The sequence below is a fragment of the Streptomyces sp. NPDC059037 genome (genome assembly GCF_042740015.1).
Classification (GTDB): Bacteria; Actinomycetota; Actinomycetes; order Streptomycetales; family Streptomycetaceae; genus Streptomyces.
This window is the reverse complement of sequence record NZ_JBHYIG010000028.1, coordinates 1-50,799: the sequence shown is the minus strand read 5'-3', so window position 1 is coordinate 50,799 and position 50,799 is coordinate 1. Positions and strand designations below refer to the sequence as shown.

The 50,799-nt window shown below is 70.5% G+C and carries 45 protein-coding genes and 2 pseudogenes; 16 read left to right on the top strand and 31 right to left on the bottom strand.

Annotated elements, in window-relative coordinates:
* From ACFWY6_RS09120 to ACFWY6_RS09070, 11 genes and pseudogenes are all read right to left on the bottom strand, one after another.
* Positions 1-281 (bottom strand): annotated as a pseudogene (locus ACFWY6_RS09120) (hypothetical protein); the annotation flags it as partial.
* Between the two features lie 9 nt (positions 282-290).
* Positions 291-1,646, bottom strand: coding sequence for a type VII secretion integral membrane protein EccD (eccD, locus tag ACFWY6_RS09115; RefSeq protein WP_384687565.1), 1,356 nt, complete (start codon positions 1,644-1,646; stop codon positions 291-293).
* A 40-nt stretch (positions 1,647-1,686) separates the two neighbouring features.
* Positions 1,687-1,989, bottom strand: a complete 303-nt coding sequence (locus ACFWY6_RS09110) for a hypothetical protein (RefSeq protein WP_384687564.1) — start codon at positions 1,987-1,989, stop codon at positions 1,687-1,689.
* Between the two features lie 112 nt (positions 1,990-2,101).
* Positions 2,102-2,962 carry an immunity 49 family protein gene (locus ACFWY6_RS09105; RefSeq protein ID WP_384687563.1) on the bottom strand — a complete coding sequence of 287 codons (861 nt, stop codon included), beginning with the start codon at positions 2,960-2,962 and terminating at the stop codon, positions 2,102-2,104.
* The gene (locus tag ACFWY6_RS09100; protein WP_384687562.1) at positions 2,959-5,391 is read right to left on the bottom strand and encodes a hypothetical protein; all 2,433 of its coding nucleotides are present in this window, start codon (positions 5,389-5,391) and stop codon (positions 2,959-2,961) included. Before ACFWY6_RS09100 ends, ACFWY6_RS09105 begins: the two co-directional genes overlap by 4 nt.
* Entirely contained in the window at positions 5,388-5,789 is a 402-nt protein-coding gene (locus ACFWY6_RS09095) for a DUF6507 family protein (protein WP_384687561.1), read from the bottom strand. Before ACFWY6_RS09095 ends, ACFWY6_RS09100 begins: the two co-directional genes overlap by 4 nt.
* A 54-nt stretch (positions 5,790-5,843) precedes the next feature.
* A complete protein-coding gene (locus tag ACFWY6_RS09090) occupies positions 5,844-6,155 on the bottom strand; it encodes a pore-forming ESAT-6 family protein (RefSeq protein WP_190084597.1) in 312 nt (103 codons plus the stop codon).
* A 53-nt stretch (positions 6,156-6,208) separates the two neighbouring features.
* A complete protein-coding gene (locus ACFWY6_RS09085; RefSeq protein WP_135335256.1) occupies positions 6,209-6,538 on the bottom strand; it encodes a hypothetical protein in 330 nt (109 codons plus the stop codon).
* Between the two features lie 480 nt (positions 6,539-7,018).
* Positions 7,019-7,393, bottom strand: a complete 375-nt coding sequence (locus tag ACFWY6_RS09080; protein WP_384687569.1) for a phosphotransferase family protein — start codon at positions 7,391-7,393, stop codon at positions 7,019-7,021.
* Positions 7,393-7,926, bottom strand: coding sequence for a hypothetical protein (locus ACFWY6_RS09075; RefSeq protein ID WP_384687560.1), 534 nt, complete (start codon positions 7,924-7,926; stop codon positions 7,393-7,395). The genes ACFWY6_RS09080 and ACFWY6_RS09075 overlap by 1 nt, the downstream gene beginning before the upstream one ends.
* Complete coding sequence (locus ACFWY6_RS09070) at positions 7,923-8,213, bottom strand: hypothetical protein (RefSeq protein WP_384687559.1); 291 nt, start codon at positions 8,211-8,213, stop codon at positions 7,923-7,925. The genes ACFWY6_RS09075 and ACFWY6_RS09070 overlap by 4 nt, the downstream gene beginning before the upstream one ends.
* Positions 8,214-8,595: 382 nt before the next feature.
* On the opposite strand from ACFWY6_RS09070, the gene ACFWY6_RS09065 reads away from it, so the two are divergent.
* A complete protein-coding gene (locus ACFWY6_RS09065; RefSeq protein WP_384687558.1) occupies positions 8,596-8,778 on the top strand; it encodes a hypothetical protein in 183 nt (60 codons plus the stop codon).
* Between the two features lie 936 nt (positions 8,779-9,714).
* Here ACFWY6_RS09065 and ACFWY6_RS09060 read toward each other — a convergent pair.
* Together ACFWY6_RS09060 and ACFWY6_RS09055 are read right to left on the bottom strand one after the other, a co-directional pair.
* The gene (locus tag ACFWY6_RS09060; RefSeq protein ID WP_384687557.1) at positions 9,715-10,398 is read right to left on the bottom strand and encodes a response regulator; all 684 of its coding nucleotides are present in this window, start codon (positions 10,396-10,398) and stop codon (positions 9,715-9,717) included.
* Entirely contained in the window at positions 10,395-11,585 is a 1,191-nt protein-coding gene (locus tag ACFWY6_RS09055) for a sensor histidine kinase (RefSeq protein ID WP_384687556.1), read from the bottom strand. The genes ACFWY6_RS09060 and ACFWY6_RS09055 overlap by 4 nt, the downstream gene beginning before the upstream one ends.
* Before the next feature lie 295 nt (positions 11,586-11,880).
* Between ACFWY6_RS09055 and ACFWY6_RS09050 the strand changes: the two genes are divergently transcribed.
* Complete coding sequence (locus tag ACFWY6_RS09050; RefSeq protein WP_384687555.1) at positions 11,881-14,097, top strand: multicopper oxidase family protein; 2,217 nt, start codon at positions 11,881-11,883, stop codon at positions 14,095-14,097.
* A gap of 61 nt (positions 14,098-14,158) precedes the next feature.
* Here ACFWY6_RS09050 and ACFWY6_RS09045 read toward each other — a convergent pair whose 3' ends face one another.
* From ACFWY6_RS09045 to ACFWY6_RS09020, 6 genes are all read right to left on the bottom strand, one after another.
* Positions 14,159-14,788: an ATP/GTP-binding protein gene (locus ACFWY6_RS09045; protein ID WP_384687554.1), complete on the bottom strand. Its 630-nt coding sequence runs from the start codon at positions 14,786-14,788 to the stop codon at positions 14,159-14,161.
* Positions 14,769-15,218: a DUF742 domain-containing protein gene (locus tag ACFWY6_RS09040; RefSeq protein ID WP_384687553.1), complete on the bottom strand. Its 450-nt coding sequence runs from the start codon at positions 15,216-15,218 to the stop codon at positions 14,769-14,771. The genes ACFWY6_RS09045 and ACFWY6_RS09040 overlap by 20 nt, the downstream gene beginning before the upstream one ends.
* Positions 15,215-15,676 carry a roadblock/LC7 domain-containing protein gene (locus ACFWY6_RS09035; RefSeq protein WP_360764462.1) on the bottom strand — a complete coding sequence of 154 codons (462 nt, stop codon included), beginning with the start codon at positions 15,674-15,676 and terminating at the stop codon, positions 15,215-15,217. Before ACFWY6_RS09035 ends, ACFWY6_RS09040 begins: the two co-directional genes overlap by 4 nt.
* Positions 15,676-17,997, bottom strand: a complete 2,322-nt coding sequence (locus tag ACFWY6_RS09030) for a nitrate- and nitrite sensing domain-containing protein (RefSeq protein WP_384687552.1) — start codon at positions 17,995-17,997, stop codon at positions 15,676-15,678. The genes ACFWY6_RS09035 and ACFWY6_RS09030 overlap by 1 nt, the downstream gene beginning before the upstream one ends.
* Before the next feature lie 108 nt (positions 17,998-18,105).
* Positions 18,106-18,888, bottom strand: a complete 783-nt coding sequence (locus tag ACFWY6_RS09025; protein ID WP_384687551.1) for an MHYT domain-containing protein — start codon at positions 18,886-18,888, stop codon at positions 18,106-18,108.
* 233 nt (positions 18,889-19,121) lie between these two features.
* Positions 19,122-20,120: a LysR family transcriptional regulator gene (locus tag ACFWY6_RS09020; protein ID WP_384687550.1), complete on the bottom strand. Its 999-nt coding sequence runs from the start codon at positions 20,118-20,120 to the stop codon at positions 19,122-19,124.
* A 73-nt stretch (positions 20,121-20,193) separates the two neighbouring features.
* Between ACFWY6_RS09020 and ACFWY6_RS09015 the strand changes: the two genes are divergently transcribed.
* Positions 20,194-21,714 carry an aminotransferase class I/II-fold pyridoxal phosphate-dependent enzyme gene (locus tag ACFWY6_RS09015; RefSeq protein WP_384687549.1) on the top strand — a complete coding sequence of 507 codons (1,521 nt, stop codon included), beginning with the start codon at positions 20,194-20,196 and terminating at the stop codon, positions 21,712-21,714.
* Here the strand turns inward: ACFWY6_RS09015 and ACFWY6_RS09010 are convergent.
* The 5 genes from ACFWY6_RS09010 to ACFWY6_RS08990 all read right to left on the bottom strand — a co-directional run bounded on the left by ACFWY6_RS09010 (position 21,639) and on the right by ACFWY6_RS08990 (position 28,261).
* Positions 21,639-23,324 carry a cytochrome bc complex cytochrome b subunit gene (locus tag ACFWY6_RS09010; protein WP_384687548.1) on the bottom strand — a complete coding sequence of 562 codons (1,686 nt, stop codon included), beginning with the start codon at positions 23,322-23,324 and terminating at the stop codon, positions 21,639-21,641. The genes ACFWY6_RS09015 and ACFWY6_RS09010 overlap by 76 nt on opposite strands.
* A 224-nt stretch (positions 23,325-23,548) precedes the next feature.
* The gene (locus tag ACFWY6_RS09005; protein ID WP_384687547.1) at positions 23,549-23,752 is read right to left on the bottom strand and encodes a hypothetical protein; all 204 of its coding nucleotides are present in this window, start codon (positions 23,750-23,752) and stop codon (positions 23,549-23,551) included.
* A 111-nt stretch (positions 23,753-23,863) separates the two neighbouring features.
* Positions 23,864-25,987, bottom strand: a complete 2,124-nt coding sequence (locus ACFWY6_RS09000; RefSeq protein WP_384687546.1) for a P-loop NTPase fold protein — start codon at positions 25,985-25,987, stop codon at positions 23,864-23,866.
* Positions 25,988-26,077: 90 nt separating this feature from the next.
* Positions 26,078-26,644 carry a dihydrofolate reductase family protein gene (locus tag ACFWY6_RS08995; RefSeq protein ID WP_384687545.1) on the bottom strand — a complete coding sequence of 189 codons (567 nt, stop codon included), beginning with the start codon at positions 26,642-26,644 and terminating at the stop codon, positions 26,078-26,080.
* 102 nt (positions 26,645-26,746) lie between these two features.
* Positions 26,747-28,261, bottom strand: a complete 1,515-nt coding sequence (locus ACFWY6_RS08990; RefSeq protein ID WP_384687568.1) for an NCS1 family nucleobase:cation symporter-1 — start codon at positions 28,259-28,261, stop codon at positions 26,747-26,749.
* Positions 28,262-28,516: 255 nt separating this feature from the next.
* Between ACFWY6_RS08990 and ACFWY6_RS08985 the strand changes: the two genes are divergently transcribed.
* Positions 28,517-29,095 carry a hypothetical protein gene (locus tag ACFWY6_RS08985; RefSeq protein ID WP_384687544.1) on the top strand — a complete coding sequence of 193 codons (579 nt, stop codon included), beginning with the start codon at positions 28,517-28,519 and terminating at the stop codon, positions 29,093-29,095.
* A gap of 12 nt (positions 29,096-29,107) precedes the next feature.
* Here ACFWY6_RS08985 and ACFWY6_RS08980 read toward each other — a convergent pair whose 3' ends face one another.
* Both ACFWY6_RS08980 and ACFWY6_RS08975 read right to left on the bottom strand, forming a co-directional pair.
* Entirely contained in the window at positions 29,108-30,025 is a 918-nt protein-coding gene (locus ACFWY6_RS08980) for a class I SAM-dependent methyltransferase (RefSeq protein ID WP_384687543.1), read from the bottom strand.
* Positions 30,022-31,065, bottom strand: a complete 1,044-nt coding sequence (locus ACFWY6_RS08975) for a carboxymuconolactone decarboxylase family protein (protein WP_384687542.1) — start codon at positions 31,063-31,065, stop codon at positions 30,022-30,024. The genes ACFWY6_RS08980 and ACFWY6_RS08975 overlap by 4 nt, the downstream gene beginning before the upstream one ends.
* 245 nt (positions 31,066-31,310) lie before the next feature.
* On the opposite strand from ACFWY6_RS08975, the pseudogene ACFWY6_RS08970 reads away from it, so the two are divergent.
* From ACFWY6_RS08970 to ACFWY6_RS08950, 5 genes and pseudogenes are all read left to right on the top strand, one after another.
* Positions 31,311-32,414, top strand: a pseudogene (locus tag ACFWY6_RS08970) (sensor histidine kinase); the annotation flags it as partial.
* A 650-nt stretch (positions 32,415-33,064) separates the two neighbouring features.
* Positions 33,065-33,733, top strand: a complete 669-nt coding sequence (locus ACFWY6_RS08965; protein ID WP_360764440.1) for a response regulator transcription factor — start codon at positions 33,065-33,067, stop codon at positions 33,731-33,733.
* A 15-nt stretch (positions 33,734-33,748) separates the two neighbouring features.
* Positions 33,749-34,468: a DUF4232 domain-containing protein gene (locus ACFWY6_RS08960; protein ID WP_384687541.1), complete on the top strand. Its 720-nt coding sequence runs from the start codon at positions 33,749-33,751 to the stop codon at positions 34,466-34,468.
* 137 nt (positions 34,469-34,605) lie between these two features.
* Positions 34,606-36,063: a basic amino acid/polyamine antiporter gene (locus ACFWY6_RS08955; protein WP_384687540.1), complete on the top strand. Its 1,458-nt coding sequence runs from the start codon at positions 34,606-34,608 to the stop codon at positions 36,061-36,063.
* Positions 36,064-36,164: 101 nt separating this feature from the next.
* A complete protein-coding gene (locus tag ACFWY6_RS08950; protein ID WP_384687539.1) occupies positions 36,165-37,427 on the top strand; it encodes an arginine deiminase in 1,263 nt (420 codons plus the stop codon).
* Between the two features lie 13 nt (positions 37,428-37,440).
* On the opposite strand, the gene ACFWY6_RS08945 is transcribed toward ACFWY6_RS08950, so the two are convergent.
* Together ACFWY6_RS08945 and ACFWY6_RS08940 are read right to left on the bottom strand one after the other, a co-directional pair.
* A complete protein-coding gene (locus ACFWY6_RS08945; RefSeq protein ID WP_384687538.1) occupies positions 37,441-38,085 on the bottom strand; it encodes a hypothetical protein in 645 nt (214 codons plus the stop codon).
* Between the two features lie 93 nt (positions 38,086-38,178).
* Positions 38,179-39,273 carry a chemotaxis protein gene (locus ACFWY6_RS08940; RefSeq protein ID WP_384687537.1) on the bottom strand — a complete coding sequence of 365 codons (1,095 nt, stop codon included), beginning with the start codon at positions 39,271-39,273 and terminating at the stop codon, positions 38,179-38,181.
* Positions 39,274-39,494: 221 nt separating this feature from the next.
* Between ACFWY6_RS08940 and ACFWY6_RS08935 the strand changes: the two genes are divergently transcribed.
* Both ACFWY6_RS08935 and ACFWY6_RS08930 read left to right on the top strand, forming a co-directional pair.
* Entirely contained in the window at positions 39,495-41,660 is a 2,166-nt protein-coding gene (locus ACFWY6_RS08935) for a hypothetical protein (RefSeq protein WP_384687536.1), read from the top strand.
* A 126-nt stretch (positions 41,661-41,786) separates the two neighbouring features.
* On the top strand, positions 41,787-42,608 hold the full coding sequence (locus tag ACFWY6_RS08930; protein ID WP_384687535.1) for an inositol monophosphatase family protein: 822 nt from the start codon (positions 41,787-41,789) through the stop codon (positions 42,606-42,608).
* Here the strand turns inward: ACFWY6_RS08930 and ACFWY6_RS08925 are convergent.
* Positions 42,544-43,167 (bottom strand): hypothetical protein, encoded by a 624-nt coding sequence (locus ACFWY6_RS08925; protein WP_384687534.1) that lies wholly within the window; start codon positions 43,165-43,167, stop codon positions 42,544-42,546. The two genes, ACFWY6_RS08930 and ACFWY6_RS08925, sit on opposite strands and share 65 nt — an antisense overlap.
* Positions 43,168-43,265: 98 nt before the next feature.
* On the opposite strand from ACFWY6_RS08925, the gene ACFWY6_RS08920 reads away from it, so the two are divergent.
* From ACFWY6_RS08920 to ACFWY6_RS08905, 4 genes are all read left to right on the top strand, one after another.
* Positions 43,266-44,675 carry a phytoene desaturase family protein gene (locus ACFWY6_RS08920; protein ID WP_384687567.1) on the top strand — a complete coding sequence of 470 codons (1,410 nt, stop codon included), beginning with the start codon at positions 43,266-43,268 and terminating at the stop codon, positions 44,673-44,675.
* On the top strand, positions 44,672-45,193 hold the full coding sequence (locus ACFWY6_RS08915; RefSeq protein ID WP_384687533.1) for an O-acetyl-ADP-ribose deacetylase: 522 nt from the start codon (positions 44,672-44,674) through the stop codon (positions 45,191-45,193). The genes ACFWY6_RS08920 and ACFWY6_RS08915 overlap by 4 nt, the downstream gene beginning before the upstream one ends.
* A 252-nt stretch (positions 45,194-45,445) precedes the next feature.
* Positions 45,446-46,921: an AlkA N-terminal domain-containing protein gene (locus ACFWY6_RS08910; protein ID WP_384687566.1), complete on the top strand. Its 1,476-nt coding sequence runs from the start codon at positions 45,446-45,448 to the stop codon at positions 46,919-46,921.
* A gap of 41 nt (positions 46,922-46,962) precedes the next feature.
* Complete coding sequence (locus ACFWY6_RS08905; RefSeq protein WP_384687532.1) at positions 46,963-47,463, top strand: methylated-DNA--[protein]-cysteine S-methyltransferase; 501 nt, start codon at positions 46,963-46,965, stop codon at positions 47,461-47,463.
* 9 nt (positions 47,464-47,472) lie between these two features.
* Here the strand turns inward: ACFWY6_RS08905 and ACFWY6_RS08900 are convergent, their stop codons facing one another.
* Positions 47,473-47,964 carry an NUDIX domain-containing protein gene (locus tag ACFWY6_RS08900; RefSeq protein WP_384687531.1) on the bottom strand — a complete coding sequence of 164 codons (492 nt, stop codon included), beginning with the start codon at positions 47,962-47,964 and terminating at the stop codon, positions 47,473-47,475.
* A gap of 40 nt (positions 47,965-48,004) precedes the next feature.
* A complete protein-coding gene (locus ACFWY6_RS08895; RefSeq protein ID WP_384687530.1) occupies positions 48,005-49,075 on the bottom strand; it encodes an ADP-ribosylglycohydrolase family protein in 1,071 nt (356 codons plus the stop codon).
* Between the two features lie 401 nt (positions 49,076-49,476).
* On the opposite strand from ACFWY6_RS08895, the gene ACFWY6_RS08890 reads away from it, so the two are divergent.
* A complete protein-coding gene (locus tag ACFWY6_RS08890; protein WP_384687529.1) occupies positions 49,477-50,655 on the top strand; it encodes a glycerate kinase in 1,179 nt (392 codons plus the stop codon).
* The last annotated feature ends 144 nt before the right edge of the window (positions 50,656-50,799 follow it).

Sequence of the window (50,799 nt, the reverse complement as noted above, 5' to 3'; positions counted from 1 at the left end):
CCGGTGCGCCGGACCGCGGTGTCGCCGTGCTGGGGGATGCCCAGGGCCCGGGCCAGGCGGGGGTCGATGGTGGGCACGGACTCGGGGGTGGGCATGGGGATACGAGGGTCGCGGTGGACGCCGCGTACGGTCGGAGCCGTCGGCTGAGGGGCAGGCCGTGAGTCCGCGGGGACTTCACTCTCCGCGTTGCGGAGCACGGCGGTCGGCTCGACCGCCGGGCCGGTGGTGCCCGCGCCCAGATCCTTCAGCACGTTCCGCTGCCAGTCGTCCTCTTGAGCCATGCCGACCCCCTACGCGAAGGTGTCGAGCAGTCGCCCGTACACACCGAACACCCCGATGACGAGCGGCAGCAGCGCGATCACGCCGACCGACTCCAGTACGTCACCGAAGCGACGAAGCCGCACCCGCACATGCTCGGCGGGCTGCACCGCAAGGACCGCGAGCGGAGCTATGGCGAGCCCGGCGAGCAGGGCCAGCGGTCCAACGCCCGCCGACCGTTCGAGCCAGACGCCGACCAACGCGACGACGACGACAGCGGCGGCGGCGAACAAGGCAACGACCTCCGCGACCAGCGGGTAGGCCCGAGCCCGCAGTGCGAGCACGACTGCGGTGACCACGGCAAGCAGCACGGTCCACACCGTCGGCTCCCGCAGCACCAACATCCCGGCACCGGCCGCCGAGACGGCAAGGACCACCGTGGCGATCGCGAGCCCCCGATGGGTGGCGGCCAACGCGGCACCCACGCGATACCTGCTCACCGACGCCCCGCCCGAACGCCGGTCATCAAGCCCCGACAACCCAGACGCCATCAGGGCGAGACGGGGCAGCACCCCGAGCACGACCACGGACACGAGGACGAGCAGGGACCCCATCCGAGCCTGCTCGGTCACGGTGCCGGCCCCGTCCTGCAGGGCGACGGACGCTTCCCACAGCACCAGACAGCCGAGGACGGCGGCGGCTCCGATCAACCCGCCCCGCCCCAAGGGGGAGAACCACCCCAGGAAGAGGAGCACCAGCGTCGCGGCAAGGGCCACGCCTGCGACTCGCACGGCGCCGGACCAGCCATGGGCGTCGGTCAACGTCCAGGCGCCGAGCGCTCCTATGGCCCCAGCGGTGACGATGAGCGTGGCGGAGAGCCCCTGCCGCTTCATGCGCCCGAGTACGACCCCGGCGACGCAGGCAACAACGGCAACACCCACCAAGGCATTGCCCACATCCCCCAATACGAACTCACCACGCGCCAACACCCCGGCGACAAGAGCCCAGAGAACGGTGGCAAGCCCGGCAACCACCCGCCGGGCCGCGGACCCCCACCTCCAGGCCCTGACATCCAAGTCATCGGCGGCCTCATCGGTGACGTCGTGCACGACGGGCGCGGAGGGCGCGTCCTCGGCCCGCACGAGCCGCAGCACGGCGCCGTCCGGTATCCCGGCGGACTCCAGCGTGCTGTCATGCGCGAGGGCGGAACCGTCCACGGTGACCAGATGCCGCAGCATGGGCCGACCGGCGGCTTGATCGTCGAGGAGCCGCAACACTTCCGGAATCAGCAGCCCGACAGGCTCCTGAGCGGGGAGCACAAGATCCACCCGCCGCCGATCCCCGACCAAGGTGACCCGGCTCAAGGCCGTACGACTCGTACCGCTCATGCGGCTCAACGGCCCCGCAGATATCACGCGTTCGAACCTATCATCGAGAGGAAGGCGTTACGGAGGGCGAAGGGGACGGCGAAGAAGCCGGGGCGGACGGCGATGTGGAAGGCACGGAGGAGCTGTAGGGGCTCTTCCCGATCAGCCGATGCGAAATGAACGACCACCCCACACACCCGGCACACAACACCGCCGCGATCACCACCCCGGCGAACACCTTCCCCAACCGCTCATCAACGGTCCGCCGCTGCCGCTGGGCCCCGAACAGCAGGGCATCCCGAAGCCGTCGGCGTCGTACCGACACCGACTCCAGCAGTTGGCTGTCGTAGTCCTGGGCCGCCATATCGTGGCCCTACGCAACGGGGTGCACGTTGGCGACAGGGAGTGGGGTGCCACGAGGCACCCAGGGGTAACTCATCGGAATCCTATGCGGGTTGATGGGCCACGGGACCTACTCACGTTGGGAACTCACCGATCCAGCCGCGCTCGATGAGATGCTTGGGCAGGTACTCCGACTCGACTTCGATGGGGAGATCGGCGTCGTATGCGAGGCACGTGATGGCGAGGGGGCCGAGCGCTACCAGGCCGGTGCTGCTGCCGCGGCGTTCCTCGTCCTCGGTCCAGTATGACTTGTGCCAGTTCAGAGCGTCGGCCAGGGCCTCGTTGAATTTCTCGGCATCCTGGGTGACGTAGTGAGCAAACAAGTTGATGGGCGGATACTCGATCTTTAGAACCAGATCCTTCTCCGCCACCCGCAAGGCAGCGGGGTCGGTTCCCCGCATGGCGGCGACAAGGAGGTCGCCCAACTCCCCACCTTCACGCCACCACTTCTGCAGAGTTTCCACCCATGGGTAGACGTAATCGTCATAGGCGGCCCCGGACGTACCAAGCAGGGAGATTGGCACGTTGGCCAGTTGTGTCAATCGGCCACGTTCCCGGCAAACGATCGCCAGCCAGAAGGCAGTCAGCCAGTTTCCGGCATCGGCGTATGGCTGCGGGCCAGCCGCAGGGAGATCTTGGACCTGGTCGGCGATACGGCATTCAACTGAGCCCGCCGTGGTGGTGGCTGAAGCGAACAGTGCAGATCCCAGCTGCATTGCCGTTACCCACGCCTCCCACGTCGGCAACAGCGCTGCACGCGCGTCGTGCCCACAGTGCGTGTGTGCCGCGAGTACTGATGTGCCGAATGCCAGGTTAATATTCTCGGGATGCTGCTCCAGGGAGTCAATTCGACGTCGGACGCTCTTGTCGAGTAGTCGCGCGCGATCCTCTGCGGCAGAGGTGGGGAATTCATGGCGTGGCACGATGATTGTCATGGCTTAGGCTTTCGGCTGATGTCGAAGTACCTCATCACGTACCCATTGTACTTATCACCAGCCGACTGGGCTTTGACCTCCACGTAGTCGAGCCTTCCCTCGTCGAGTGCACGGCTGAGCTCGTCAGCAAGCTCGATCTCGCCGCGATCCTCCATCTTGAGTAGGATCGCGTCGAAGTATTCGCGAGTGCCCTGTGAGTAGTAACGGCTGCCGATCCTCTTCCTGTTGAGTTCTGTGCCGACATCGGCCTTAGCCTCGACGACGACGATTCTGCCGTCCTTGGTGCGCCAGATCTGGTCGAATCGGTGCTGCCCACGCGCTCCGTCGTCCAGTCGCTTCTCAACTTGGAAATGGTCGGGTATGGCATGGAACTCTGCTGCGTATTCACCTAGGTTCTCGCCGCTGATTCCCATGTGAGTGTGCGTGGACTTGTATTCATATATTGCCTCAGTTTTGGCAAGCTCGTTTTCGAGTGAGTTGTCCTGCTCGTAGCGAGCCGACGTCTCACGCTTAAATCTCTCCGCGGCCTGATCGTAGTCGATCGAATACCTTCGCTGGCTGGCCATTTCGTGCATTTCCGGACGGTGATCTGGATGTAGTGTGGAGACATGCCCGACTTCCTTCCCTGGGAGGTAATCGGGCTTGACCGTCGGGGTGGCAGCCGTCCATGGCCTCGCCGGATCGCCGGTTGGGAGCAAATGGGACTGAAGTAGATCTCCGTGTTCATCCCGGAGTTCGATCGACCTTCGGCGACCACTAGAGTAATAGTGGTCCTTGCGCCATTGTGGATCAGTATTTGCCTTCTCTACCTGCCGCCGCAGAATCGCGTCCTTCTCGGCCTCGGACAGGCGGTCGGCGGCCCCGCCGCGGCCTCCGCTGTTGGCGCCGTGACCGCCCCCGCCCCTGCCGGAATGGTCACCACCGGAAGGCCTGATGGGCCCTACCTCGGATGCCGTTGGCCCCGATGCGTGAGCTCCAGCAGGTCCCGTGGGGTGGTTGGCGCCTTCAGCGCCGTGCCTGCCACCGCCACCCCCGGGAGGCGGGCCATGGCTGGCCTGTGGCGGCAGGTTCTCGCCCGCATGAGCACTGGCTTCCGGCGCCCGTGCGCCCGCGCCGACGAGCTGATGCTCGCGTGGTGCCTCGACGGAGGGGGTGCGTTCGTCGGCAGAGAGTTCGACCCGGGGCGGGGTGGTGTCGGGGACGCCGTTCTTGAGGATGACGAGCTCGCCGCTTCTGACATGGAGTTCGGAGCCTGGGGCGAACCTCCATACGGTGCTGGTGGATCCGGCGTCTGGGACGTTGTTGAATCCGGCGCGGGCGCGGGCGGTGACGTCTGCGATCTTGGGTATGGCTCGGGTGGTGGCGCCGACGGTCTTGGCGGTCGCGCTGATGGGGTCGATGGCCTCGCCGACCTTGGCCAGGGCGCCGGCGGTTTTGGCGACGGCGCCGCCCTTGGCCATCTTCGAGACGGCGGCCAGCGGTCCCGAGGCGAGGGTCAGGCCGTTGAAGAAGACGGTGCCGGTGGCCTTGCCCGGGCGGTCTGCCCAGTCGTCCCAGCCGACCAGGGACTTGGCGAAGGTCTTGGCATACGGGCGGCCCTCGGCGGCCTGTTCCTTCCAGGGCGAGTCTTGCTTGTTGAGCGGGTCGAAGAGGTAGGACTCCAGGCCGAGGACCGACATGCCAAGCCCCTTGCGGGCCGCGTCGCCGTCCTCCCCGGGGCTGACGAGGTCCACGAGCCCGGTGACGGTGCCGACGATGTTGTCCTTGACGCTGACGCCGGCGTCCTCCACATGGTGGGTGATGTCGAATTTGTCGTAGGTGAGGGCCTCTGGGGTGCCCCAGGGCAGCTTGTCGGCGTGCTTGAGCGCTTCAGCGGTATAGCCGTAGACCCGCGCACCGAGGGGGACCAAGGTGCCCTCGTAGCCCTGCGGGACGTACTGGGGGCCGCCTACCAGAGCGGTGATCTTGTTGTTGGCGGCGGTCTCGGCGGCGGTGAAGTCCGCCTGGGCCTGGCCGATCTCGTCCCACAGGGCGTCGTGCTGGTCGATCTTGTCCTGGTCCTGGGTCCACTCGTCGTCGATCTCGCCGCCGTCGGTCTTCAGACCCGCCACGAAGGTAGCCACCCGGGTCCGCAGACGGTCCAGGCGGGCGATGATGGGCCTGACCGCACCGACGTAGTCATCCAGCGCCCCGGCGACCGTCTCGACCTTCGATGCAAACAGGTCCGCCCGATCACGCACCGGCGCGGTGGAAGCGAACAGCTCCTCCGCCTCGGGCGCCCGATAGAAGGCCCCGAGCCCCTGGAATTTGCTGTGCGCCACACTGCCCGCCTGGCGCAGGGCGCCTGCATGGGTCCGCAGCCCGGAGGCGTGCTGCTCCACCTGTTCCAGATCACCCGTGAAGTGGGGGACGTCCTTCGCAGTGATCACAGCGAGCCCCGGGTGAGGGGTATCGGCCGCTCTAGGACCGGGTCGACGACACTGGCCGCGGAGCGCTGCACCTCGGCCGCGATCTCGAGGTCGCCCGCCTCGTAGGCCGCGGTGGCCAGCATCGCGCCGGTGACCGACTGCCCGGCCCGGGCGCCGATGAACTGCACTTCCTCGGCGGTGCCTTCGGCGAAATCGACGAGCGCCGCGGCGACCAGACCCGTGACCGGACTCTGGCCCCCGCCGTCGGCGTCGCCCGATACCAGGGCACCGGACCACTTCGCGGCGCCCCCCAGGTCCTCGCCGTACCCGCCCACGTGCCGATCCAGTGCGCCCAGTACGTCGTTCACCCGCGACAGGACGTCATTCACCCCGCCCGGCTCAATATCCCATTTCGGCATGCCAACCCCCTGCTTTCGCCCCGTGCCCCCGGATGCCCATCTGCTGCAGGCCTGTCAGCCGATGTTGTCGACCGCCGCCCGCGCTCGCGCGAGCGTCGACTGGGCGGTGCCGTCGTTCTGCTCCAGCGTGGTGCGCACGAGGCGGATGATTTCGCGGACCTCGTTGGCCGCTTTGTTCCAGCGGACTTCCTTGCCGTGGTAGTCGTCTGACACGCCGTCGGCCTGGTAGTCGGCCATCGCGGCCTTCACGGCGCGGTCGCGGTCGCCGAGCACCCGCTCCAGCTGGCCGATGATGATCTGCAGGCCGCCCTGCACATCGGCCGAGGCGCCGGTGTCGTAGGAGCGGCGATCCTGGGTTCCAGCCATGGCGAAGTTCCCCCTGCGTACGAAAAGTTGGCTAGGTGAGTGGTGCGGTCGGCTCAGCCGGAGAAGCGGGCGCCGTCGAAGTTCGCCGCGCCCATGTTCTGGTGGGCGTTGTCCGACTGCTCCTGGTCACCGGAGCCGAACGCGGTGTCCATGCCCGCCTGGCCGCCCAGGATCGAGGACAGTGCCCCGTTCAGGTCCGAAGTGATCTCGTCCGCGCGCAGCTTGAACGAGTCGAAGGTCGCCTTGCCCGCCCCGTTGAACTTGCCCTCCAGCGGCTCGGCCGCCTGCACAAGGAGGCTGATCAGCGTCCCGAGATCGTCGCTGGACCCCACGGTGTTCTTTCCCAGTACCGCGAGAGTCGTGTCTCCCATGTCGAACTTCATGACCCCACCCCGAATTGTGTTGTACGCGGCGGCAGTTCCTCATCACGGAAACCACATGCGTCACTCGCGCCACGTAGCGTATCGAACATCCTCTCCCATGAAGAGTTGCAGACGCAACGCGGTTGAGGGTCAGGTGGCGTGATCTGTGCCATGGCGGGTGGCCTTGGGGGAGGAGGCGCGCTGCCACGAGGCCGGGTGCCCGCCGGCTGCTGGAGCGCGCTGTGAAGGGGGGGCAACACTCCTGTGGCGTTGCGGTCGCCGGGTGCTGCCGTACGGTGCGGAGCAAGGGCGGTGCTGTCGTCAGGAGCTGCGTAACCCGTTGGCCGTGGCCGAATCTGCGTATCGTGCGGAAGCCCAGTGCCGACGCAGTGCGAGCTGATCAAGCAGCGCGGCACCGGGGTGGAGGTCTACGTCTGGCACGGTCGAGGGCGCCGTCGCAGGCTGGGCGTACGTCCGACAGCCTTGATGGCAGCACGGCGCTCAATGGGAGCCCCAGCTGGCCGTCGTATCTCCCATCCGCAAAGTGCCCAGCCGATAGCCGATAGCCGATAGCCGAGTTGAGCCGATGCTTTCGCATCCCCCGATCGGCCCGGCGAACGAAGGACCCAAGCCAAGGGTGTGCAGGTCCCGGATCGCGACGAGCGTGGCTATGCCCTGCCACTGGCGGAGGTCGTGGCCGTACGCCGCTGAGAACGCCCGGAGTTGAGCGGTGGTGCGCCCGAAGCGCACCCCCTGGACGGTGTTCGCAAGGTCGAGCTCTCGCGGCCCGTAGGCCGCCTCGTCCCAGTCGCCGAGCCGCACCAGCGAGTCCTTCTCGTCCCACAGCGTGTTGCCGGGGTAGGCGTCCCCATGGATCAGTGCCGTGGCCCAGCGGGAAGTCCAGTTCGGCGTACGTCGCCAGCAGCGTCTCGGCGCGGCCGAGCAGCCAGGCCCGGTCGTCCGGGGAGAGCGATGTGCTGGCGTGGACCGTGGTCCGCAGGGAGGACAGCGGCTCGTACATCGGCAGTGCGCAGGGCGGTGGCGGCAGGGCGTGGGCTCGGCGGGGGGATTCCCGCCAGGTGTTCGGGGTGGGGCGTCGGGGCGTCGTCCGGCTGGGGGTAGTGGTGCCAGAAGCTGACCGTGTAGGCGTGCACGGTGACGGGCTGCGGGACGTCGAGGGGCTGTGTGACCGGGATGTCGTGGTCGTCCAGCCAGCGGGTCAGAGTCACGGCTCGGGTTATGTGTTCGTGCTGGTCGGCGCGGCTGACTCGCACGATCGCCTTGGCGGCGGGGAGGGCGTAGACGGAGGTGGCGTGGGCCCGTACGGGGGTAAGGCCTCGGGTGGGCAGGTTCAGCGTGGCGCAGGCCTGCCGGGCGGCATCTTCGGGGGCGAGAGATGTCGTGGTCATCGCCCCGACGGTAGCGCGGTTTCTCCGTCGATGACTTGGTAGCCGCGGATCAGGTCGGCGAGTTCGCCTGCTGCTCGGCTGTGCTTCAGCTCGGGGCGGCGTACGAGGGCGCCGAGTCGCTCCATCCCGTTGCCGAGTTGGCGAATGCGCATCTCGGGCGGCAAGTTCAGGACGTGGTCCAGTGCGGCCACGGCCTCGTCCAGGTCGCCTTGGTGGATGCCGATCGTGAACAGGTCCAGCTGGGCCAGGGCTTCGTCGCCGTACGAACGCTCCTCCTGCGGTCCCATGCGGTAGGCCTCTATGGCTGCCGCGGCGTGGTGCTGGGCCTGCTCGTGCTGTCCGAGCAGCCGTGTACGTGCCGCCGAGGTAGTCGTCTTGCTTGGCTCGCGAAAAGGTCAGGAGGCCGCCGAACTGTCCGAGGTCGTCGTCGCGCGGCGGCTCGTCCATGGCGCGCCGCATGCGGTCGAGGGCGGTTCGCGTTCGTGGTCGCCGAGGCGTCCCCACGGCACCGCATGAACACGCGTCCGCGTGGGCGCCTCAGGCGTGCGGCAGTGTCCCGCGCCCGGTCGTGTGCTGGATGACCACGCGGAGAACGGATCACGGTGAGCGCCTGAATCCGCGCAGCACATGGCTGAGCTGGGGCCACCGGGGGTGACCAGGCTGGGCCGGATGGCTCGTGGGCGGGTGCGGCGGCTCGACGGCGGGACGTGGCTGGACTTGGGACGTCCGGGCCTGGGGCGACGGTCCGGCGAGGGAGGCACTGCGGGCGGCTTCGGCACGCACCAAGGCGCACACGACCGCGAAGGGATCTGCGGGCATGACTGGCTGCTCCTGCGGGAGAAGGAAGACTGACGCGGGGCGACCCCGGGCGTCTGCCGGGGACGCGGGAGCGGTCAGCAGCGCAGGACGCGGCTGGAATCCGTCGCAGAATCGGGTGCGGGGGTCATGGCAGCCCGACGGATGAGCTGGGCGGACGAAGCCGTGCAGTGCCAGGCACCGACATGGACGGAGCTGGGAGCTTGGGGTGCCACCGAGGGGTGTCGCATCTTGCTCGAACAGCCTGATCCGGCACGCCAGGCATGGGCACCGTCGTGCTGGACGGATTCGTGTCGGTGCGACTCGACGCTGCCCCACGCGACGCCCAGCAGACTGTCGGGAGCGGCGACTGATACTGGCATCGCCGGGCTGGCCGCGGAGGTCGCGTTCCCATGGAGGAGTGTGGCAAGGGCGATGAGCAAGATGACGCCCGCAGTTCGCGACAGGCGGCACAGGAGTGCGCCGTACTGGGGCATCAGGCGCACCTCCCGTTGTCGATCTCTGCGATGCAGCCAACAGCAACGAGCGGCGACACGCCCCTGGGGTTCCGTCAGAAGAGCGCCGATTTCACCCGTATGGCGAATCGGCGAACACGCGACCAGCAAGGCTCGTGTGCGTGGAGGGATCCGCGGGGAGGCTGAGCGTGCTTGCTTCCCGCCGGGGCCCTGGCCAGGAATGAGCCAGGTGGCGCCGACTGGGCGGGCCGGGCCCCGTCGGTCAGAAGTTCTTGACCAGCCAGGTCGCCACCCACAGGGTCATGGCCAGTGTCGCGAGGGCGCCGATCGCGAACGCGATACGGAGATAGTTCCTGCGGTTCATGTCCCACCTCGGAGGGATGCGTCCGCTCTGTACTCCAGATGTACCCCCTCCGGCAGGCGGCGCTTGCCCCGACCAGCGGGTGTAACTGAGGTGCCCCCCCCGGCGGCTGTTGGAATTGTTTGACGAGCTGTCGATGGATGGCCGGAGAAGTCCCTAGTCCACGAGCCCCGCATGGTGCGCCAGGATCGCCGCCTGGACGCGGTTGGTGAGGGAGAGCTTCGACAGGATCCGGCTGATGTGGGTCTTCGCGGTGGCCTCGCTCACGTGCAGGGCCGCGGCGATGCCGGTGTTGGAGAGGCCGCCGCTCAGGGCGATCAGGACCTCGCGCTCCTTCTCCGTCAGGGCCTCCAGGCGGCTGCGGGCCTCGGAGCGGCGGCGCTGCCGCTCGGCGGAGGGGCCGTCGTCGTCCTCCGTGAAGCGGCGGATGAGGCGGCGGGTCACCTTCGGGGAGAGCATCGCGTCGCCGCGGGCCGCGCTGCGCACCGCAGCGATCATGTCGTCCGCGGTGGCGTCCTTCAGCAGGAAACCGACTGCCCCGTGACGTAGCGCTGTCTGGACGTATTCGTCCAGGTCGAAGGTGGTCAGTACGACGACGTGCGGCGGGCGGGGCGAGCGGGTGAGGCGCTCTGTGGCGGTCAGGCCGTCGGAGCGGGGCATCCGGATGTCCATCAGGACGACGTCCGGCTCCAGGGCGGCGGCCATCGACACCGCCGTGTTGCCGTCCGATGCCTCGCCCACCACTTCAATGTCGGGGGCGGAGGCCAAGATGGTGCTGAGCATGGAGCGCACCATCCATTCGTCGTCCACGATCAGGACCCGGATCGTCGTCTCGCTCATCGCGTGGCTTCCCTGTGGGCGGGCTGCTTCTGGGGTACGTCGTCCAGCGGGATCTCGGCGGCGATCTCGAAGCCGCCGTCCGGGGTCGGACCTGCGGTGAGTTCGCCGCCGACGAGCCGTATCCGTTCGGCGATGCCGAGCAGGCCGTGGCCGCCGCTGGGCAGGCCGGAGGGGTTGCCGCCGATACCGTGCTGGTTGATCACCGTGAGGTGCAGCAGCCGGCGGGTGCAGTGGACCCGGACGTGGGTTTCGGCGTCGGCGGCGTGCTTGTGGACGTTGGTCAGGGCCTCCTGCACCACCCGGTAGACGGCGTGCTCGATCAGGGCCGGCAGCTCGGGTGGGCGGTCGGTGCCGTGCTCTCCGGTCAGTTCGAGGGTGGCCGGCGTCCCCAGGCTGCGGGAGTCGGCGATCAGGGTCTCCAGTTCGGCCAGGCCGGGTTGCGGGGCGAGCGGGGCCTCGGGTCGGGTGTGCAGGACCTCCACCAGCGAGCGGAGCTCGGTCAGTGCCTCGCGGCCGATGGCGCCGATCTGCTTGGCCATGTCGACGGCGGACGCGCCCTTGGTCGCCTCAAGGGCGGTCGCGTGCAGCACCATCAGGGATACGCGGTGGGTGACGACGTCGTGCATGTCCCGGGCGATCTGGGCGCGTTCGTCGCTGCGGGCCTGCAACACCCGCTGCTGCTGCTCGCGCTCGGCCCGCTCGGCGCGCTCGCGCAGCTCGGCCATGAGGCGGCGGCGGGCGCCCATGTACAGGCCGAGCAGGGCCGGGAAGACGCAGATGCCCACGCTCATGATTGCCGCGTCAAAGCCGCCGCCCCGCCATATCGGCAGGGCGACCACCGTGACGGAGACCGTGGAGGCGACGGCGACCCGGCGCCAGGAGGCGGCGCGGTCGGCCAGGGCGTACTGCGCGAACACCACGGTGATCCAGGCCGACAGCAGCACATAGGCACCCAGCGCGGCCGGCAGAAGCAGCTCGGGACGGCGCTGACGGAACCATGACGCGAGGCCGACGACCAGCCCGACCGGGATCGCCACGAAGAGCGGCGGGTGCGCGGCAAGGTAGTCGAACCTCGCGGGCATCCCGTCGATGGTGGCCGTGGCCGCGGCGAGGGCCAGCGCCACGAGGGCACCCTCCACCGGCCGCAGGCGTACCCGGTGAGCCGTGAGGCGACTGTCCCAAGTCATGGCTGCACGCTAGCCGCGGTGCGGGAGGGCACGCGTCGATCGAAAGTTGTACGCAGCATCGCCCGGGCCGCGACTTTCCGCCGAGGAAGAGAGCGAGGATCGGCGGATGCCCGGCCGGTGCGGTGATCGCCACGCTGACGGCATGCCTGAGATCACCGAATCCACCACAGCAGGGCGCCGCCGCCTCCGGGTCCTCGGCGACCAGATCACCCGCGGCCTCCGCCGGCCACGCAGACGCCCACCGCAGCCGCCGTCGACCGCGGCCCGACGGTCGCAGGGCCGGGGGTGATGGCCAATGTACGTCGCCGCAGCCGGACTTGAGCTCGCACTGGGCATCGTCCTGCTCCCCGCCTGGCTGATCGCCGCCGTCACGACGGGCCTGCAGCCAGGCCGCCGCACCGTCGGCCGCATGCGGCGGATGTCCCGTATCGCGCTGGTGCTGGTGGCCGTCGCCCTGCTGCTCACCGCGGCCAGGCTCGTCACGTACGGGCTGCTTGCCCTCCATGGGTGGGCGTTCGTGGGCGACCGGCGGCTGTTCACCACCTTCGTCATGCTGCTCCCGGCCGTGATCGCCACCGCCGTTTGGACGGTGCCGTGGCTGGCATCCGCCGCCGGGGATGGGGTCTCCCCTGCTCGAGCGAAGCCGAGAGCTTGGAGTGGGGTCTCCCCTGCTCGAGCGAAGCCGAGAGCTTGGAGTGGGGTCTCCCCTGCTCGAGCGAAGCCGAGAGCTTGGGGAAGGCTGCCCGACCCGGATGCGCCGGTGCCGCTGGATGAGCAGTCGCGCGCCCGGTCCCCGCGCCATGTCGTGCCGCCCAGGCTCGCGGCCTTCGGCGGCTTCGCCTGCTCCGCGCAGATCTTCCTGCCACCGGACCGGTCGTTCTGGATCAGTCTCATCGCCTACGGGTTGATCACCGCCGCGGTCGCCGGGCTGCTGGTCTGGCGTGCCAACGCGCGGCTGCAACGCCTCTTCACGGGCCGTGAGATCCCCCGGCGACGGGCGCTGGCAATCCGGCTGGGTACGGCCGTGGTGGTGCTCGGCACCGTGGTGGGGCTGGTCGATTACGGGATCGCCGACAGCCGGCTCCCGCACACCTTCTCGATGATGAAGGGCAGCGCCGACTGGGGCGGCGGTGTCGCCGGGCAGCACCACGGCACGGCCGGCGGCCACCACATGGCCCCGGGCACCAGCGGAGCGGACGAGGTGTCCGTCGATGACCTGCGCGGTCCCAGAAGTGGTGTGCCCGACCGGCGCTTCTCCCTCACCGCGCAGGCCAAGAAGGTAGAGCTGGCCTCCGGCAGGACGGTCGACGCCTGGACGTACAACGGCCAGGTCCCCGGCCCTCAACTGCGGGTCACCGAGGGCGATCTGGTCGAGATCAAGCTGCGGAACGAGCTGCCCGGCAAGACCCCTGTCACCATCCACTGGCACGGCGTCGACGTCCCCAACGGCGAGGACGGCGTGGCCGGCGCCACCCAGGACGCGGTGTTGCCCGGCAAGTCCTTCACCTACCGCTTCCGCGTGGAGGAGTCCGGCACCCGCTGGTACCACTCCCACCAGGCCGCCTCCGAGCAGGTCGAACGCGGCCTCTTCGGCGCCCTGGTCATCGAGCCGAAGGAGCAGACCCGGCCGGTGGACAAGGACGTCAGCGTCCTCGCCCACGACTGGCAGACCGACAAGGGTGTGGTGTCCGCGATCGGCGCCTCCGACGAGCTGGAGCGGCGCCGCGCCGAGCCGGGCGAGAAGATACGGTTACGGCTCGCCAACACCAGCGGTGCCACTCGCGAGTTCGCCCTTGACGGCGTCCCGTACAAGGTCACTGCCCTGGACGGCACGGATGTGCACAAGCCGACCGCGCTCAAGGGCAAGAAGCTGGTGCTGGGCGGCGGCAACCGGATGGACATCGAATTCACCATGCCCGGCGGGCCGGTGCGGGTGACCGACGGCAGCGCGCCGGACGCGGGCATCGTGTACTCGCCGAGCGGCAAGGGGGAATTGAAGGCGGACCTGAGCGGCCCCGCATTCGACCCGTACAGCTACGGCAGCCCGAAGAAGACGGAACTTGGCCCGGACAGCGACTTCGACCGCGACTACAAGCTCGTCTTCGACGAGTGGCTGGGCTTCTACGACGGCAGCTTCGGGCTGAAGCAGACCATCAACGGCCGTGTCTTCCCGGACACCCCGATGCTGATGATCAAGGAAGGTGACCTGGCCCGCGCCACCTTCACCAACCGCGGGAACGAGGACCATCCGATGCATCTGCACGGCCACCACATGCTGGTGCTGAGCAAGAACGGCAAGCGGGCCTCCGGCAGCCCGATGTGGCAGGACACCGTGCTCGTCCGGCCCGGCGAGGAGGTCCAGGTCGCCTTCAAGGCCGACAACCCCGGCATCTGGATGGACCACTGCCACAACTTCTGGCACAGCAAGCTCGGCATGGTCATGCACCTCGCGTACGACAACGTCACCACGCCGTACGAGATCGGCGGCCCCGTCGGCAACAAGCCCGAGTAAGGAGCCCTGATGCGCCGGAAACAAGCCGTGGCCGCCGTACCGACCATGTCACTGAGCTCTCTCAGAGTGGCCACTGTTTGGGTGACGGCACCGAGGCGTCCCGGGATGTCTGCTCGGCGTGGTGCAGGACGTGTTCCACCAGGGTGATCAGTACGTCCTTTCCCGATGCCCGGTCTCGTACGTCGCACAGGCTGACCGGCACGTCGGGCGGCAGGTCGAGGGCGCGGCGCACGGACTCGGGGGTGTGGGTGCGGACGCCGTCGAAGCAGTTCACGGCGATCGTGAAGGGGATGCCGCGGCTCTCGAAGTAGTCGACCGCCGCGAAGCAGTCCGCGAGGCGGCGGGTGTCGGCCAGGACCACCGCGCCCAGGGCGCCGGTGGCCAACTCGTCCCAGACGAACCAGAAGCGGTCCTGGCCGGGTGTGCCGAAGAGGTAGAGGACGAGGTCGTCGGCCAGGGTGATGCGGCCGAAGTCCATGGCGACGGTCGTGGTTGTTTTGGTCTCCACCCCCTGAAGGTCGTCGACTGGGCGGGAAGCCTCGGTGAGTTGTTCTTCCGTGCGCAGCGGCCGGATTTCGCTGACCGAGGCGACCAGGGTGGTCTTGCCCACGCCGAAACCGCCGGCGACGAGCAGTTTCAGGGCGGTGAAGTCGGCGGCGGGTGGGGCTTGTTCAGAGTGCGCGGAGGCCATTGATCACTTCTCGCAGGAGAGGGATGTCGGGGCGTGCGGTGTGTGCGGGGGCGGCGGGCGGGGTGATGCCGATCAGGCCGTGGGTCGTCAGGTCGCCGAGCAGGACGCGTACGACACCGAGCGGGAGGCCCATGTCCGAGGCCAGGTCCGCGACGGGCCGCGGGCCGCTGCCGCACAGGGTCAGCAGATCGCGCTGTTCGGGTGGCAGCGCCGTGCCGGCGGTGGCTCCGGTGGCTCGGACGACGGCCATCAGGTCGATGCGCTCGGCGCCGTTGTCCGTGTGGGCGCGGCCGGCGGTCATGGCGTAGAGGCGGACGAGAGGGCCTGCCGCCTCGTCGTAGCGGTCCGTCCAGGCGTCGGTGGTCCGGTCGGGGTGCGGTCCGGGCCTGTTCGGGTGCGGGCCGTGCCGGTTCGGGGGCGGGGTCGTCATGGGGCGTCGTCGCCGTCCGTCCTCGTGGGGACGTCCAGGTGTTCGCGTACGCGCTCGACGAGGACCGCCATCTCGTACGCCACCAGGCCGATGTCGGCATGTCCGTCCGTGAACACGGCGAGGCACGAGCCGTCGCCCGCGGCCACCACGAAGAGAAAGCCGCCCTCCAGCTCGACCATCGTCTGGACGACGCCGCCCGCGTCGAAGTGCCGGCCCGTGCCCTTGGCGAGGGAGTGGAAGCCGGCGGCGATCGCGGCGAAGCGCTCGGACTCGTCGCGGCCAAGACCCGTGGAGGCCCCGACGCAGAGGCCGTCGCCGGAGAGCATCACCGCGTACCGGACTTCGGGGACTCGTGTCACCAGGTCGTCGAGGAGCCAGTCGATGCCCGCCCCCGGTCCCTCGGGGGAGTGGTCGTCCCTGCCGCCGCCCAGGCTGGTGACGTTGTAGGTCGGGGTCATCAAAGACCTCCTTCAGTGGTGGTGTCCGGTTGTTCCCGCTGGGCCCGGCGGCGGCCGGAGCTGAGGGAGGCCATGGTGGCTCGGGCCGCCTCGGGCGAGCGCCGGGTCGGGCGGGGTGCCTGCGGCTCCGGCTCGCCCTTGCGCAGCTCGGGGGCGAGGTTCGCCTGACGCACTCGGCGCGGGAGCCCGTCTTCGGTGGCGGGTTCCTCGGACTCGTCGGTGGCTGTGTCCGTGCGTTGGCGGGGGGACGGGGCCGGGGCATCCAACACGGGCGGAGGCGGTTCCGGCAGATCCGGGCCTGGCATATCCGGCTCCGGCGGAACGGGCTCCGGCGGAACAGGCTCCGGCATAACAGGCGTCGGCAGATCCGGCTCCGGAAGCGGACGCAGGCCCGGCTGCGGGGCCTCGAGGATGTGCCGCGGGATGACGATCAGCGCCGTCACCCCGCCGTAGACCGAGCGGCGCAACGTCACTTCGAGGTGCCGGCGCTGCGCGAGGCGGTTGACCACGAACAGGCCGAGCCTGCGGGAGTCGAGGAGGTCGACGTCCGTCGCGCGGATCCGCTCGTTGGCCGCGGCCAGCGCGTCGTCCCCCATGCCGAGACCCCGGTCCTCGATCTCCAGGACGGCACCGGCACCGACCTCTTCTCCGCGGACCACCACGGGGGTGTGCGGAGGCGAGAACTGGGCGGCGTTGTCGGTGAGTTCGGCGACGAGGTGCACCAGGTCGGCGACCGCGCTGCCGTCGAGCCGCAGATCGGGGATGCCCTCCAGGCGTACGCGCTTGATGTCCGCGGCCTCCGCGATGCCGGCCCGGACGGTGTCGATCAGCGGCACGGGGTTGCGCCAGGCGCGGCCCGGCGCGGAGCCGGACAGGATCAGCAGCGATTCCGCGTGCCGGCGCATGCGGGTCGTCAAGTGGTCGAGCCGGAAGAGGTCTTCCAGCTCCGTGGGGTCGTCCGTGCGGCGCTCCATCGTGTCCAGAAGCGCCAACTGGCGGTGCAGCAGGGCCTGACTGCGGCGGGCGAGGCTGACGTACACGCCGGAGACACCGGTGAGGACGGCGGCCCGGCCCGCGACGGCACGCAGGGCGGCCCGTTGGACGGTGGTGAGCGCGGCTCCGACCTGCCCGACCTCGTCCCGGATCTGGGTGCGGGCGAGCGGCGCCTCCTGGTCGAGGTCGATGTCCTCGCCGTTGTGGATGCGGCGCATCGCGGCGGGCAGCCGGGTGGCGGCGAGGTCGAGCGCGGTGTTGCGCAGCCTGGTGAGGTCGGTGACGAGGCCGCGTCCGATCCGTACGGAGAGCAGCAGGGACACCGCGACGCCGACCAGGCCGAGAATCACCGCGAGGCCCGAACTGCCCAGTGTGGAAAGGGAGTAGGGCTCGGCTGTCGTGCCCGCCGCCGTCGCCCGGCGTTCGGCGTCGGCGAGGCCCGAGAGGGTCGCCGTCGCACCCGCTCGCCACTGCTCGGCCGGCACGGCGCTCACGGCACGGGACGCACCGGCGTTCAGCACGGCGTCCTGCGCTTCGGTCACGCGGCTCGTGGCCTCGGCGTCAAGGACCTGGTGGTACGCGCCCGCATGCGGCGACTTCAAGTCCGGTACCGCTGCTCGCGTCAGCTCACGCTGCAGCGCGACGTCCCCGACGAACTCGCGGTACTGCGAGGGTGACATGGCTCCCGTCGCCCTGGCCGCGCCCAGCACGGCGTCCTGCCGGCTCAACGCCTCGCGGGCGCGGGCGAGTTCGATCACGTCACGGGAGTCCGAGCGCGCTTCGTCGCGCTCTCCGCGTTCGGCGCCGGAGAGCCCCGTACGCACCGCGAAGGCCTGGTCGACGGCGGTGGTGTAGCGGGCGAGAAGAGCGTCCGCTCCAGTGGTGTGGTCCTTGGCGGACTGGCGGGTCGCGATGAGCGACCGGGCACTGTCCTGGAGTCGTTTGATGCGGTCCGGCAGCGTGGTGTCGAGCGCGGCGATGTCGGTGGTGTCGGAGGCTATGCCGGAGCGCAGGGCGGTGACGGTCTTGTCGGTACGGGACGCGGCCGCGTCCAGAGTGCTCTCGGTCGCGGCGCTCGGGGCCGCGCGGTGGGCGACGGCCGCGGTGCGCTCGGCCTGTACGGCGGTGGTGAAATCCGAAATGGGCCTGATCAGAGCGGAGTTGATCTCCTTGAGCTGCTCGGTGGCCGAGACCTGGGATGCGGTGGTGACCGCGGCGTGGCCCCACAGGGCCATCAGCGAGACGACCGGGACGGTCAGCAGTGTGACGACCTTGGCTCTGATGGATTTGGGGCGCAGCCGTTCGGGCAGCAGAGGGCGTTCGGGCATGGCGAAGCGTCTCCTTGGCGGAGCAGGAGTGTTGGGGGGAGGGGAAGAGGGGGAGAGGCGAGGGGGCGGCGCGAAGGTCGCGGGGAAGTGCTGGGCTGCGAAGCGGCCTCAGGCGGCCGGCAGCTCCACCTCGCGCAGCGGCCGTGCGGCGGCCTCGTTCTGGGCGCGCTCCTGGGCGCTCGGCGACAGGGCGACGTAGGCGCAGGTCAGGAAGAGGAAGGAGCCGAGGACCACGGCCAGCGGCAGGATGAAGGAGGTGGCGCTCGCGCCGTCGAGTGCGGTGGTTCCGGCGTGGACGGAGACGGAGGCGGCCGCCATGCCCGTGTAGTGCATGCTGCTGACGGCGAGGCCCATGACGAGGGCGGCGCCGGCGGCGACCGCGGGGCCGCGGATGGTGAGCGCGGCCCACAGCGCGGCCGATGCGGCGACGATGGCGATGACCACGGAAGCGGCGGTGACGACGGGATCGTACGCAAGGTTGCCGTTGAGCCGGACCGCGGCCATGCCGATGTAGTGCATCGCGGCGACGCCGAGTCCGGTGCCGAGCCCGCCGAGCAGGACGGACCGGATGCGGGAGCCGCCGTAACCGGCGATGAAGACGCCGCCCCCGACGACTCCGATGGCGACGATCAGGCTCAGCAGGGTGAGCGGGATGTCGTAACGGATCGCCGTGCCGTCGACGGTGTAGCCCAGCATCGCGATGAAGTGCATCGTCCAGATGCCGGCCCCGATCGCGATCGACGCGGTGACGAGCCAGTTCCTTTTCGATCTTCCCTCGGCGGCCAACGCCCGGACGGTGCAGCGCAGTCCCAGCGCGCTGCCGACGACGGCCATGGCGTACGACAGGGCCGGAGTGATCCAGCCGCCTGCCAGATGGTGCATGTGACCCACGGAATTCCTCTCGCTCAGCGAGGTCGGCCCCCCGACGGTCCGGGACGCTAACACGCAGGCGATCTTCCGCAACAGCGCTTGAATCATGGGGAAAAGCCGCCTACCAGCGGGTAAGCCCAAGATCAGGGGGCACGCGGCGACAGCGCGTCCATCGCCCGCGCATTCAGGTGCGACCCTTGTCACGCCGCGCCTCGGGGCGCTTCGGGCATTGGGGTCGAGACAACCGGAAGGTGTCACTCCGGCACGGAGTCGGCATCGGCGCCGACCGCGGCATCGGTATCGGGATCGGCATCCGCACCCGTATCGGCATCCGCACCCGCATCCGCCCAGCGCCGCCGGATCTCTCCCGCCTGTCGGTCGAGGCAGTCCATCAAGGTCGCGATGGTGGAGGCCGCCGACGTGCGCAGGGTGACGACGCTGATCTCGCGCGCCAGGGGCTCGCCTTCGAGCTGTCGCAGGACGACGTCGGGATGCGGTGTCCCCAGGGCGAGGCGGGGGATGACCGCCACTCCGGCGCCCGCGGCGACAAAGCCCTGGACGACCGCGTAGTCGTCCGTCCGCAGTGTGTGCACGGGCTGGAACGAGTGTTGCGCGCAGGCACGCGCGAGAGCGCGGTCGCAGGGATCGCCGGGATCGGCGGCACCGATCCAGTTGTCCTGGCGGAGGTCCTCCAGGCGGACGTGCGTCTGGCCGGCGCAGCGGTGGTCCTCCGGCAGTACCAACTGCAGTGGGTCGTGCAGCAGGGGATGCAGATCGAAGTCGTCGTCGAGGTCGAGCCCGTCGCCCGGCTGGGAGAAGACGAGCGCCGCGTGCAGTTCCCGGGCCCGCAACCCCTTGAGCAGAGTGGGCAGTTCACCCTCGGTCATGGAGACGTGCACGTCGGCCTGGAGCAGCACCTTGACCGCGGGCGGCAGCAGGAGGGCGCCGGCGGTCGGGAAGGTCCCGATGTGCAGGGTGCGGGTGCCCCGCTCGGCCAGGTCGCGGAGCTCCCGCTCGGCCAGACCGAGCCGCTCCAGGACCGCTTCGGCATGCGGCAGCAGGGTGGCGCCGAGTTCGTTGAGCTCGGCTCCCCGGGGTCCGCGCTGGACGAGCCGGGCACCGAAGTGGGACTCGAGCGCGGCCAGGTGGTGGGTGATCGTCGGCTGGCTGTAGTGCAGCATCCGGGCCGCCGCCGCGAGCGACCCCTCGCGCGCGATCGCCGTAAGGACATGCAACTGACGAAGCTCAAGCATATAGACAGCATATGGAGGAGTGCAGGTAACTCCTGTGTTCCTCGATGGCTGAAAGCCTGCGACGCTCGGCGGCGTGAACAGCACCGCCACCGCGGCAACCGCCGCACAGTGTCCTACCGCCGCAGGCCAGCACCACGCTCCGTACGCCGCGGCGCTGCAGGCCCATGCGGGCCGCGGCTGGCTCCGGCTGAATGTGCCCGGCCACGGGGCGGACACCGCCCGGTTCGATCAGCTGACGTCGCTCATGGGCCCCGACGCCCTCCGCCTGGACTTCCCGCCTCTCCTCGATGGCCTCGATCTCGGCACCGGATCGCCGCTGGCCCAGGCCCTCGAACTCGCGGCGGACGCCTGGGGCGCACGCCGCACCTGGTTCCTGACGAACGGGGCGTCGCAGGGAAACCAGATCGCCTCGCTGGTGGCGCCGTCGCTGGGCCGCGCACTCGTCGTCCAGCGCAGTGTCCATTCGAGTGTCATCGACGGTCTTGTCCTTTCAGGCCTGCGCGCCCGCTTCGTGCATCCGTCGGTCGACGCCGACCAGGGCATCGCGCACGGCATCACCCCTGAGGACCTGGCCAAGGCGCTTGCGGAGCATCCAGATGCCGCGGCCGCCTACGTGGTGACTCCCAGCTATTTCGGTGCGGCGGCGGACGTCCGCGGCCTGGCCGACGCCGCGCACTGCGCCGGCGTACCGCTGTTCGTCGACGAGGCCTGGGGCTCGCACTTCGGCTTCCACCCCGACCTGCCGGCCGGGGCCCTCGCCCAGGGGGCCGACCTGGTCGTCTCCAGCACGCACAAGCTGGCGGGCAGCCTCACGCAGTCGGCGATGCTGCACCTCGCCGAAGGACCGTTCGCCGAGCGCCTTGAGCCGCTGGTCGACCGTGCCTTCCGCATGGTCCAGTCGACGAGCGCGAGCGCGCTCCTGACGGCTTCACTCGACGTCGCACGCGCCGCTCTCGTACGCGACCGGGCAGCCATCGGAGCATCCGTGTCCGCCGCCGACCAGATACGACGGGTGATCCGCGGCCTCGGCCGCTTCACCATCGTCAGCGACACCTTCGGGAGATTCCCCGACATAGCCGCCGCCGATCCCTTGCGGATCGCGATCGACACCCGCAGGGGTGGCATCAGCGGACACGAGGCGCGGCACCGCCTGTCGCGCGACCACCAGATCATGGTCGAGGTGGCGACGGACTCCGCGATCGTCGCGGTGGTGGGCGCGGGGTCCGTCCCGGACACGGATCGCCTCGTGGAAGCGCTGCACTGCCTCCCGTCCGCACCGCCGGACAGCGCGCCCACCGCCGACCGCCCGCGACTGCCGCTCCCCGGACCCGCGCTGATGACGGCTCGCGAGGCCTTCCTCAGCCCTTCCCGGGCGGTACGCGCGGAGGACGCCGTGGGCATGGTCTCGGCGGACACCCTGGCGGCGTATCCCCCCGGAATCCCGAACGTGCTGCCGGGCGAGGTGATCACACGGGAGGTGGTCGACTTCCTCCAGCTGACCGCCGCGGCGCCCAACGGTTACGTACGCGGCGCACTCGACCCTGCTGTCGGGGGCCTTCGCGTCGTCGATGCCGGCGCCTGCTCCTCGCTCTGAACTCCCGCGTCGACCATCGGACGCGGCTTCGGGATCTGGGCCCCTTCCCCGTACATCCACTGCGACAGCGCCACCCGCAGCCGCTCCGCCCGCCGCACCCGCCTGCGGACCCCGTGCTCGTCCGTGTCCGGCAGTGCTTCGAGCGGGGTGGGCTGTTCGTGCTGGGTCAGGCGGTACAACTCGCCTTGTTCCAGGGGTTCGTGGACCTCCACGAACTCGCCGTGCGGCAGTCGCCGTATCCGGCCCGTCTCCCGGCCGTGCAGCACCTTGTCGTGGTCCCGTCGCTGGAGCCCGAGGCAGACCCGCCGCGTGACCACGAACGCGATCACCGGGCCCGCGAAAAGGGCCACGCGCACGAACCAGGTGACGGAGTTCAGGGAGAGATGGAAGCGCGTCGCCCAGATGTCGTTGCCGCCGCCGATCAGCGCCACGAAGAAGACGGTGAGCCAGGCGACGCCAAGTCCCGTGCGCACCGGGCGGTTTCGGGGGCGGTCCAGGAGGTGGTGTTCGCGGTGGTCGTCGGTGATCCACGCCTCGATGAACGGATACACGCCGATCATGAGCAGGATCAGAGGGAACACGATGAAGGGGATGAACACGCCCAGGGCCAGGGTGTGGCCCCACAGGGTGATCTCCCAGCCGGGCATCACGCGGACCAGGCCCTCCGCGAAGCCCAGGTACCAGTCGGGCTGTGCGCCCGTGGAGACCTGGTCGGCGCGGTAAGGCCCGTACGACCAGACCGGGTTGATGGACGCGATCGCCGCGATCACCGTCACGACACCGAAGACCAGGAAGAAGAATCCGCCCGCCTTGGCGAGATACACGGGGAAGAACGGCGCGCCCACGACGTTGCGTTCGGTCTTTCCGGGGCCGGGGAACTGGGTGTGCTTGTGGTAGACGACGAGGATCAGGTGCGTCACGACCAGCGCCGCCATGATGCCGGGCAGCAACAGGACGTGGATGGAGTAGAAGCGGGCCACGATGTCGTCGCCGGGGAATTCACCGCCGAAGAGGAAGAACGAGAGATACGTTCCGACGACCGGTATGGAGAGGAGCGCGCCCTCGACGAAACGCAGCCCCGTACCGGACAGCAGGTCGTCCGGGAGTGAATAGCCCAACAGGCCCTCGAACAGGGCGAGTACGAGCAGCAGCCAGCCGAACACCCAGTTCAGCTCGCGGGGTTTGCGGAACGACCCCGTGAAGAAGTGCCGCATCATGTGGACCAGCATGGCGGCGACGAAGATCAGCGCGGCCCAGTGGTGAATCTGCCGGATGAGCAGTCCGCCGCGTACGTCGAAGCTGATGTCGAGCGTCGACGCGTACGCCTCCGACATCCGGACGCCGTTCAGCGGGAGGTAACTGCCGTGATAGTCCACCTCGTTCATCGACGGGTGGAAGAACAGGGTCAGATAGATGCCGGTGACGATCAGGATGATGAACGTGTAGAGACAGATCTCGCCCAGCAGGAACGACCAGTGGTCGGGGAAGACCTTGCGGAGGTATTTGCGGCTGATTCCGTAGACGCCGAGCCGTCCGTCGGCCCAGTCGGCGACGCGTTCGCCTCCCGTTGCCCGCTGCTCGGTCCGTTTCGGGGCGGTGCTCTCGGACATCCCTTGCCTCCCGTGGGCGCTCACACACGGGACGGGCCGGACGGGCGGAGTGTGACATGCCGGAGCCGGTGTGTGGCCCATGTCACGGAAGGGCGGGGCGCGTTGGCGCCGAGAGGTGACGCCGTGCGGCGACGCGAGAGGTGACGCCGAGAGGTGACGCTGTGAAGGGGCGCACCGTCCGATCTGGTGCGCCCCTTCGATCACCCACAGGTTTGACCCGGGGTTCAGGCCTGCCGGTCCCTCATCTCCTGCTGGCGCGCCGCGCGGTCCTCAGGCATCATGCCGCGCTCCGCCTGCTGGCGCTGTCGATCACTGCGCTGGCCGGCCTGACCGGGCTCCTGCTGCTGACGCTGACCCTGCTGGATGGGGTCCTGCTGGGGGTTGTTCCCCTGCTCGCGCCGGCGGGCAGATCGCTCTTGCTTACCCATGAGTGTCACTCCTCGTGAGTGTCGGGGGGATGGGTTCCTTCATCGTGGCACGCGCGGACACTCTGGGCATATCGGGCGGTTACGCTGTGCGATAAGGCCTGTTGGAGGGGGCTAAGGCTCGTCGCTTTCCGGCATTCCCCACGCCTCCCGGAACCGTTTCAGGGCGAGCCGTGTCGCCGCCGGAGACAGGGCGAGTTCGCGACGCGCCTCTGCCAGGCGCTGCACGTCCCATGCCGTTCCGGCGTCCTTCATGTCATCGAGGGTGGGGAAGTTCTTGCGGCCGAAGAAGCCGAGGAGGGTGAGCATGAAGTCGCCGTACGCCCCCAACTCTTCCCACTGGCGCCGGGTTTCGGGTGAGGGGCCGGTGTCCGCCGCGTTCTCCGCCGGCGGTACCGCCGCGTCGATGAGGCGCCGGACGGCGTCACGTGCGAGCGCCGTCTGCTCGTCCCCGGGCCGTTCTTGCAGGAGCAGGACGGCCAGGCGGGTGTCGTCCATGCGCTGTGCCCAGTCGGGCGGGTGGTCGGCCCTGGCCAGCAGCACGCGGAAGCCGGACAGGGTCTCCCTGAACTCGTCCCAGAGCAGGGCGTGGGCCACCTGGGGCAGTTGATTGCGGCCGCTGCTGGGGATGGTGACCATCCGGCGCGTGTAGCGGATCAGGTCTCGTGTGATTCCGCCGGAGAGACAGTGCGCGAGGGCGATGAAAGGGGTGGTCAGGCCGGGGACCCGGTTCTGGAGTATGGCGTGCGATTCCTCCAGGGTCCGGGGCTCGATATGGACGACGTCGTCCAATGAGCTGTCGATGATGTCCCGGACCGGGAGCCCTCGGCGGACGAAATCGGCGCCCACGTCCTCGGCGACGGAGATGAGGAAGTAGACGTTCGGAATACCGAAGACCGCCTTTATCTCGGCGAGCAGCGATCGTGCGTCGTCCGCCGTACCGATGCGGTCGATCTCGTCGATGACGATGAAGATCCGGCCGCTGCCCGCCGCCTTGGCCATGCGTTCCAGCAGGTCCCGGAAGTGGACCACCAGCTCAGGGAAGGTGAGCGTGCGCGAGGAGAGGGTCGTGGTGCGGCCCGCGCCCATGGTTCCGGCGGAGAAGGGCGTAAGACCCGTGGTGGTCGCCAGACTTGTGCTCTGCGCGGTCCGCAGGAGATAGAGGTAGTTGACGCATTCCTTGAGGAGCGGCGACTTCTTCTGCCACCTCGGCAGCGAGACCAGAATGCCGAGGCCGAGCAGCGCGAGCGGTACGCGCGTCAGCCACGGGTGGTCCGTCCAGAGCTGCACCGCCGATGCCCAGATGTCATTCCACGTACGCGTCAGCCATCCGGAGAAACCGCCGTCAAGCGACTGGTTCATCGCCCCTGCCGCCGGTGCCAGCGCGACGGACAACAGGACCGCGGCGACGAGCAGTCGGCCCCAGAACGACACCGCCCCGCGGATCCGCAGCAGGATGTGCTTGCGCAGCTTGACGAGGAAGACGAACGACGAATCGGGCGCCCGCCCGTGCATCGCCAGGAACTGCTCGCACACCCGCTGGAACAGCGAGAGGAGGAATTCCTGCGGGACGTAGGCGGAAGGGATCTCCACGGGGACCACGAGATGGTTGTCCGCGCGCCGCTTCTCCGCCAGGTCCCTGAGGAGAGTGGACTTCCCGACGCCGCGCGGACCGGAGATCGCAAGGGTCCCGCCGGCCATCAACTCCATCTTCGCGTCGAGGCTTTCCTGCTCGCGGTGCGGAACGACGTACCGCAGATCGTGCACCTCGACGAGCCCCAGAATGTCGGGAGTGACGAGCAGGGTGTTGTGGTCTTCCCCGATCAGGCGTCTGAGTACCGGCCCCACTTGATCCGCGAGCGCGGCCGGCAGCGCATTGCGCCACTGGCGGCGTACGAAAGCGACTTGCCAGCGCAGTGTCACCAGCCAGAGCAGCAGAAAGAGACGCCTGGCCGATAAGCGCGTACGTCCGTACTCTTCCACCGCTCGGTCGCGCTGCTCCACGGCGTCCTGGTATTCCTCGTACTCCCCGTATCCCGAGGCCAGTACCTCACCGACGACATGCTGCCGGTGGAACTCCGCCGTGACCTTCTCCTCGTCCACACCCGTCATGTGCTGCTGCGCCAGATAGCCCCTGAGCACCTTGTCCTCGGCGTGCAGGCGGCCGACGGCGTCCCCGTAGGTCAGCTCGTCCGCAAGCCGGTTCCAGACCGCCTTCGCCGGCTCCGGGTCGTCCACCGTGCCTCCGCCGCATCACTCGGACCGTTGCGGCACAGGAACCCCGGTCGCCGCACCAGCCGTGACTGTAAGTCATGCGAGTCGGCAGGCCTAGCCTCCATTCCGTGCGGTGGGTGCGTAACGCAGCAGTACCGCGCCCGAGGTGAAGGGCCGTGTCTCCAGGAGGTCCAGGCGGATGTCGGCGGACTCGAAGAGGCGGGCGCCGGAGCCGACGACCACCGGGAAGACGAACAGCCGGTACTCGTCGACCAAGTCCTCGGCGATCAGAGCGTGGACCAGTCGCGTGCTGCCCGTCGCCACGATGTCGCGGCCCGGCGCCTCCTTCAACGCCCGTACTTCCTCGACGAGGGGGCCGCGCAGCACAGTGGAGTTCTGCCAGCCGGGGTCGCCGATCGTGCGGGAGACGACGTACTTGTCCACCGCGTTCAGATAGCCGGACACCCCGGTGGGGTCGTCCTCCTGGAGTGGCCAGAAGCCGCGGAACGCCTCGAAGGTGTTGCGGCCGACGAGCAGCGCGTCGGCCGCCGCACGGTGCTCGGCGGTGGCGGCCGTGATGTCGGACCGGTCGGTCTCCTTGTCCAGCGGGTCGAACCACCCCCCGGCCATGTCCATCACGCCGTCCAGCGTGACGTTCTCCGTGACGACGAGCTTGCGCATGGGAGCCTCCTGTGACGTGTGCGTCCACAGGGGTAGACCGCTCCCGTGGCGCCGAGTCATCGCCGGTTCGGAAGGCGCCGCATCATCGTCGGCCGGAAAGGATCACCGCCGGTCGGAGAGCGTGCTGCCGCCGCGGCTGCCCAGACTCGTCAGTACGTAGATGAAGAGCGCCGCGAACAGGCCCACCGCCCAGCCGTAGTCCGCCAGGGGTTCCAGGAAGGGGATGAGGCCGTCCTCGGGAAACGGGCCCTTTCCGGGGGCCGAGTAGGAGCCGCCCACCGCGAGGGTGCCGCCGATCGTGAAGGCCAGCAGGGCCCGCCAGTTCCAGCCCGCCGTGTACCAGTAGCGGCCGTGCGGGCGGTAGAGGTCGGCGAGGTCGAGGACCGTACGGCGGATGATCCAGTAGTCGGCGATCATCACGCCCGCCACCGTGCCGAGGAGCCCGCCGACCACCCCGAGCCAGGTGAAGATGTACAGCTCGGGCGTCGCCGTCAGCTTCCACGGCATGACCAGGACGCCGATGACGCCCGTGATGAGCGCCCCGGTACGGAAGTTGATCAGCTTCGGGGCGAGATTGGACAGGTCGTACGCCGGAGAGACGACGTTCGCCGCGATGTTCACCGAGACCGTCGCGACCAGGACCGTCACCAGGGCGAAGAGCAGTCCGAATACGTTGTCCGTCTTCGCGGAGAGCTCCACCGGGTCCCAGATCGCCGCTCCGTAGACCGCCTGTGAACCGGAGGTGACGAGGACCGAGAGCAGCGCGAAGGCCGTCATCGTCGTCGGGAGACCCAGGGACTGGCCCCAGACCTGGGCCCGCTGGCCCTTCCCGAAGCGGGTGAAGTCGGGGATGTTCAAGGACAGGGTGGCCCAGAAGCCGATCATGCCCATGAGGGAGGGGAAGAAGACCTTCCAGAAGTCCGCGCCCCAGCCCAGTTCCGAGGGCTGGTCCAGGAGCGGACCGAAGCCGCCCGCCTTCGACGCCATCCACACCAGGAGCACCACCGCGCCGATGAGGACGAACGGCGCCGCCCAGTTCTCGAAGCGGCGCAGTGCGTCCATCCCCCGGTAGATGACGGCCAGTTCGAAGGCCCAGAAGACCACGAAGCAGAGCCACAGGGTCCAGGGATAGCCGCCCACCTCCGATGCGCTCGCCCAGCCGCCGAAGATCTTGCCGAGGAGCAGGAAGATCCCCTGGCCGCCGATCCAGGTCTGGATGCCGAACCAGCAGCAGGCCACCGCCGCCCGGATCAACGCCGGGAGATTGGCGCCCCGCAGTCCGAAGGAGGCGCGCGCCAGGACGGGGAACGGGATGCCGTACTTGGGTCCCGCGTGGCCCGTCAGAAGCATCGGGAGCAGCACGATCACATTGGCCAGAGCGATGACGAGCACCGCCTGCTTCCAGTCCATCCCGAGCGCCACGAGGCCGGAAGCCAGGGTCCAGGAAGGGATGTTGTGGGCCATGCCCACCCACAGGGCCGTGTAGTTGTACACGCCCCAGGTCCGCCGCTCCATGGGGACCGGAAGCAGGTCCTCGTTCGCGAACCGCGGGTCGTCCAGGGTGACGCCGTCGGCGAGCGACACCCGGCCGTCGGGGTGGGAACGCTGGGTCGGGATCGTGTGCCCGGTCGCGGTGAGCTGAGCCGGGGAGGAGGCGGGGGTGGGGCCGGCGGAGGGAACGGGGGGGAGGACTGGCGTCGTTCATGGGCAGGCCGTTCTTGACAGGGCACGCCCGGCCACGATGGCTCGTGCGGAGGTGCCACGTGACAGGGACAGGGCGCTGTGCGGGTGCCGTGATCCAACGCGGAGTGGAGAGGACTGTACAACTCCCCTGACACTTACGGGAGTAGCGGTTCACAGATGGGGAGAGGCATGAGCGGGGCGCAGGGGGACATAACGGTCGGGCAGCTGCTGCTCGCCGAGTACCAGGTCGTCAAGGACGAGCAGAAGGCCCGGATCGGGTTCCGCGACAATCTCCTGTACGTGACGCTGGCGGCCGTCGCGGCACTCGTCGCCGCCACCGCACAGACCGAACGGGCCTCGATGCTCCTCGCATTGGGGCCCGTCTGTGTCGTCCTGGGGTGGACCTACCTCGTCAACGACGAGAAGATCTCGGCGATCGGCGCCTATGTGCGGGGCGATCTCGGGCCGCGCCTCGCGGAGTTGGCGGCCACGGACGAGCGGGCGGACTCCGCGGCCCCCGCGGCCCCCGCGGCCTTCGGCTGGGAGACCGCCCATCGCGGTGACGCGCGGCGCCGCTCGCGCAAGGTCATCCAGTGCCTGGTCGACCTGGTGGCGTTCTGCGTGGTGCCGCTGGCCGGCCTCGTCGTCTTCTGGGCCGACGGGGAAGGGGGCGGACTGCTGCTCGCCCTCTCGGTGGTGGAGGCGGCGGCGATCGCGGGCCTGGCCGCCCAAGTGGTGGGGTATGCGCGGCCGTTCGGGCGGGGATGACGGGGAGTGGTCCTACGACGGCCGTACCGCCGTCACCAGCCACACCCCCGCCCGCATCCGCACACCGCTCTCCGTCGCGTACGGACGGAACACGTCCTCCAGTGCGGCCCGCGCCTCGGGGGCCACGGCCCGGCCCGGAGTGCGCGACAGCATGAAGTCGACCGTGTCCTGCGGGGTTTCGCCCCAGACGGCTTCGATGCTCACGGGTGTCACCGTGACGTCCTTGTAGGCGGCGAGCGCCTCGTGGATGCGGTCCGGGGCGGAGAGCGAGGCCATCGCGGCACGGGTCGCGAGCGCGTCGGCGGACGGCTGCTCCCCGGGCCCTGCCTCTTCCTCAAGGAGCCTGCCGAAGAGAGCGAGCGCCCGGGACTCCTCGCTCGCTTCACCCGTCTCTCCTGTATGTGCTGTCTCCCCTGTTTCCCCTGTCTCCCCTGTCTCCACAGCCTCCTCGACGGGCTGCGGACAGACGAACACGAGCCGTCCGCCGGGCCGCAGCGCCCGCCCGATGTTCTCGAACGCGGCCGCGTGATCCGCGAAGAACATCACCCCGCCCCGGCTGATCGCCACGTCGTACGCCGCGGCCGGGAAGGCATGGACCTGGGCGTCGGCCAGTTCGTACGCCGCGTTGGGGATGCCGTCGGCCGCGGTGCGCGCACGGGCGACGTCGAGGAGCGGCGCCGAGATGTCGACGCCGACCGCGTGGCCGTGCGCGGCGCGCCGGGCCGCGACCCGGGTGGTGCCCCCGGCGCCGCAGCCGATGTCGAGGACGCGGTCGCCGGCGCCGATGGCCGCGGCCTCGAACAGCGTGTCGTTCAGGCCGCCCAGCATCCTGTCGAAGCGCCCGTGATGGGCGGCCCAGTGGGCGCCCACATCGCCGTTCCAGGCCCTGACCTGGCGGGAGTTGGCGGCGGCGATCTTCTCCGTGGTCATGACGTCTCCCTGGTGAGGTGCGCGGTGATGCCGCTCTCGATGCGGTCGACGGCGGCGAACGCGCCGTACGAGATCAGATGCACCAGGCAGTGATCGCTGAACGGCGGCTTCTTCCAGGCGGCCACGTCCTCGTCCGTGATGCGGTACGGCGCGAGTGCGGCGAGCAGCGCGAGCCGTGCCCCCGGCCGGGACGCGCGGTCCGGCAGCGACTCCCACACCATCGGCGGATGCGCGCCGTCCCACGACGCCAGGGTCTCCTCGACGAGCCGCTGATCGGCATCGTCGAGCAGGCCGGCGCCCATCGTCGCCGCCGCACGGAGCGCGGCGTACGCGGGACCGACGGGCGAACCCGCGGCCCACTCGGGGCCGGGCAGCGGCTCGTCGAGAAGGGCCAGCGAGTCGCCGGGCGTGACGGTGCGGCGGACCGCCTTCTGCAGCGAACGTCCGCCGAGCGAGCGCACCACGCGCAGGCGCTGTGCGTTGCACGGCAGCATCCGCTCGGTCATCAGCGACGACGCGACACGGTTGATGAAGTGGAAGGTGAGCGCGGTGCCGATGTGCGCGGGGGCGTGGGCGCGCGGGAACGGCGGCGCGAGCTCCGGAGCGCCCGGTGTACGGGTGGCCTTGCCCCAGGCGAGCAGCCGCGCCTGGTCCGGGTCATCGGGCTGCTCGCCGCGCAGCACCCGCTCGGCGACGCGGTGGTCGCCGGTGGCGTGCAGCATCACCGTGTGCGCGCTCACGCAGAACGGGCAGCGGTTGGCGAGCGAGACACCGACGGCGACCAGCTCGCGGTCGGTGCGGGTGCTGCCGCCGGGGGTGCCGTCACCGGGTGTGCCGTCGCCGGGTGTGCCGTCGTCCGCGAGCAGGGACTCGCGGAGCAACGCCCAGGTGGCGGTGAACAGTTCGGGTGCCGGGGAGAGCGCGACGAGCGGCGCGGGCTCCGCGAGGCCGAAATCGACGGCCATCTGCGCGTAGGCGTCGGCGGTCCTGCCGGTCGCTGACTTCGGCAGTACGGGATCGGTGTATCGGAAGGTTGCCATGGCATCGAGGGTGCGGGTGCCGGGTGCGCCGGGTCGTCGTACGGCGGAAGGCAGTTGGGAGTACGTCGCCGGGGGCGGGCGGGGCCGTGACTACTGCGGCGGGAGTAGTGGGGAAGCGGTCTGCTCGGACGACGCCGTTGTCAGTGGTGCGGTCTATGGTTTTTGAACACGCGGGGGAACGCGCGGATGCGCGGCGGGTGCGGCGGGGTGCGGCGGGGGATCGACGGAGGTCGGGGGTGAGCGGGGTGGCTGGTCGCGCGGATCGTGAGGGGTGGCGGGTGTGGCTCGGCGACGCGGTGCTCGCGGCCGTCGTGGGCGTGATCGTCACGGTCGCGGCGGTGTACGGGGACGATGCGGGGTTCCTTGACCACGCGCTGCTGGCGGCAGGTTCGCTGGCCCTGGCCGCGCACCGGGCGGCGCCCCGGGTCGTGCTCGCCGTCACCACCGCGTCGCTCCTGGGCGAGGTGCTGCACGCGGGGGCGGACAGCGTGGCGGCGATACCGGTGGTGGCGGCCGTGCACACGGCGGCGCGGGCGGGCCACCGGGGTGTCGCCGCGGCGGCCGCGGGTGTGTTCCTCGCGGGCTTCGCGGTGGCGGGCTCCGCCGCGGACGACGTGGCCCAGCGGACCGTGCTGCTGGCCGGCTGGTTCCTGTGCGCCCTGGTCACGGGCCTCGCCGACAAGAACTGGCAGGCGTATCTGCGCCAGACCGAGCAGCGCGCCCTGGAGGCCGAGCGGACCCGCGAGGAGGCGGCGCTGCGCCGTGCGGGGGAGGAGCGGCTGCGGATCGCGCGCGAACTGCACGACTCGCTGACGCACAGCATCTCGATCGTCAAGCTGCAGGCGGGGGTTGCCGTCCACCTCGCCCGCAAACGCGGCGAGGAGATACCGCCCGCGCTGCTCGCCATCCAGGAGGCAAGCGGCGAGGCGATGCGCGAACTGCGCTCGACGCTGGACGTACTGCGCACGGACGAGCCGACCGGGAGCCCCGCACTCCTGGTGGAGCGCGCACGGGCAGCCGGTCTCGACGTGGAGCTGACGGTGCGGGGTCGGGAGCGGGGCCTGGCCGGAGGCCTTGAGCGGGCCGTGTACCGGATCGTGCAAGAGGGCCTCACCAACGCGGCACGCCATGCGGGGGGTGCCGCGCGGGTAATGGTCGAACTGGACTATGGAGAGCGGGAGTTGGAGGTCCGGGTAACGGACGACGGGCTCGCCGACGCCGGGATGCCGCCGACGGAGGGGACGGGCCTCACGGGGATGCGGGAGCGGGTCGTCGCGCTCGGCGGCACGCTGCGGGCGGGGCCGCGGTCCGAGGGAGGGTTCGCGGTTTGGGCGGAACTGCCGGTGGGGGTGGGGGGAATGGCTTCGGGGGTGGTCGGTGTGGGGGCCGGTGCCGGTGCCGGTGCCGGTGCGGGGGCGGCCGCGGGTGCGACCGAGGCTGTGCGTGCGGCGGGCTCGGAGGGGAACGGCAGGTCGGGGGCGGCGGATGGCTCGGGTGAGGCGGGCGTCGCAGGCAGCTCGGGCGTCTCCGAGGGGTTTGACGGTTCCGGCGTCGCTGACGGTTCGGATGGAGCGGGTGTCTCGGGGAGCCCAGGCGTATCGGTTGGCTTGGGTGGATCGGGGGGCTTGGGTGGCTCGGCAGACCCAGGCACCTCGGCGGGCCCAGGAGTCTCGGCAGGTTCGGGCGGATCGGCAGACCCCGGCACCTCGGCAGGCTCGGGTGGAACGGTGGGCGACCTAGGTGTCTCGGCCGCCTCGGGTGAGTCGGTGGGCTCGGGCGGCTCACGTGCTCCAGGTGTCTCGGATCGCCTGGGTGGCTCGTCTGGCCCGGGTGCTCCAGGTGTCTCGCGTGGCCTGAGTGGCTCGCGTGCCCCACGTGTCTCGGATGGCGCGGACCCCTCGCCCGGCTCACATGCCCCACGTGTCTCGGACGGCCCCGGTGCCTCGCCCAGCTCGAAGGCGAAAGTCGTCGCCGATGTCCGGTGGCGTGGGGAGTGGGCGTGATTCGGGTTGTGTTGGTGGACGATCAGGCGTTGATGCGGGCGGGGTTCCGTGCGCTGCTTGATGCCGAGGACGGGATCGAGGTGGTGGGGGAGGCCGCCGACGGGGAGCGTGGGGTTGCCCTCGTGCGCGAGTGCGTGCCCGACGTCGCGCTCATCGACGTACAGATGCCCGTGATGACGGGGATCGAGGCGACGCGTCGGATCGTCGCCGACCCGCGGCTCGGAGGCGTACGCGTCGTGATCCTCACCAACTACGGCCTCGACGAGTACGTCTTCGATGCGTTGCGTGCCGGGGCCAGCGGGTTCCTGCTCAAGGACACCGAGCCCGCGGATCTGTTGCAGGGCATCGAGATCGTCGCTCGCGGGGAGGCCCTCCTCTCGCCCTCGGTGACCCGCAGGCTGATCGGAGAGTTTGTGTCGCGGCCGCCGGACCGGGCCACGGCGCCGGGTCTGGAGACGCTCACCCGCAGGGAGCGCGAGGTCACCGCGCTCGCCGCGCGTGGACTGACGAACGAGGAGATCGCCGAGCACATGGTGATCAGCCCGTTCACGGCGAAGACGCATGTGAGCCGGGCGATGACGAAGCTCGGTGCGCGCGATCGGGCCCAACTGGTCGTCTTCGCCTACGAATCGGGGCTCGTGGCGGCTCGGAACGCGACTCCCTAGTGGCATCATCGCCGGGTGACCGTCATACCGTTCAGACATGTCGGGGCCCTCGCCGCTGTCGCCCTGCTCGCCGCAGGGTGCGGGCTCTCGGAGGAGCTCGATCGGGAGAGGAACCCTGAGCGGACGGCGGACGCCGCTCCCGAAAGCGGTCCTTCCGCTGCCGCCTCGGGTGTGCCCACGGCGCCCGGCCTGGCGTCGAGGACGCCGATCCCCGTCGAGGAGGAGCCGGTACCGGCCGCGCCCACTTCCTCGTGCCCGGCCTCCGGCGTGCGGATCGAGCCGGGCATGGTCGACGCCGCCATGGGCCTGCGCGCGATGAGCGTGACGCTGACCAACTGCGGGAAGCGGGTCCAGCGGCTGAACGGCTACCCGGGACTGAGGGTGCTCGACGAGCACCGTGAACTCCTCGACGTACAGATCCTCGAAGGGCCGGAACCCGTCACGCAGATGGACGACCCCGGGCCGCACACCGTCACGCTGAAGCAAGGGGAGTCGGCCTACACCGCGCTGGTCTGGCGCAACACCGTCACCGACACGACGACGACCGCCGTCAGCGGCACCTATCTGGAGGTCGCCCCGGCCGAGGGCGTCCGCAAGGCGACCGTGACGCCGCAGGGCCGGATCGACCTCGGCAACACCGGCCGCATCGGCACCACGGCCTGGCAGAAGACCCCGGCCGACGACACCAGGGCGTCCAGGCCTACGGCACCCGCACCGCCCACTCCGCCGAGTTAGCCGCAGCGCACGGTTCCTTTTCATCGCCTTGGGTGTCCATATCAGGACAAGTCTGTACGCCGGGGATAGGTTCGCGCTCAGGGTGGTCAGTCGACCGTCGGCGCCGGCCCGCCCGGACGGGAGGCGACCAGGGGCTGATGAGTCACGCCGACACGAGCGACCAGGCCACCACCGGATCCGCGCCGGCGGCCAAACTGACGCTTCTGACGCTGACGACGATGGTCGTCGGCTCCATGGTCGGCGCCGGGGTCTTCTCGCTGCCCAGCCGCTTCGCGGACGAGACCGGTGTCGCCGGTGCGCTGATCGCGTGGGCGATCGCGGGCACCGGCATGCTGATGCTCGCCTTCGTCTTCCAGACCCTCGCCGTCCGCAGACCCGATCTGGACGCCGGTGTCTACGCCTACGCCAAGGCCGGGTTCGGCGAATATCTGGGCTTCTTCTCGGCGTTCGGCTACTGGGCCAGCGCCTGCGTCGGCAACGTCACGTACTGGGTCCTGATCATGTCGACGGTCGGCGCCATCTGGCCGGGCCTCGGCGAGGGGGACACCGGCCTCGCCGTGCTGCTGTCGTCGGCGGGCCTGTGGGGGTTCTTCCTGCTCATCAAGCGGGGCGTCAAGGAGGCCGCGGCGATCAACCGCGTCGTGACGGTCGCCAAGATCGTCCCGATCCTCTTCTTCGTCGTCCTGACGCTCTTCTACTTCAAGGCGGACGTCTTCGCCGACAACTTCGGCGGTGCGGACTACTCCGGCTCCCTCTTCAATCAGGTGCGCGGCACGATGCTCGCCACCGTCTTCGTCTTCCTCGGCGTCGAGGGCGCCAGCGTCTACTCGCGCCATGCCGAGCGCCGCAAGGACGTGGGAAAGGCGACGATCCTGGGGTTCCTCAGCGTCTTCGCCGTCTTCGCCTCGGTCACCATCGTGTCGTACGGCATCCTGCCGATGAACGAGATCGCCGCGCTCCGCCAGCCCTCGATGGCCGGAGTCCTGGAGTCCGCGGTGGGCACCTGGGGCAAGGTGTTCATCAGCGTAGGGCTGATCGTCTCGGTGCTCGGCGCGTATCTGGCCTGGACGCTGATGTCCGCCGAAGTCCTGTTCGTGGCGGCCAAGGACGAGGACATGCCGCGCTTCCTCGGCCGCTCCACCGCCGCCGACGTGCCCGTGCCCGCGCTCCTGATGACCACCTGCCTGACGCAGGTCGTCCTGATCGTCACGTCGTTCTCCGACGACGCGTTCAACTTCGCGCTCGACCTGACCAGTTCACTCTCCCTGATCCCCTATCTGCTCGCGGCCGCGTTCGCCGCGAAGATCGCGCTGCGGCCGGACGACCTCACCCACGGGGGCAGGGGAACGCGCGGCGAACTCGTCGTGGGCGCGATCGCGGTCGTCTACACGGCGTTCCTGCTGTACGCGGCAGGCCTCAAGTTCGTCCTCGTCTCGTTCATCATCTACGCCCCGGCCACGATCCTCTTCGTGATGGCCAGGCGGGAACAGGGCAGACGCCTCTTCTCGCCGCGCGAGCTCGTCATCCTCGCCATCTCGACCGCCGGCGCCGGGGTCGGTGTCATCGCCCTCGTGGTCGGGTGGATCAGCCTCTGACCCACCGTCAATTCACCTGCCGCCACGCCGTACTCGCATCGGAACCCGCATCGGAACCCGCATCGGAACCCGCATCGGAACCCGCATCGGAAAGGCACACCGTGACAAGCCCCGACACGCCGAGCACCCCGGACTACGGCGTCTACTCCGAGGTCGGCAAGCTGCGCAAGGTGCTGGTCTGCGCGCCCGGTCGCGCGCACCGCAGACTGACCCCCACCAACGCCGACGACCTGCTCTTCGACGACGTCATGTGGGTGGAGAACGCCCAGCGGGACCACGCCGACTTCGTCGACAAGCTCAAGCAGCGCGGTGTCGAGGTCGTCGAACTGCACGACCTGCTCGCCCAGACCATGGCGATCCCCGGGGCCAGGAACTGGCTCCTGGAGCGGAAGATCACCGCGAACGAGGTCGGGCTCGGCCTCATCGACGACACCCGCGCCTTCCTGGAGACCCTGGAACCGCGCCGCCTCGCCGACTACCTCATCGGCGGCCTCGCCACCGCGGATCTGCCGGACGAGTTCCGCTCCGGCTATGTCGCGCTCGTCCGCGAATCCACCGGCGTACGCGAGTACTTGATGCCGCCGCTGCCGAACACGCTCTACACCCGCGACACGACATGCTGGCTGTACGGCGGCGTCACGCTGAACCCGCTGTACTGGCCCGCCCGGCACGACGAGACGCTCCTGATGAAGGCCGTCTACCAGTTCCACCCCGACTTCACCGGCGCCCAGGTGTGGTGGGGCGATCCCGAACTCGACTGGGGCCAGGCCACGTTCGAGGGCGGCGACATCATGCCGGTCGGCAACGGCGTCGTACTGATGGGCATGAGCGAGCGCACATCGCGGCAGGCCATCACACAGGTCGCGGCCTCGCTGTTCCAGAGCGGCGCGGCGGAGCAGGTCGTCGTCGCCGGCATGCCCAAGCTGCGGGCCGCGATGCACCTCGACACCGTCTTCACCTTCGCCGACCGCGACGTCGTCACGCTCTACCCGAAGATCATGGACGCCGTGCACTCCTTCACGCTGCGCCCAGGCGATGGCCCGGCAGGCATGGACATCACCGATGAGGGCTCGCGTACGTTCGTCGACGTCGTCGCCAAGTCGCTCGGGCTCTCCGGGCTGCGGGTGATCGAGACCGGCGGAGACGTGTACGCCTCCGAGCGCCAGCAGTGGGACAGCGGCAACAACGCCGTCGCCCTGGAGCCGGGCGTGGTCGTCACCTACGACCGCAACACCCAGACCAACACCCTGCTGCGCAAGGCGGGCGTCGAGGTCATCACCATCGTCGGCGCCGAACTCGGCCGGGGCCGCGGCGGCGGGCACTGCATGACGTGCCCGCTGATCCGCGACGTCGTCGACTTCTGAACCGGGCCGCGGCTCAGTACCGCTGGGCCTTGACCAGCTTCGCGGAGAGCTTCGGCTCCGGCGGCGCGTGGCTGATGGCGTACGCCTGGGCCCGCTCGCCGGGGTCGAGGTCCTCCTTGCCGATGTAGCGCGTCTCCACGGTCTTGCCGTCGGGATCCAGGAAGTCGACCTGGAGCGCGTACGACGCCTTCTTGTCCGTGCTGTTGGTGATGGTCACGATGGAGGCGAGCACGCCGCCGGTCTCGGAGCGCGGCTTGCCCGTCATCGACACGTCGGCCATCGCATTGCCCTCGCCGTCCACGTCCTTCAGCTCGTCCTGCGCGGCCTTCTGGACCCGCTCGGACTCCGCGGACACGGACGCCTCGAACTCGTCCGCGCGCTCCGAGGCCGATTCCGCCGCCTCCGATGCCGAAGCGCGCGCGGACTCGGCGGCCTCGGAGGCGGCCGACTTCAGGGGCGAAGCGGTCTTCTCCGAGAAGGACGCCGAATCGGGGGCCGTCGGCCGCTCGCTGATGGTCCGGCTGCCCTCGCTGGAGGGGGCGTCGCTTTCGGTGCTGCACGAGACGAGGGCGGCGGCCGTGACGGCGGCGGCCAGCGCGAGGGCGGCGGACACCGCCTTCCTGGGGCGTCGCGGCGCGCCGGGCGGCAGGGGATTCATGCGGAGCGGTCCTTTCACTGCTGCGACTCACTGCTACGACTGATCACTGCTGCGGCTGATCACTGCTACGGCTGATCCCTGCTGCGGCTGACGTCAGTACCGCAGGGCGCAGGCGATCCCGCCCTGCTCGGTGAGCGTTCCTTCGGGTACGAAACGGACCTGCGCGCCGGTGTCCAGGGCCCGCTCCACGATCTCGTCCACGATGTCCTCGACGGCGTCGAGATCGTCGGCGGTGGCCGGCACCAGATGCCCGCCGTCGTCGCGCACGGTCTGCCGGAAGGTGTCATCGACGGCGAGCAGCCGGACCCGGTCGGCGGTCACGTTCTGCCAGACCTCGTCGAGCCCCGCGGCGAACTGCCGCTGGCCCCGTGCCGTGTCCAACTCCTTGATCAGGGCGTCGAGTTCGGCCTTCTCCCGGTCGGCGACGAGCGGAGCCATCGCCTGGCCCACCGCGTCCGCGGGGCCGTCCGCGAGACCGCCGTGCGGCACCCGCGTGGCCTTCTTGGTGACCGTGCCGATGTCGTCGAGGAGGGAGAGCGCCGCGGCTTCCCCGGCCACGAACAAGGGGCGCGGGTGAGCGTCGAGGACGGCGCTCACGGCCTGGTCCGCGGCGCGCAGGAACGTACGGGTCCGCTCGTCGCGGAAGGTGCTCGGCAGATCGCCGATCCGCTCCTTGCGCTCGGCGTCCGGGTCGTCGAGGCTCCGGGTCAGCGGGAACCCGTCGGCGGTGTGCTCGCCGACCCGCTCCGGCGTGCCGTCCCACAGCGTGACGCGGTCGGCGGAGACGGCGAGGGCCCAGTACGGGCGCTCGGCGGCCCGGGCCGCGACGAGGTTGCGCGTCAGGAACGTGTCCGAGAGCACCACCCGCGACGGCACCGTCCTGGCGACCGACCACACCTGGTGCTCCCCGGGGGCGGCGAAGACCGCGAGCCCGTCCTCGGCGTGCACGAGATCGACATCGGCCACCGCGCGGTCCAGCTGCCCCGCCACCTCCGCGCGCTGCTCCTTGGTCACGGCCGGATCGGCGTTCAGGCGCTCCTTGGCCTCGGCGACGAGATTGCGCAGCCGTACGGGATCCTGGGCGTTGTCCGGTTCCCTGCGGTGCGTCGGCAGCAGGACCGTGACGGCCGGATAGGTGCGCGTCTTCCGCAGCTCGGCGAGGGCTTCCGGGGTGAGGGAGGGGTGCATGGAACGGGCCCTTTCGGGACGGGTGCCTCGGGACGGGTGACTGACGGGTGGCTACTGACTGACGGGTGGCTACTGAAGGCCTCCGGTGCCATTACGCCGCGTAATGCACCTTATGTCGGTTGTGCGGGTGGGGCATTTCGCCTCGGCTGTCGTCTGCCGGGGCCGGTGCGTCACGCACGTACCGAGTCGCCGCGTCCGCCCGCGGGACTCAACCTGAGTTCATGGAACAGCGCGCGATCCGTCTGCGGCGCCGGCTCCGGCCCGTCGCCTGGATCGTGGCGGTGCTGTGCGTGGCCGTCCTTGCCGCGACGGCCACGGCGCGCAGCACGGTCCTCAGCCCCGGCTTCCACCAGCGCGTCCTCGACGAGCAGCACGCCTACGACCGCCTCTACAACGAAGTCCTCGTCGACCCGCAGACCCTCCCGGTCGCCCGCGACCTGCTGGGGCGGCTGCCGGTCCCGGAGGCGGCCGTCACCTCCAACCTGAAGATCGTGCTGCCCCCGGAGACCCTGCGCGCCATGGCCGACCGGCAGATCGCGGAGGTGACCGGATATCTGCGGGGCGAGCACGACACGCTGCGCCTCACCGCGGACCTGCGGCCGCTGCTCACCAACGTCGGCAACCTCGCCCAGACGTACTTCGGTGATCTCGTCGCCTCCGTACAGCGGCAGCCCGAGCCCGACTTCCCCGCCTTCATCGAGGGCCTCGACCAGGCGGCGAACGCCGTGGCCGCCGGGGTGCCGCCGGCCGATCTGCCCACCCTGGAGCTGTCCAGGGACCAGGCCGTCGCGGCCACGCGCGCGCTGCTCCAGGTGGTGCCCGAGGACCGCCGCGACAAGCTCCGTCCCGAGGTCGAGGTGGCGCTGGACAGCGGGGACATCGCCACCGCGCTCGCCGCCGTCGGGCCAGAGGCGGTGTCGGACCGTACCCGCCAGGCCACCGAGCAGTTGCGCGAGACCGCAGGCGGCGACACCTGGAACATCACCGCCGACCTCGACACATCGGGCGACGCGCTCGCCCCGCTGCACCGGGCGCGCTCCGTCACGCATCTCGCCCAGGGCGTGGTCGAGCCGCTCGCCGCCCTGCTCGGCGTCGCGGCCCTCGCGTTCCTGTGGGTCTCCGGGCCCGCGGCTCCCGCCCGGCGCCTGATGGGGCTCGGCTGGGCGCTCGCCGCGGGCGGCACCCTCACAGGGCTGTGCGTGGTGGCCGCCCGAGTGGCCACGGACGGCGGCGTCATCAGCACGCCCGCGTCCTGGCCGGGGTCCGTGTCGCGGCTCGTCGACGACGTGGTGAGCGCCGCCGTGGACGGCGTGCTCACCACCGCGACCGTCGCCGCGTACATCCTGCTCGCCGGGGGAGCGCTGCTCGTCGCCGTCGGCTGGGCCTGGCAGACGGGACCCGCCCTGACGGTCAGCCCCCGGCGCGTGCAGGTGCTCGCCGCAGGGGTGGCGGGGGTCGCGCTCGGGGGTGTCGTCCTCGCACCCTTGGCGGCAGGACGTGCCGAACCGAGGGTCTGCCAGGGCAGCTCCCGGCTCTGCGACCGCGGTTACGACGAGATCGCCCAGCTCACCTCGCACAACGCGATGTCCACCACCGCCGACCAGTTCATCGGGCCCTTGCAGGACCCCCGCATCACCGCCCAGCTCAACGACGGCGTACGGGCCCTGCAGATCGACACCTACACCTGGGAGCGCCCGGAACAGATCGCCGAACGACTCGAAGGGTCGGACTTCTCGCCCCGGCTGCAGGGGCAGATCCTGGCCGCGATCAACAAGTTCAACCCGCCACGGGACGGCCTGTGGCTCTGCCACTCGGTGTGCCGGGCAGGCGCCATCGGCCTGGTGCCCACGCTGCGCGAGGTCGGCGACTGGCTGCGGGCCCACCCCACCGAGGTCGTCACGCTGATCGTGCAGGACGCCGTGGACGCGGAGGCCACCGCGGCCGCGTTCGAGGAGGCCGGTCTCGCGGACCTGCTGTTCGAGCCCGCCGCGGACCCGTCCCGCCCGTGGCCCGATCTCGGCGAGATGATCGACAGCGGCAAGCGCCTCGTCGTCTTCGCCGAGCGCGCCGACGGGCCCGCGCCCTGGTACCGCAACTTCTACCGGTACGGGATGGAGACCCCCTACGCGTTCCGCACCCCCGAGGAGATGACCTGCGTCCCGCACCGGGGCGGCACGGACAAGCGCCTCTTCCTCCTGAACCACTTCATCACCATCGACGGCGGCAGCCGCCTGGACGCCGGCACGGTCAACACCCGCGACGCGGTCCTCGACCGCGTACACGCCTGCGAACGCGAGCGCGGCAGGCCGGTGAACTTCGTCGCCGTGGACTACCTCACGATCGGCGATGCGAGGGGCGCGGTGGACGCGTTGAACGCGGAGAGGTGAGGCGGGGGTGCGGCCGTGGGCTGCGGCCGCGGACCGGCGCCCGGGGTTGCGTGGAATTCACGTCGGGGAAATCCCCTATACACCCGCTCCGTACGCGTTGTCAGTGCGGCGTGCTCTCATGGAGGCATGATCGAAGACTTTCTGGAAAGCGGAGTACCCGCAGTAGAAGAGGCCCTCCGCAAGGCTGCCGCCACCGAGGTCATGCCGAGGTTCCGGCAGCTCACAGCGGAAGACGTCGTACAGAAGAGCGGCCCGCACGACCTCGTCACGGTGGCCGACCGCCTCGCCGAGGAGCAGCTGACCGCCGCGCTCACGGAGCTGCTGCCCGGCTCCGTGGTCGTAGGAGAAGAAGCCGTCCACGCCGACCCCTCGCGCTACGAGGCGATACGCGGCGACGCGCCGGTGTGGATCGTCGACCCGGTCGACGGCACCCGGCAGTTCGTCCACGGCGACCCCGGCTTCTGCATGCTCGTCGCGCTCGCGTGGCGAGGAGAGGTCCACGCCTCGTGGACGTACGCCCCGGCGCTTGACGAGATGGCCGTCGCGGTGCGCGGCAAGGGCGCCTGGCTCGACGGACGGCGCCTGGAGGCCGGCACGCCGGGCGAGGTCATCGAAGTGGCCACCTCGCACCCGGACTTCACCACCGAAGACCAGAAGCGTGCGCTCGGCGGCCTGCGGGCGGACGGCGTCGCGCCGCGGCCCTGCGGGTCGGCCGGTCTCGAGTATCTGGCCATAGCCAAGGGCGAGTTGGACGCGATCGCCTTCTCCTGGGAACTGGCATGGGACCACGCGGCGGGACTGCTGCTCGTGGCGGAGGCCGGCGGCAGCGACCTGACCGTGGCCGGGCAGCCCTTCCGGATAGCGGGCGGCAACGCCCTGCCGTTCACGGCCGCCCGGGACGCGGCCACGGCCGACCGGGTGGTGGCGTTGCTGTCGGCCGGAGCCTGATCTGCGGGTCGCCGCCCGACTCGAAGTCGAAGCGGACGGTGGTGACCTCGAACTCGGTGACGGTGCCGACGGCCGGCCAGTCATCGGGATCCAGGGGGAGCCAGGCCAGGTCCACGAAGCAGCGGATCGGCAGCCCCAGGTCCACGAAGAGCCCGGTCCTGCCCGGACCCCATGGCAGCTCACTGACCGTGCCGGTCCGCCGCGTGCCCTGGGGGAGCGGGCCGCCCGGACTCGGCGGTGAGGTGTTGCGGCCGTGGCGGGCGCGCCGCCACGCGTGCTCGAACTCCGCCTCGGCGACCGGCTGGGTGACCGCCTCGGCGACCGGCCCGGCGTCATCCTCGACGAGTCCGTTCAGGAGTGCGCCGTACCGCGCCGTGTAGAGCCCCGCGCCCAGCGTTCCGAACTGCTCGTGGACCCAGGCGAGTTCATCGCGCGAGGCGGCGACGGAGGCCGTGCCGTGCGGCTCGTCGAAGGACGCCTGGCGTACGACGACGGAGTCGTCCCCGGCCTCGAACCAGCCGTCGGAGCCCGCGTCGGCACGGCGGAACCATTGCGTCACCCGGCAGAGGCTACCCGCGCCCACGGCGCTGTCGGTGGCCAGGCCTATCCTGGGCGGCAGTGGCCATCGGCTGACAAAGGAGTCCGAAGGTGCCGTCGATGCTTGATGCCGTCGTCGTGGGGGCGGGACCGAACGGTCTTACCGCTGCCGTCGAGCTGGCCCGCCGCGGCTTCTCCGTGGCCGTCTTCGAGGCCAAGAGCACCGTGGGCGGCGGTGCGCGGACCGAGGAGCTGACCCTTCCCGGGTTCCGGCACGACCCCTGTTCCGCCGCCCACCCGCTGGGCGTCAACTCACCGGTGTTCAGGACCATGCCGCTCGATCGGTACGGCCTTGAGTGGCTGCAGCCCGAGCTGCCGATGGCGCATCCCTTTCCGGACGGCAGCGCCGCCGTGCTCTCCCGCTCCGTCGCCGAGACGGCCGCCTCGTTCGGGCCGCGCGACGCGGGGACGTACCGACGGCTCGTCGAGCCCTTCGTCAGCAAGTGGGACACCGTCCTGCGGGACTTCATGTCGCTGCCGGCGACGGCCCTGCCGCGTGACCCGGTGACCCTCGCGCGCCTCGGACTCGTCGGTCTGCCGCCCGCCACCTGGCTGATGCGCCGCTTCCGCGACGACCGGGCCCGCGCCCTGTTCTCCGGGCTCGTCGCCCATGTCATCGCGCCGCTCGGCGGGCTCGCCACCGGCGGTGTCGGCATGGTCTTCGCGCTGGCCGCGCACGCCCGCGGCTGGCCGGTCGCGCGCGGCGGCTCGCAGTCGATCTCCGACGCGCTCACCGCGTATCTGAAGGACCTCGGCGGCGCGGTGCACACCGACTACGAGGTCAAGCGGCTCGACGACCTGCCGCCCGCCCGCGCGTACGTCTTCGACACATCGCCCACGGCGCTCGCGCGGATCGCGGGCCTGGGGCGGAGCTACGAGAACTACCGCTACGGCGCGAGCGCCTTCAAGATCGATTACGCCCTTGACGGCCCCGTCCCCTGGACCGCCAAGGAGGCGCGCGTCGCGGGCACCGTGCAGGTCGGGGCCGGCAGCGCGGACATCGATGCGGCCCTGCGTGCCGCCTCGCGCGAGAACCGCGCGCCCGACCGGCCGTTCCTCATCACCGTGCAGCCCGGTGTCGTCGATCCGTCGCGCGCACCGGCGGGCAAGCAGGTCTTCTGGGCGTACGGGCATGTCCCCAACGGCTGGAGCGGGGATCTCACCGACGCGATCGAGCGGCAGCTGGAGCGGTTCGCCCCCGGTTTCCGGGACCGGGTCCTCGCGCGCGCGACCGCGGGCCCGGCGGAGCTGGCCGCGCGGAATGCCAACTATGTGGGCGGTGACATCGCCTGCGGCGCGGCGAGCGGGCTGCAGCTCCTGCTCCGCCCCAAACTGTCGCTCTTCCCGTACAACACCGCGCATCCCGCGGTCTTCATCTGCTCGTCCGCGACGCCGCCGGGGCCCGGGGTGCACGGCATGTCGGGGCACAACGCCGCCAAGGCGGTATGGAGGAGGCTTCGCTCCGCATGACGGCCATCACGCTCGTCCAGGGCGACATCACCCGGCAGACGGCCGACGCGATCGTCAATGCCGCGAATTCTTCCCTGCTGGGAGGTGGCGGGGTGGACGGTGCGATTCACCGGAACGGCGGGCCGGAGATCCTTGCGGCGTGCCGGCGGCTGCGGGCGTCGCACTACGGCAAGGGGCTGCCGACCGGTGCGGCGGTGGCGACCACCGCCGGGCGCCTTGACGCGCAGTACGTCATCCACACCGTGGGGCCGGTGTGGTCCGCCACGGAGGACCGCTCCGGCCTGCTGGCGTCCTGCTACCGGGAGTCGCTGCGCGTGGCCGAGGAGGTGGGGGCCCGGACGGTCGCCTTCCCCGCGATCTCGACCGGCGTCTACCGGTGGCCCCTGGACGACGGGGCCCGCATTGCGATCCGGACCGTCCGGGAGCATGCCGTGCCGGCCGCCTTCGACGAGATCCGCTTCGTTCTTTTCGATGCGAAGGCCTACGAGGCGTTTACGGCGGCGCTGGCGGGGGCGTAGGGGGCGCTGCCCCCCGGGGCCTGCTTCGTCGGGGCCCGGCAGGTGGGGCTGTGCCCACCCGTTCCGCCCTGCGGAACGCCTGCCCACAGCGGGCGGCGGACGGTTGCTGTGTGGGTAAGGTCCATGTCGGATTTTCGCCAGCCATCCGTGTCCTTCATGCACGATCCTTGAGCCATGCCCACCGTCACGGCCACCGCCACCACCCAGGCCGGCGCCAGCACCAGCGCTAGCACCAGCACCGGTGCCGGCGTCATGCATCACGACGCCGACCGCTGCGTACGCGCAGTTCAGTCGAAGGACGCCCGGTTCGACGGGTGGTTCTTCACCGCGGTTCTCACCACCCGGATCTACTGCCGCCCCAGCTGCCCCGTGGTCCCCCCGAAGCCCGAGAACATGAGCTTCTACCCGAGCGCGGCCGCCTGCCAGCAGGCCGGATTCCGGGCCTGCAAGCGCTGCCGCCCCGACAGCAGCCCCGGCTCCCCGGAGTGGAACCAGCGCGCCGACCTCGTGGCCCGCGCGATGCGCCTCATCGGGGATGGAGTGGTCGACCGCGAAGGCGTCCCCGGTCTGGCAGGACGCCTCGGCTACAGCACCCGCCAGGTCGAGCGACAGCTCCTCGCCGAGCTCGGCGCGGGACCGCTCGCCCTGGCCCGCGCCCAGCGCGCGCAGACCGCGCGGCTGCTCATCGAGACGACCCCGCTGCCCATGGCGGAGATCGCCTTCGCCGCGGGCTTCTCGTCGATCCGTACGTTCAACGACACGGTACGAGAGGTCTTCGCCCTCGCCCCGGGCGAGCTGAGGGCCCGGGTGCCCAGAACGGCCGCCCCCGCGCCCGCCGCCCCCGGAGTGCTCTCCCTCCGCCTCCCCTTCCGCGCCCCGCTCACCCCGGACAACCTCTTCGGCCACCTCATCGCCACCGCCGTACCCGGCGTGGAGGAGTGGCGCGACGGGGCGTACCGACGCACCCTGCGCCTCCCCTACGGGCACGGGGTCGTCGCCCTCACCCCCACGCCCGACCACATCGCCTGCCGCCTCAGCCTCACCGACCTGCGCGACCTCACCATCGCCATCAGCCGCTGCCGCCGCATGCTGGACCTGGACGCCGACCCGGTGGCCGTCGACGGCCAGTTGCGCGCCGACCCGCTGCTCGCGCCGCTGGTCGACAAGGCGCCGGGACGCCGCGTGCCGCGCACCGTCGACGAGGCGGAGTTCGCCGTCCGCGCGGTGCTCGGCCAGCAGGTCTCCACGGCCGCGGCCCGCACCCACGCCGCGCGTCTGGTCACCGCGCACGGAGAGCCGGTCGACGACCCCGAAGGCGGCCTCACGCACCTCTTCCCGGCGCCGGAAGCCCTCGCCGCGCTCGACCCGGAGGCGCTGGCGCTGCCGCGCAGCCGCCGCACCACGCTGACCACCCTCGTACGTCACCTCGCCGACGGATCGCTCCAGCTCGGCGTGGCGAGCGACTGGGACGAGGCCAGGGCGCGGCTCATCGAGCTCCCCGGGTTCGGCCCCTGGACGGTGGAGGTCATCGCGATGCGCGCGCTCGGCGACCCGGACGCGTTCCTGCCGTCCGATCTCGGAATCCGTCGCGCCGCACAGGAGTTGGGCCTTCCGCACACCCCGGCCGCGCTCACCGCGCGCGCCGCGGCCTGGCGCCCCTGGCGGGCCTACGCGGTCCAGTACCTGTGGGCCACCGACGAGCACCCCATCAACACGATCCCCGCGTAAAGACCCCGCGTGAAGAACGTAAAGAAAAGGGCGGCACTCTCATGCACCGGCTGCACACCCTCATCGACAGCCCCTACGGGCCGCTCACCCTCGTGTCCACCGACGGCACCCTCAGCGGCCTCTACATGACGGAGCAGCGCCACCGTCCGCCCGAGGAGACCTTCGGCGACCGCGATCCCGCGCCGTTCGGCGAGGCGATCAGCCAGCTGGAGGCGTACTTCGCGGGCGAGTTGACGGAGTTCGACCTGCCGCTGCGCCTGGACGGCACGCCCTTCCAGCGCACCGTCTGGCGACAGCTCCAGCTGATCCCGTACGGCGAGACCCGTACGTACGGGCAGCTCGCGGACGCACTGGGCAAACCCAACGCGTCCCGGGCGGTGGGCCTGGCCAACGGCAAGAACCCGATCGGCGTCATCGTCCCCTGCCACCGCGTGATCGGCGCGAGCGGCAACCTGACCGGTTACGGCGGCGGACTCGACCGCAAGCAGCGGCTGCTGGCCTTCGAGGGCGCGGCGGCCGACAGCGAAGCCGCGCTCTTCTGAAGGCGGCCCTCAGCCCACCCGCACCCCGCTCTCCAACTCCACCGCACCCTGCCCCGCGTCGAGCGCCGCGAGTCCCGCGAGGACCCGAAGACCCAGCTCGCCCGGCAGATACTCGCGCAGCTCTGCGCGGGCCACCAGGCGCCAGGAGAGCAGCTCCTCCTCCTGGAGGCGGATCGACTTCAGCTGGTCCTCGTCGAGCACCCCGCCGTCGTACAGATAGGCGACCAGCGGTGGCCGGTCCGCACCGGGAACCCAGTCCACGACGAGCAGCGGCCCCAGTTCGAGGTCCAGGCCGATCTCCTCGGCGGTCTCGCGCCGTGCCCCCTGGCGTGGTGTCTCTCCGTCGTCCGACTCGATGGTCCCGCCGGGCAGCGCCCAGCCGTCACGGTAGTTGGGTTCGACGAGCAGTACCCGTCCCTCGGCGTCCCTGAAGATTGCGGCGGCCCCGGCGATGACGCGGGGGAGGCCTGCGATGTATGTGGCGTAGTCCTGGAAGGTCACACCGGAAGCCTAGACGCAGCGCCCGCCGCGACCGCTTGCGTCACACGCGTGGCACTTCGGCCAAGTCCACGGTCCGCGCGGCCAGTTCGCTGATATGGGACCCGTCGAAGCCGAACACCGCGCTCCGCACCCGGTCCTCAAGGGGATCACGCCACTGGGCGGGGATCGCCTTGGCGCCGCACAGCACGCCCGCGACCGATCCGGCCGTCGCGCCGTTCGAGTCCGTGTCCAGGCCGCCGCGCACCGTCAGGGCGATGGTGCGGGTGAAGTCCCCCTCGCCGTACAGGAGTCCGGCGGTCAGGACGGCGGAGTTCGGCACCGTGTGGATCCAGCCGAGCCCCAGGGTCTCCTCCTCCGAGGTGGCCAGGGTCTCCTCCCAGCCGAGCCCGGCGTCGTGCAGCGAGAGGACCCGGCGCACCGTGCGGGCGAGCCTGCTGCTCGACGGGATCACGCCGAGGGCCGCGTCGAGCGCCGCACGGGGGGTCGGCGCGGTGAACGCGGCCGCGATGAGCGCCGCCGCCCACATCGCCCCGTACACGCCGTTGCCGGTGTGCGAGAGGACGGCGTCGCGGCGGGCCAGCGCGGCGGCGCGGCGCGGGGCGCCGGGACAGGTCCAGCCGAAGATGTCGGCGCGGATGAGGGCGCCGATCCACTCCTGGTAGGCGTTGTCGTAGGTCGCGGTGAGCGGCGGCTTGAGCCCGTTCGCGAGATTCCGGTACGCGGCCCGCTCCGCCGTGAAGGTCTGCAGATAGGGCAGGCGCAGCAGCCACAGCTCGCCGACCTGTTCCGTGCTGAAGCCGAAGCCGTGCGTCTCCAGGAGGTCGAGGCCGAGGATCGCGTAGTCGACGTCGTCGTCACGGCAGCTGCCGTGCACCCCGCCCCGCACGCACCGCTGCCACTCGGGCCGCAGCTGGAACTCCTCGACCCAGGAGGGGGGTTCGGGCAGATAGTCGGTGAGCGGCAGCGCGTCGGCCTGCCGCAGATAGCGCTCGATGCGATCACGCGTCCAGTAGTCGCCCCGCTCGATGGGTTTGCCGAGCATGTTGCCGGCGATCCGCCCGATCCAGCCGCCGAGTACGCGGTCGGCGAGTTCCGCATGCACTGGGGTCATGCGTCCGGTTTACCGAATTCACGGTGCTTCCGCGCGGTCAACGCAATGCCTTTGTCGCGGAGCATGAGAAGTTTGTCCGGTTTTCGGCGAAAAATTGGGAGCGCACGTGGAACGCCGTACGACCGTGCCGGCCGCCGCCGCCCTCGGGGCCCTCTCCGCCGCGGGCCCCGTCGCGGCATGGTGCACCCAGCTGTACGACTCGCGCGGCGCCGACGGCAAGGGCTGATCGATCATTTCCGTGATCCACCTGACCGCCTTTGAGGCGATTAAGGATGATTTAGGGGCCGAATTTTCCGCCCTCGCGAGAAGGCAGCCATGGGCAGGCGGCCCCATCTGCGGTTATGGTCGCAGCGGCGCGACTGCCTTGACGTGAGCAAGGCCCGAAAGCAAGGGGAAGCAAGGTGGCGGACGCTGCTGAGACGGCGGGGCGTGTGCGGCATGCGCGGGATGCGCAGCATGTGCTCATTGCCGCGGACAAGTTCAAGGGGTCGCTCACGGCCGTGGAGGTCGCCGAGCGGGTGACGGCCGGGCTCCGCCGCGTCGACCCGAAGGTGGAGGTCGAGGCGCTGCCGGTGGCCGACGGCGGTGACGGCACGGTCGCCGCGGCGGTCGCGGCCGGTTTCGAGCGCCGCGAGGTGCGGGTCACGGGACCGCTCGGCGACGAGGTCACCGCGGCGTACGCGCTGCGCGACGGGACCGCCGTGGTCGAGATGGCGGAGGCGTCCGGCCTCCAGCTGCTGCCCGAGGGAGTGTTCGCGCCGCTCACGTCCACGACGTACGGATCCGGAGAGCTGCTCCTTGCCGCGCTCGACGCGGGGGCGCGAACGATCGTCTTCGGCGTCGGCGGCAGTGCGACGACCGACGGCGGTGCGGGGATGCTGGCCGCGCTCGGCGCGGTGTTCCTGGACGCGGAGGGTGCGCCGGTGGCGCCGGGCGGCGGCCCGCTGGCCTCGCTGGCGCGCGCGGACCTGTCCGGCCTTGACCCCCGGTTCGCCGAGGTGGACCTCGTCCTCGCCAGCGACGTGGACAATCCGCTGACGGGACCGAAGGGCGCGCCCGCGGTGTACGGGCCGCAGAAGGGCGCGACCCCGGAGGACGTGGCCGAGCTGGACGCGGCGCTCGCGCACTTCGCGCGGGTGCTCTCCGAGTCGGCCGGTTCCGCCGCCCTTGAGTACGCGGAGTCTCCCGGGGCCGGGGCGGCCGGTGGCATCGGCTATGGCGCGCTCGTCGGGCTCGGCGCGAGCTTCCGGCCCGGCATCGAGGTCATGCTGGACGTCCTCGGCTTCGCGCCCGCGCTGGAGCGGGCGACGCTGGTGATCACGGGTGAGGGTTCGCTGGACGAGCAGACCCTGCACGGGAAGGCCCCCGCCGGGGTCGCGGCGGCGGCACGGGCCGCGGGCATCGAGGTCGTCGCGGTCTGCGGCCGCCTTGCCCTCCCGGCGGAGGCGCTGGGCCGCGCCGGGATCCGGCGGGCGTACGCACTCACTGACGTGGAGCCGGATGTGGCGCGCTGCATTGCCGAGGCCGGGCCGATCCTGGAGACGGTGGCGGAGGGAATCGCGCGGGACTTCCTGGTCTGACGCAGCGGCGTTCCCTGATGGTCTCAAACGCCGGCCGGGCTGGATATATCCAGCCCCGCCCCCCGTCTTTCATCCCCGCCGGCGGTTGGGGACGAACACGGCGAAGCCCGGGATCGACGGGCCCCTCACCCCCCCGCGCCGCCC

Bases quoted from the DNA above. Each gene is read 5' to 3' on its own strand.
- ACFWY6_RS08945 (WP_384687538.1), bottom strand. From the start codon at position 38,085: ATGAATCCCCTGCCGCCCGGCGCGCCGCGACGCCCCAGGAAGGCGGTG.
- ACFWY6_RS08980 (WP_384687543.1), bottom strand. From the start codon at position 30,025: ATGACCACGGAGAAGATCGCCGCCGCCAACTCCCGCCAGGTCAGGGCC.
- ACFWY6_RS09075 (WP_384687560.1), bottom strand. From the start codon at position 7,926: ATGACCACGACATCTCTCGCCCCCGAAGATGCCGCCCGGCAGGCCTGC.
- ACFWY6_RS09045 (WP_384687554.1), bottom strand. From the start codon at position 14,788: ATGGCCTCCGCGCACTCTGAACAAGCCCCACCCGCCGCCGACTTCACC.
- ACFWY6_RS09085 (WP_135335256.1), bottom strand. From the start codon at position 6,538: ATGAAGTTCGACATGGGAGACACGACTCTCGCGGTACTGGGAAAGAAC.
- eccD (WP_384687565.1), bottom strand. From the start codon at position 1,646: ATGAGCGGTACGAGTCGTACGGCCTTGAGCCGGGTCACCTTGGTCGGG.
- ACFWY6_RS09090 (WP_190084597.1), bottom strand. From the start codon at position 6,155: ATGGCTGGAACCCAGGATCGCCGCTCCTACGACACCGGCGCCTCGGCC.
- ACFWY6_RS09020 (WP_384687550.1), bottom strand. From the start codon at position 20,120: ATGCTTGAGCTTCGTCAGTTGCATGTCCTTACGGCGATCGCGCGCGAG.
- ACFWY6_RS08895 (WP_384687530.1), bottom strand. From the start codon at position 49,075: ATGACCCCAGTGCATGCGGAACTCGCCGACCGCGTACTCGGCGGCTGG.
- ACFWY6_RS09030 (WP_384687552.1), bottom strand. From the start codon at position 17,997: ATGCCCGAACGCCCTCTGCTGCCCGAACGGCTGCGCCCCAAATCCATC.
- ACFWY6_RS08955 (WP_384687540.1), top strand. From the start codon at position 34,606: ATGAGTCACGCCGACACGAGCGACCAGGCCACCACCGGATCCGCGCCG.
- ACFWY6_RS09110 (WP_384687564.1), bottom strand. From the start codon at position 1,989: ATGGCGGCCCAGGACTACGACAGCCAACTGCTGGAGTCGGTGTCGGTA.
- ACFWY6_RS09010 (WP_384687548.1), bottom strand. From the start codon at position 23,324: ATGTCCGAGAGCACCGCCCCGAAACGGACCGAGCAGCGGGCAACGGGA.
- ACFWY6_RS09105 (WP_384687563.1), bottom strand. From the start codon at position 2,962: ATGACAATCATCGTGCCACGCCATGAATTCCCCACCTCTGCCGCAGAG.
- ACFWY6_RS09070 (WP_384687559.1), bottom strand. From the start codon at position 8,213: ATGGGACCGCAGGAGGAGCGTTCGTACGGCGACGAAGCCCTGGCCCAG.
- ACFWY6_RS09055 (WP_384687556.1), bottom strand. From the start codon at position 11,585: ATGACTTGGGACAGTCGCCTCACGGCTCACCGGGTACGCCTGCGGCCG.
- ACFWY6_RS09005 (WP_384687547.1), bottom strand. From the start codon at position 23,752: ATGGGTAAGCAAGAGCGATCTGCCCGCCGGCGCGAGCAGGGGAACAAC.
- ACFWY6_RS08920 (WP_384687567.1), top strand. From the start codon at position 43,266: ATGCTTGATGCCGTCGTCGTGGGGGCGGGACCGAACGGTCTTACCGCT.
- ACFWY6_RS09040 (WP_384687553.1), bottom strand. From the start codon at position 15,218: ATGACGACCCCGCCCCCGAACCGGCACGGCCCGCACCCGAACAGGCCC.
- ACFWY6_RS08940 (WP_384687537.1), bottom strand. From the start codon at position 39,273: ATGCACCCCTCCCTCACCCCGGAAGCCCTCGCCGAGCTGCGGAAGACG.
- ACFWY6_RS09060 (WP_384687557.1), bottom strand. From the start codon at position 10,398: ATGAGCGAGACGACGATCCGGGTCCTGATCGTGGACGACGAATGGATG.
- ACFWY6_RS09065 (WP_384687558.1), top strand. From the start codon at position 8,596: ATGGCTCGTGGGCGGGTGCGGCGGCTCGACGGCGGGACGTGGCTGGAC.
- ACFWY6_RS08910 (WP_384687566.1), top strand. From the start codon at position 45,446: ATGCATCACGACGCCGACCGCTGCGTACGCGCAGTTCAGTCGAAGGAC.
- ACFWY6_RS08935 (WP_384687536.1), top strand. From the start codon at position 39,495: ATGGAACAGCGCGCGATCCGTCTGCGGCGCCGGCTCCGGCCCGTCGCC.
- ACFWY6_RS09035 (WP_360764462.1), bottom strand. From the start codon at position 15,676: ATGACCCCGACCTACAACGTCACCAGCCTGGGCGGCGGCAGGGACGAC.
- ACFWY6_RS08985 (WP_384687544.1), top strand. From the start codon at position 28,517: ATGAGCGGGGCGCAGGGGGACATAACGGTCGGGCAGCTGCTGCTCGCC.
- ACFWY6_RS09050 (WP_384687555.1), top strand. From the start codon at position 11,881: ATGTACGTCGCCGCAGCCGGACTTGAGCTCGCACTGGGCATCGTCCTG.
- ACFWY6_RS08975 (WP_384687542.1), bottom strand. From the start codon at position 31,065: ATGGCAACCTTCCGATACACCGATCCCGTACTGCCGAAGTCAGCGACC.
- ACFWY6_RS08905 (WP_384687532.1), top strand. From the start codon at position 46,963: ATGCACCGGCTGCACACCCTCATCGACAGCCCCTACGGGCCGCTCACC.
- ACFWY6_RS08995 (WP_384687545.1), bottom strand. From the start codon at position 26,644: ATGCGCAAGCTCGTCGTCACGGAGAACGTCACGCTGGACGGCGTGATG.
- ACFWY6_RS09095 (WP_384687561.1), bottom strand. From the start codon at position 5,789: ATGCCGAAATGGGATATTGAGCCGGGCGGGGTGAATGACGTCCTGTCG.
- ACFWY6_RS08915 (WP_384687533.1), top strand. From the start codon at position 44,672: ATGACGGCCATCACGCTCGTCCAGGGCGACATCACCCGGCAGACGGCC.
- ACFWY6_RS08930 (WP_384687535.1), top strand. From the start codon at position 41,787: ATGATCGAAGACTTTCTGGAAAGCGGAGTACCCGCAGTAGAAGAGGCC.